This window comes from Cellulomonas humilata, assembly GCF_013359775.1.
GTDB classification, from domain to species: Bacteria; Actinomycetota; Actinomycetes; order Actinomycetales; family Cellulomonadaceae; genus Cellulomonas; species Cellulomonas humilata.
Genome location: NZ_JABMCI010000062.1, coordinates 172,031 through 223,153, shown reverse-complemented (window position 1 = coordinate 223,153; position 51,123 = coordinate 172,031). Strand labels below are relative to the sequence as shown.

General features: G+C 73.1%; 48 protein-coding genes and 1 pseudogene (1 of these 49 running past the window's edge). 45 read left to right on the top strand and 4 right to left on the bottom strand.

All coding sequences use genetic code 11. The features are described from left to right. The 35 genes and pseudogenes from HP550_RS09920 to whiG form a co-directional block, all read left to right on the top strand. A pseudogene (locus HP550_RS09920) lies at window positions 1-465 on the top strand (hypothetical protein); the annotation flags it as partial. Next, window positions 462-2,213 carry a hypothetical protein gene (locus HP550_RS09915; protein ID WP_175347513.1) on the top strand — a complete coding sequence of 584 codons (1,752 nt, stop codon included), beginning with the start codon at window positions 462-464 and terminating at the stop codon, window positions 2,211-2,213. The pseudogene HP550_RS09920 and the gene HP550_RS09915, both read left to right, overlap by 4 nt. Then, window positions 2,200-2,832 (top strand): hypothetical protein, encoded by a 633-nt coding sequence (locus HP550_RS09910; RefSeq protein ID WP_175347512.1) that lies wholly within the window; start codon window positions 2,200-2,202, stop codon window positions 2,830-2,832. Before HP550_RS09915 ends, HP550_RS09910 begins: the two co-directional genes overlap by 14 nt. Beyond that, the gene (locus HP550_RS09905) at window positions 2,819-4,225 is read left to right on the top strand and encodes an AMP-binding protein (RefSeq protein ID WP_175347511.1); all 1,407 of its coding nucleotides are present in this window, start codon (window positions 2,819-2,821) and stop codon (window positions 4,223-4,225) included. The genes HP550_RS09910 and HP550_RS09905 overlap by 14 nt, the downstream gene beginning before the upstream one ends. Window positions 4,226-4,474: 249 nt before the next feature. Next, window positions 4,475-7,696 carry an isoleucine--tRNA ligase gene (gene ileS, locus HP550_RS09900; RefSeq protein ID WP_175347510.1) on the top strand — a complete coding sequence of 1,074 codons (3,222 nt, stop codon included), beginning with the start codon at window positions 4,475-4,477 and terminating at the stop codon, window positions 7,694-7,696. Then, window positions 7,693-9,090, top strand: a complete 1,398-nt coding sequence (locus tag HP550_RS09895) for a bifunctional folylpolyglutamate synthase/dihydrofolate synthase (protein ID WP_175347509.1) — start codon at window positions 7,693-7,695, stop codon at window positions 9,088-9,090. The genes ileS and HP550_RS09895 overlap by 4 nt, the downstream gene beginning before the upstream one ends. A gap of 189 nt (window positions 9,091-9,279) precedes the next feature. Then, a complete protein-coding gene (gene dhaK / locus HP550_RS09890; protein ID WP_175347536.1) occupies window positions 9,280-10,275 on the top strand; it encodes a dihydroxyacetone kinase subunit DhaK in 996 nt (331 codons plus the stop codon). Between the two features lie 54 nt (window positions 10,276-10,329). Further along, window positions 10,330-10,962: a dihydroxyacetone kinase subunit DhaL gene (gene dhaL, locus HP550_RS09885; protein ID WP_175347508.1), complete on the top strand. Its 633-nt coding sequence runs from the start codon at window positions 10,330-10,332 to the stop codon at window positions 10,960-10,962. Further along, window positions 10,959-11,678 carry a dihydroxyacetone kinase phosphoryl donor subunit DhaM gene (gene dhaM / locus HP550_RS09880; protein WP_343048095.1) on the top strand — a complete coding sequence of 240 codons (720 nt, stop codon included), beginning with the start codon at window positions 10,959-10,961 and terminating at the stop codon, window positions 11,676-11,678. Before dhaL ends, dhaM begins: the two co-directional genes overlap by 4 nt. A gap of 85 nt (window positions 11,679-11,763) precedes the next feature. Continuing rightward, window positions 11,764-12,378, top strand: coding sequence for a TetR/AcrR family transcriptional regulator (locus HP550_RS09875; protein WP_343048094.1), 615 nt, complete (start codon window positions 11,764-11,766; stop codon window positions 12,376-12,378). A gap of 40 nt (window positions 12,379-12,418) precedes the next feature. Beyond that, the gene (locus HP550_RS09870; RefSeq protein WP_175347506.1) at window positions 12,419-14,128 is read left to right on the top strand and encodes an MDR family MFS transporter; all 1,710 of its coding nucleotides are present in this window, start codon (window positions 12,419-12,421) and stop codon (window positions 14,126-14,128) included. Between the two features lie 9 nt (window positions 14,129-14,137). Continuing rightward, a complete protein-coding gene (locus HP550_RS09865) occupies window positions 14,138-14,539 on the top strand; it encodes a DUF4233 domain-containing protein (protein ID WP_175347505.1) in 402 nt (133 codons plus the stop codon). Between the two features lie 31 nt (window positions 14,540-14,570). Then, window positions 14,571-15,005: a nucleoside-diphosphate kinase gene (gene ndk, locus HP550_RS09860; protein WP_175347504.1), complete on the top strand. Its 435-nt coding sequence runs from the start codon at window positions 14,571-14,573 to the stop codon at window positions 15,003-15,005. A 4-nt stretch (window positions 15,006-15,009) separates the two neighbouring features. Further along, window positions 15,010-15,567, top strand: a complete 558-nt coding sequence (locus HP550_RS09855) for a HEAT repeat domain-containing protein (RefSeq protein ID WP_175347503.1) — start codon at window positions 15,010-15,012, stop codon at window positions 15,565-15,567. 62 nt (window positions 15,568-15,629) lie between these two features. After that, window positions 15,630-19,196, top strand: coding sequence for a chromosome segregation protein SMC (gene smc / locus HP550_RS09850; protein ID WP_175347502.1), 3,567 nt, complete (start codon window positions 15,630-15,632; stop codon window positions 19,194-19,196). Window positions 19,197-19,298: 102 nt separating this feature from the next. Further along, window positions 19,299-19,628, top strand: coding sequence for a hypothetical protein (locus HP550_RS09845; protein WP_175347501.1), 330 nt, complete (start codon window positions 19,299-19,301; stop codon window positions 19,626-19,628). A gap of 59 nt (window positions 19,629-19,687) precedes the next feature. After that, on the top strand, window positions 19,688-20,872 hold the full coding sequence (ftsY, locus tag HP550_RS09840; RefSeq protein ID WP_175347500.1) for a signal recognition particle-docking protein FtsY: 1,185 nt from the start codon (window positions 19,688-19,690) through the stop codon (window positions 20,870-20,872). Between the two features lie 158 nt (window positions 20,873-21,030). Next, the gene (locus HP550_RS09835) at window positions 21,031-22,338 is read left to right on the top strand and encodes an ammonium transporter (RefSeq protein WP_175347499.1); all 1,308 of its coding nucleotides are present in this window, start codon (window positions 21,031-21,033) and stop codon (window positions 22,336-22,338) included. Next, window positions 22,338-22,679: a P-II family nitrogen regulator gene (locus tag HP550_RS09830; RefSeq protein WP_175347498.1), complete on the top strand. Its 342-nt coding sequence runs from the start codon at window positions 22,338-22,340 to the stop codon at window positions 22,677-22,679. Before HP550_RS09835 ends, HP550_RS09830 begins: the two co-directional genes overlap by 1 nt. Before the next feature lie 22 nt (window positions 22,680-22,701). Then, window positions 22,702-24,498, top strand: a complete 1,797-nt coding sequence (locus HP550_RS09825; protein WP_175347497.1) for a [protein-PII] uridylyltransferase — start codon at window positions 22,702-22,704, stop codon at window positions 24,496-24,498. Between the two features lie 24 nt (window positions 24,499-24,522). Continuing rightward, window positions 24,523-26,115: a signal recognition particle protein gene (gene ffh, locus HP550_RS09820; RefSeq protein ID WP_175347496.1), complete on the top strand. Its 1,593-nt coding sequence runs from the start codon at window positions 24,523-24,525 to the stop codon at window positions 26,113-26,115. Between the two features lie 6 nt (window positions 26,116-26,121). After that, window positions 26,122-27,213: an amidohydrolase family protein gene (locus HP550_RS09815; RefSeq protein ID WP_175347495.1), complete on the top strand. Its 1,092-nt coding sequence runs from the start codon at window positions 26,122-26,124 to the stop codon at window positions 27,211-27,213. Window positions 27,214-27,385: 172 nt separating this feature from the next. Continuing rightward, window positions 27,386-27,811: a 30S ribosomal protein S16 gene (rpsP, locus tag HP550_RS09810; protein ID WP_175347494.1), complete on the top strand. Its 426-nt coding sequence runs from the start codon at window positions 27,386-27,388 to the stop codon at window positions 27,809-27,811. Continuing rightward, on the top strand, window positions 27,811-28,050 hold the full coding sequence (locus HP550_RS09805) for an RNA-binding protein (protein WP_175347493.1): 240 nt from the start codon (window positions 27,811-27,813) through the stop codon (window positions 28,048-28,050). The genes rpsP and HP550_RS09805 overlap by 1 nt, the downstream gene beginning before the upstream one ends. A gap of 74 nt (window positions 28,051-28,124) precedes the next feature. Further along, window positions 28,125-28,673 (top strand): ribosome maturation factor RimM, encoded by a 549-nt coding sequence (rimM, locus tag HP550_RS09800; RefSeq protein ID WP_175347492.1) that lies wholly within the window; start codon window positions 28,125-28,127, stop codon window positions 28,671-28,673. Window position 28,674: 1 nt separating this feature from the next. Continuing rightward, complete coding sequence (trmD, locus tag HP550_RS09795) at window positions 28,675-29,445, top strand: tRNA (guanosine(37)-N1)-methyltransferase TrmD (protein ID WP_175347491.1); 771 nt, start codon at window positions 28,675-28,677, stop codon at window positions 29,443-29,445. 223 nt (window positions 29,446-29,668) lie between these two features. Next, complete coding sequence (gene rplS, locus HP550_RS09790) at window positions 29,669-30,037, top strand: 50S ribosomal protein L19 (protein ID WP_175347490.1); 369 nt, start codon at window positions 29,669-29,671, stop codon at window positions 30,035-30,037. Window positions 30,038-30,200: 163 nt separating this feature from the next. Further along, window positions 30,201-31,055, top strand: a complete 855-nt coding sequence (lepB, locus tag HP550_RS09785; protein ID WP_343048092.1) for a signal peptidase I — start codon at window positions 30,201-30,203, stop codon at window positions 31,053-31,055. Beyond that, window positions 31,052-31,810, top strand: a complete 759-nt coding sequence (locus HP550_RS09780; protein WP_175347489.1) for a ribonuclease HII — start codon at window positions 31,052-31,054, stop codon at window positions 31,808-31,810. Before lepB ends, HP550_RS09780 begins: the two co-directional genes overlap by 4 nt. Window positions 31,811-31,868: 58 nt before the next feature. Next, window positions 31,869-32,192 (top strand): DUF2469 domain-containing protein, encoded by a 324-nt coding sequence (locus tag HP550_RS09775; protein ID WP_055922267.1) that lies wholly within the window; start codon window positions 31,869-31,871, stop codon window positions 32,190-32,192. Window positions 32,193-32,361: 169 nt separating this feature from the next. Next, entirely contained in the window at window positions 32,362-32,718 is a 357-nt protein-coding gene (locus tag HP550_RS09770; protein WP_175347488.1) for a YraN family protein, read from the top strand. Further along, on the top strand, window positions 32,719-34,242 hold the full coding sequence (locus HP550_RS09765) for a YifB family Mg chelatase-like AAA ATPase (protein ID WP_175347487.1): 1,524 nt from the start codon (window positions 32,719-32,721) through the stop codon (window positions 34,240-34,242). It begins immediately after the preceding gene. Next, window positions 34,239-35,432: a DNA-processing protein DprA gene (dprA, locus tag HP550_RS09760; protein WP_175347486.1), complete on the top strand. Its 1,194-nt coding sequence runs from the start codon at window positions 34,239-34,241 to the stop codon at window positions 35,430-35,432. Before HP550_RS09765 ends, dprA begins: the two co-directional genes overlap by 4 nt. A 198-nt stretch (window positions 35,433-35,630) precedes the next feature. Further along, on the top strand, window positions 35,631-36,563 hold the full coding sequence (locus HP550_RS09755) for a tyrosine recombinase XerC (protein ID WP_175347485.1): 933 nt from the start codon (window positions 35,631-35,633) through the stop codon (window positions 36,561-36,563). Window positions 36,564-36,583: 20 nt separating this feature from the next. Then, window positions 36,584-37,522, top strand: a complete 939-nt coding sequence (gene whiG / locus HP550_RS09750; RefSeq protein ID WP_246280727.1) for an RNA polymerase sigma factor WhiG — start codon at window positions 36,584-36,586, stop codon at window positions 37,520-37,522. Window positions 37,523-37,538: 16 nt separating this feature from the next. Here the strand turns inward: whiG and HP550_RS09745 are convergent, their stop codons facing one another. Continuing rightward, complete coding sequence (locus tag HP550_RS09745) at window positions 37,539-38,102, bottom strand: M23 family metallopeptidase (RefSeq protein ID WP_175347484.1); 564 nt, start codon at window positions 38,100-38,102, stop codon at window positions 37,539-37,541. A gap of 410 nt (window positions 38,103-38,512) precedes the next feature. Between HP550_RS09745 and rpsB the strand changes: the two genes are divergently transcribed. The 8 genes from rpsB to dxr all read left to right on the top strand — a co-directional run bounded on the left by rpsB (window position 38,513) and on the right by dxr (window position 45,705). Next, a complete protein-coding gene (gene rpsB / locus HP550_RS09740) occupies window positions 38,513-39,562 on the top strand; it encodes a 30S ribosomal protein S2 (RefSeq protein ID WP_175347483.1) in 1,050 nt (349 codons plus the stop codon). Between the two features lie 109 nt (window positions 39,563-39,671). Next, window positions 39,672-40,517, top strand: a complete 846-nt coding sequence (gene tsf / locus HP550_RS09735) for a translation elongation factor Ts (protein ID WP_175347482.1) — start codon at window positions 39,672-39,674, stop codon at window positions 40,515-40,517. Window positions 40,518-40,602: 85 nt separating this feature from the next. Further along, a complete protein-coding gene (gene pyrH, locus HP550_RS09730) occupies window positions 40,603-41,346 on the top strand; it encodes a UMP kinase (RefSeq protein WP_343048091.1) in 744 nt (247 codons plus the stop codon). 60 nt (window positions 41,347-41,406) lie between these two features. Further along, a complete protein-coding gene (gene frr, locus HP550_RS09725; RefSeq protein ID WP_175347481.1) occupies window positions 41,407-41,964 on the top strand; it encodes a ribosome recycling factor in 558 nt (185 codons plus the stop codon). Next, on the top strand, window positions 41,964-42,806 hold the full coding sequence (locus HP550_RS09720; RefSeq protein WP_175347480.1) for a phosphatidate cytidylyltransferase: 843 nt from the start codon (window positions 41,964-41,966) through the stop codon (window positions 42,804-42,806). Before frr ends, HP550_RS09720 begins: the two co-directional genes overlap by 1 nt. Window positions 42,807-42,831: 25 nt before the next feature. Then, on the top strand, window positions 42,832-43,959 hold the full coding sequence (gene rlmN / locus HP550_RS09715) for a dual-specificity RNA methyltransferase RlmN (protein WP_175347479.1): 1,128 nt from the start codon (window positions 42,832-42,834) through the stop codon (window positions 43,957-43,959). Beyond that, window positions 43,956-44,510, top strand: coding sequence for a DivIVA domain-containing protein (locus HP550_RS09710; protein ID WP_175347478.1), 555 nt, complete (start codon window positions 43,956-43,958; stop codon window positions 44,508-44,510). Before rlmN ends, HP550_RS09710 begins: the two co-directional genes overlap by 4 nt. 37 nt (window positions 44,511-44,547) lie before the next feature. Beyond that, on the top strand, window positions 44,548-45,705 hold the full coding sequence (gene dxr, locus HP550_RS09705; protein ID WP_343048090.1) for a 1-deoxy-D-xylulose-5-phosphate reductoisomerase: 1,158 nt from the start codon (window positions 44,548-44,550) through the stop codon (window positions 45,703-45,705). 1 nt (window position 45,706) lies between these two features. Here dxr and HP550_RS09700 read toward each other — a convergent pair whose 3' ends face one another. The 3 genes from HP550_RS09700 to HP550_RS09690 are packed head-to-tail and all read right to left on the bottom strand — an operon-like array spanning window position 45,707 to window position 48,908. After that, a complete protein-coding gene (locus HP550_RS09700) occupies window positions 45,707-47,062 on the bottom strand; it encodes an NAD(P)/FAD-dependent oxidoreductase (protein WP_343048089.1) in 1,356 nt (451 codons plus the stop codon). Further along, window positions 47,059-48,435 carry an aspartate aminotransferase family protein gene (locus HP550_RS09695; RefSeq protein ID WP_175347476.1) on the bottom strand — a complete coding sequence of 459 codons (1,377 nt, stop codon included), beginning with the start codon at window positions 48,433-48,435 and terminating at the stop codon, window positions 47,059-47,061. The genes HP550_RS09700 and HP550_RS09695 overlap by 4 nt, the downstream gene beginning before the upstream one ends. Beyond that, entirely contained in the window at window positions 48,432-48,908 is a 477-nt protein-coding gene (locus tag HP550_RS09690; protein ID WP_056093154.1) for an Lrp/AsnC family transcriptional regulator, read from the bottom strand. Before HP550_RS09690 ends, HP550_RS09695 begins: the two co-directional genes overlap by 4 nt. Before the next feature lie 174 nt (window positions 48,909-49,082). Here HP550_RS09690 and HP550_RS09685 point away from each other — a divergent pair, with 174 nt between their 5' ends. Both HP550_RS09685 and HP550_RS09680 read left to right on the top strand, forming a co-directional pair. After that, window positions 49,083-50,531, top strand: coding sequence for a gamma-aminobutyraldehyde dehydrogenase (locus tag HP550_RS09685; protein WP_425484435.1), 1,449 nt, complete (start codon window positions 49,083-49,085; stop codon window positions 50,529-50,531). 154 nt (window positions 50,532-50,685) lie between these two features. Continuing rightward, window positions 50,686-51,123, top strand: partial view of an ABC transporter substrate-binding protein gene (locus HP550_RS09680; protein ID WP_175347475.1) — the start only. 798 nt of this gene lie beyond the right edge of the window; the window shows 438 of its 1,236 coding nt (coding positions 1-438); it begins with the start codon at window positions 50,686-50,688; its stop codon lies off the right edge, out of view.

The window sequence follows — 51,123 nt, the reverse complement described above, 5'->3', positions numbered from 1 at the left end:
GCCGCGCTGCGGGAGGCCGTCTCGCTGCCGGCGCCGGTGGCGGTCGCCGCGCTCGGGCTGCCGCCCGGCACCGACCCGGCGGCCACGCTCGCGCGGCACTCCGTCGACCCGTGGTGGTGGCCCGGCTACCGGACAGAGCCCGGCGTGCTGCGTCGCATCGGCGGGTTCCGCGGCTACGGCGGCCCCTGGCTGGGGCGCCCCCGCGTCGTGGCGGGCGGGCCCACGGGGTGCGCGGTGACGGCCGACGGCGTGCGCTGGGCGATCGTCGCCGACATCCACGGGTCCGCCGTGACCCGGCTGGCCGACGAGGACTCCGTCCCGCCCACGGTGACGGTGGCGGTGACCCTCCCGGTGCCCTGGGCGGACACGGTGACCGGCGCGGTCCCCGCGAGCGTCGGCTCGCCGGTGCTCGTGGTGAGCCGCCGGCACTCGTACCAGGTCGACGCCGTCCGGCCGGCCGCATGACCACGCAGGTGCTGGACGACCTCGCGGCGCGCTGGCTGGCCGTGTGGCCGGACGCGCTCGCGGCCTGGGGCCGGACGTCGCGGATGCACGCCCCCGTCCTGCACACCGAGCCGTGCGGCATGCCCTCGTGGGCCTGGTACACGACCGACGACGTCGAGGTGCACATCGACCTCACCGTCGTGGCCGAGCGGGGGATCGAGGACCACGCGCTCGCCGTGCTCGCCCACGAGATCGGCCATCACCTCCTCGCGCCCGTCGACCGGCTCACCAGCCTGAAGATCGCGGCGCGCGTCAAGGTGGGGCTGGTGGACATGGACCACCTGATCGGGCTGGTCGCCAACCTCTGGTGCGACCTGCTGATCAACGACCGGCTCCAGCGCCGGGCCGGGGTCGACCGCGCCTCGCTGGCCGCGGCGGTCGGCACGCCCGACGCCGACAACGTCCTCGGCCTGCTCATCGGGCGCACCTACGAGATCCTCTGGGAGCTGCCCCGCGGGCGGCTGTCCGGCGCCGGGCCTGCGTCCGAGGAGCACGCCCACCTCTGCGCGCGGCTGGTGCGGGCGTACGCGCGGGACCCGGTCGGCGGGGCTGCCGGGTTCGCCCGTCTGCTGCGCGGCGAGATCGACCCGGAGTGGCTGCGCGCGCCGGAGAGCACCGGGTCCGTGGGCGCGCTGGGCTGCGGCGGGGACCAGGGTGGTGCCGGGGGCGTGCCCTTCGGACTGGCCTCCGACCCGACGCTCGCCGCCCCCGCGACGCATCCCGCCCTCGACGCGCGGGTGGTCGGTGGCACGGGCGGTGCGACGCCGGAGTCCGCGACCGAGGGCGCGGTCGGCGGCGGAGGCAACGGCCTCGAGCCGGCGGCCCTGCACGCCCTGCTCACGGCCCTGGGCAGCACGACGTCCGCCCAGCAGGTCGCCGCCGCCTGGTACCGCGAGCGCGCCGCGCCGCACCTGGTGCCGTTCCCGGTCCGGGAAGGGCCGACCACGTCCGAGCAGCTGCTCGGCGGGCTCGACCCGTGGGAGGTCGGCGACGACCTGTCCACGATCGACTGGTCAGGCACCATGGCCGCGTCTCCCGTGGTGGTGCCGGGGATGACCACGGTGCAGCGCGCGTACCTCGAGGACGAGCAGGTGAAGTCGCGTCCGCGCCCGGTCGACCTAGACCTCTACCTGGACTCGTCGGGCTCGATGGCCAACCCGTCGGTCACCGCGGCGCCGATCGCGCTCGCCGGGGCCGTGCTCGCACTGTCCGCCCTGCGTTCGGGCGCCCGGGTGCAGGCCACGACCTGGAGCGGCAGCGGTCAGGCGATCGGCACCGAGGGCTTCACCCGCGACGTCGACGCGGTCATGGCGGCCGTCGTCGCGTACATCGGCGGCGGGACGTCCTTTCCCCTCGAGCTGCTGGAGCGCACCCACCTGGGCGCCGACGGGAAGCCCCCCACCACGACCGGGCCCACGCACATCGCCGTCATCTCGGACGACGGGGTGTCGACGATGTTCCGACCCGAGGCGGGCTGGCGGGCGGGGACGATGCGGACGGTCGGCAGCGACATCGCCACGCGGGCACTGGAGGCGGCGGGCGGGGGCGGCAGCCTGGTGCTGCGGATCTCTCCCGAGGGACGGCACAGGATCGCCTCCATGGCCGGCCGCTACCGGGCCTACGCCGTGCAGACCGATCCCGACCTCGTCACCTTCGCGCGCGACTTCTCCCGCGCCACGTGGGGCGGGGGCGACCATGGTCGACGCTGACCCGGCGCGCGTGCCGTCCGGTCCGTCGTTGGCGACGGTCCGGCACCGGTTGGCGGCCGCGCCCCCGGACCTGTTCGAGCCGACGGTGGTCACGGCCGCCCTGGTCGCGGACCTCGCCGTCGAGCTCGACGGCACCGTCCTCGACGCCGCGTCGCTCGACCGGCTCGACGCCGACCTCGACCCCGGCGTCGGTGCCCTCACCGTCGACCTGGCGACCCGCCGCGTGCTGGTCGGGCTGGTCTGCTGGCTGGTGCGCGACCCGGCGGTGCGCACGCACCCGGGCGTGCAGGCGGCCGCGGCAGGTCAGAGGACCCGCTGGATGCTCGACATCGTCTCGCAGGTGCAGGTCGAGCTGGCCGGCCTGCGGCCCGACCGGGACTGGGTGCAGCTGGACGAGGCGCGCGACGAGCTGGCCCGGGCGTTCCTGCGCTTCGCGAGGGTCCTGCCGGCGGGGGAGGACCTGGCGACCGCGCAGGACCGGTGGCTCGCGGTGAGCACCGCGTACCAGCGGGACCTGGTGCGGGAGATGGCCGTCGAGCAGGCGCGGGCCGAGGAGCTCGAGCGCGCGCTCGCCGCGCAGAAGGCCAAGGAGGCGGCGGCGCAGTATGCCAACTACTGAGAGCAGCCCGGTCCCGGACCCGGCCCTGACCGGCTACACGCCGATGGGTTCGGTGGGACTCACGGACGCCGAGCGCTGGCCGACGCTCGACGACGACGGCCACGCGCGGCTCGCGGCTCTGCGGGCCCACCCGGACGCACCGGTCTGGGTGCACGCGACGGGCGACCGGCTCACGGCGGCCGACGAGCCCGCGCTGGCGGCGGCCGAGCACGGCCCGACCGACGCGGACTGGGTGGCCGGCCTGATCGCGCGCGTGCACGGCTCCGTGCCCGCGTACCGGCGTGCGCAGCGCGAGGGCCGCAGCGGACCGGGCTCCGACCTGTCCGAGCTGCCGACCGTCACCCGCCAGGACCTCGTGGACGACGTCGCCTCGTACGTCCCGGTCGACGTACCCCTCGACCGCGTGCTCGAGGGGTCGAGCTCGGGGAGCACCGGTGCCGCGCTGAACGTGCCGCTGCACCCGGCGAGCGTCGCCGCCGACCTGGTGCTCCTCCAGCGGCTGGTCGCCGCGACGGGTGCCGTCTGGGAGTCCGATCCCGGCCGGCTCGGTCTGGCCAACGTGATCGACCAGCGGACGGCGTTCACGTACGCGTCCGCGATGACCGCGTTCCGCCGCCCGGCGGGCGCCCCGGCGCCGCTGATGGCCCGGGTCAACCTCAGCGGCTGGGCCGACCCGGACAGCCGCGACCGGTTCCTGGTGGCCATGGACCCGCAGGTGCTGAGCACGGCCACCCTCCCGCTGCTGCGCCTGCTCGACCTCGACCTCGACCTGCACCCGGTGGCGGTGGTCAGCGGGGCGACCGACCTGCCGACCGCCGTGCGGGACGCGGTCGCGGCACGGTGGGGCTGCCCGGTGCTCGACCTCTACGGGCTGCGCGAGACGGGGCCGGTCGCGGTGTCCACGGACGGGCGCGGCCACGTCCTCGTCGCGCGTCGGGTGCACGTCGAGATCCTCGACGCCTCGGGCGGGCCCGTGCCCGACGGCACCCGCGGCGAGATCGTCGTGACGGTCGACGAGAACCCGTACCTGCCGCTGCTGCGGTACCGCACGGGCGACCACGCCGCGCTCGTCCGGGACGTCCGTGGCACGGTGCTCGTCGGGCTCGAGGGACGCGCACCCGTGCTGTTCCGCGCGGCCGACGGGACGCCCCGGCCCTCCATCGACGCGACCCAGCTGCTCCAGGCGTACGGGCTCGCCGCGTACCACCTGCACCAGGGCGCCGACGGGTCGGTGCACCTGCGGGCGCTCCCGCTGCGCGGCCTCGGCCTCGACCCGCGTGCGGCCGCGGACGCCGTCGCCCGCTGGCTCGGCCGGCCCGTCGGGCTGACGGTCCTGGACGACGTCGGCGGGCTCGGCCCGGGCAAGCCGCGCCGGTTCTCGGTCGACGTCTGAGGGTGCCCGTGCGTTACCCTGGGCCGCACAGGCGTCGACCCGGCCATCACCGGTGAGCCTCCGGAAGAACGGGTGCGCGAGCACCTCAGTAGAACCGGACGGGTAGGCCCGTCACAGCCCTCATCAAGTGGTCGACGCCCCGGTGACGGGGAGCCGGCAAGCGAGGTGGTACCGCGGTAGAGCCCGGCCGGTCCGGACCCCATCGTCCTCGCAGCCGAGAGCGACGCACGACCACAGGAGAGCCCGACCGTGGCCTACCCGCTGCACCGCCAGAACGATGTGCCCGCGTCCCCGGACCTGCCGTCCCTCGAGAAGGACGTGCTGGCCTACTGGGAGGCCGACGGCACGTTCCAGGCGTCGATCGACTCGCGCGAGGCCGGCGAGCACGGCAGCAACGAGTACGTCTTCTACGACGGCCCCCCGTTCGCCAACGGCCTGCCGCACTACGGCCACCTGCTCACGGGCTACGCCAAGGACGTCGTGCCGCGCTACCAGACCATGCGCGGCCGCCGCGTCGAGCGCCGGTTCGGCTGGGACACGCACGGCCTGCCCGCCGAGCTCGAGGCGCAGCGGCTGCTCGGCATCACGGACACCGCCCAGATCGAGGCGATGGGACTGGCCGCGTTCAACCAGGCGTGCCGCGAGTCGGTGCTGCGGTACACCGGCGAGTGGCGCGAGTACGTGACGCGCCAGGCGCGCTGGGTCGACTTCGACCACGACTACAAGACCCTCGACGTGACGTTCATGGAGTCGGTCCTCTGGGCGTTCAAGCGCCTGTACGACCAGGACATGGCGTACGAGGGCTACCGCGTGCTGCCGTACTGCTGGCGCGACGAGACGCCGCTGTCCAACCACGAGCTGCGCATGGACGACGACGTCTACCAGTCCCGCCAGGACCCCGCGCTGACGGTCGGGCTGCGGCTGGAGACCGGCGAGCTGGCCCTCATCTGGACGACGACCCCGTGGACCCTGCCGAGCAACCTGGCGATCGCGGTCGGCCCGGACGTGGACTACGTGACCGTCGAGCCAGGCCCCGACTCGGCGCTCGCGGGGGAGCTCGTGGTCCTCGCGGCCGCCCGTCTGGGTGCCTACGCCAAGGAGCTCGGGGAGGCCACGGTCGTGGCGACGGTCAAGGGCCGGGACCTCGCAGGCCGCCGCTACACGCCGCCGTTCGACTACTTCGTCGGCCGCGCGAACGCCCACCAGGTGCTGCTCGGCGACTTCGTCACCACCGAGGACGGCTCGGGCATCGTGCACATGGCGCCCGCGTTCGGTGAGGACGACATGGTCGCGTGCGAGGCGGTCGGCATCGCCCCCGTCGTGCCTGTCGACTCCAAGGGCCTGTTCACCACCGAGGTGCCGGACTACGCCGGGCAGCTGGTGTTCGACGCCAACAAGCCGATCACCGCGGACCTCAAGGCCGGCACCGGCCCCCTGGCGCGCGTCCCCGCGGACCAGCGTTCCGTCCTGGTGCGCCACGAGACGTACGAGCACTCCTACCCGCACTGCTGGCGCTGCCGGAACCCGCTGATCTACAAGGCGGTGACCAGCTGGTTCGTGCGCGTGAGCGACTTCCGCGACCGCATGGTGGAGCTCAACCAGGACATCTCCTGGACCCCCGACCACATCAAGGACGGCCAGTTCGGCAAGTGGCTGTCGAACGCGCGCGACTGGTCGATCAGCCGCAACCGCTACTGGGGCACGCCCATCCCCGTGTGGGTGTCGGACGACCCGTCCTACCCGCGCGTCGACGTGTACGGCTCGCTGGCCGAGCTGCAGACCGACTTCGGCCGGCTGCCGACCAACGAGGCGGGCGAGCCCGACCTGCACCGGCCGTTCATCGACGAGCTGACGCGCCCGAACCCGGACGACCCGACGGGCGCGTCGACCATGCGCCGCATCCCCGACGTCCTGGACGTCTGGTTCGACTCGGGCTCGATGCCGTTCGCCCAGGTGCACTACCCGTTCGAGAACGCCGACTGGTTCGAGCACCACTACCCGGGCGACTTCATCGTCGAGTACATCGGCCAGACCCGCGGCTGGTTCTACACGCTGCACGTGCTGGCCACCGCGCTGTTCGACCGCCCCGCGTTCCGCAACTGCATGTGCCACGGCATCGTGCTGGGCGACGACGGCCGCAAGGCCAGCAAGTCGCTGCGCAACTTCCCGGACCCGGTCGAGATGTGGGACCTGTACGGCTCGGACGCCGTGCGCTGGTTCCTCATGTCGAGCTCGATCCTGCGCGGCGGCAACCTCATCGTCGGCGAGGAGGGCATCCGCGACGGCGTGCGCCAGGTGCTGCTGCCGCTGTGGAGCACGTACTACTTCTTCTCCCTCTACGCGGGTGCCGCGGACCGTGGAGCGGGCTACACGGCCACGCCGGTCGATGCCGCGCGCGCCGCGACGCTCGCGCCCATGGACCGGTACGTCCTGGCGCGCACGGGGGACCTGGTGGCGCGCACCACGGAGCAGTTGGATGCGTACGACATCGCGGCCGCCTGCGAGACCGTGCGCGAGCACCTCGACCTGCTGACCAACTGGTACGTGCGCACCCAGCGGGACCGGTTCTGGGCGGAGGACGCCGACGCGTTCGACACCCTCTGGACCTCGCTCGAGGTGCTCACCCGCGTCATGGCGCCGCTCGCGCCGCTGGTGTCGGAGGAGGTCTGGCGGGGCCTGACCGGCGGGCGCAGCGTGCACCTGACCGACTGGCCGACGGTGGACCTGGCCCCGGCAGACCCGGAGCTCGTGACGGCGATGGACCAGGTGCGGGCCGTCACGTCGACCGCGCTCGGCCTGCGCAAGGCCGCCGGGATGCGCGTCCGGCAGCCGCTGCACACGCTCACCGTCGCGGTCGACGACGCGGACGCCCTGGCGCCGTACGCCGACCTGCTCGCGGCCGAGCTCAACGTCAAGCGCGTCGACCTGGTGACGGCCGACGCCGGCACCGCCGAGCGGTTCGGCATCACGCAGCGCCTCGCGGTGAACGCCCGGGCCGCCGGCCCGCGTCTCGGCCGGGGGGTGCAGGCCGTCATCCAGGCCGCGCGCTCCGGGGCGTGGCGCGTGGACGGCGACACGGTCGTGGTCACCACCGGCGACGGTGACGTGGCGCTCGAGGCCACGGAGTACGAGCTCACGACCGTGGTGGGCGCCGAGGGTGGGGCCGCGGCGGTGCTGCCGGGCGGCGGGTTCGTCGTGCTCGACCTCACCCTGGACGACGACCTGCGCGCCGAGGGCTACGCCCGCGACGTGGTGCGCGCCGTGCAGGACGCGCGCAAGGCGGCCGGTCTGCAGGTGGGGGACCGGATCCTGCTCACCCTCGGCGTCCCGGCCGAGCACCTGGCCGCGGTCGAGCGGCACCAGGACACCATCGGGCGCGAGACTCTGGCCGTCTCGGTCACGGTGCAGGACGCGGTGGCCTCGCTCGAGGTCACCGTGGAAGCCGTCGAAGCCGGGGGGTACGAGGCATGAGCCGACGCGAGCACGGAAGGCCCACAGGAGCCGACCACCTGCGGACGCAGGCCGAGAAGGAGGCCCGGGACGCCGCCGACGAGGTGTACCGAGGCATCCTCGCGCGCGCTCCCGAGCACGAGATCGACCCGTCGTTCGACCGCACGCTCGCTGTCATGGAGCTGCTGGGCGACCCCCAGAAGGCCTACCGCGTCGTGCACATCACGGGCACCAACGGCAAGACGTCCACCGCGCGCATGGTCGAGCGGCTGGTCCGTGAGCACGGCCTGCGCACCGGCCGGTTCACCAGCCCGCACCTCTCCCGAGTGAACGAGCGGATCGTCATCGACGGCGAGCCCATCAGCGACGAGCGGTTCGTCGAGGTGTGGCAGGACGTCGCGCCCTACGTGCACCTGGTCGACCAGCGCTCGGCGCAGGAGGGCAAGCCGCAGCTCTCGTTCTTCGAGGTGTTCACCGTGATGGCGTTCGCGGCGTTCGCGGACGCACCCGTGGACGTCGCCGTGATCGAGGTCGGCATGGGCGGGCTGTGGGACTCCACCAACGTCGCCGACGGCGAGGTCGCGATCATCACGCCGATCTCGATGGACCACGAGCGGTACCTGGGCGACACGCTGCTGGACATCGCGTCGGTCAAGGCGGGGATCGTCAAGGACGGCGCGACCCTGGTGCTGGCCGCGCAGCAGGAGGACGTCGAGGGCGTCGTGCTCGCGGCCGCGGCCGAGAAGGGTGCGCGCGTGGTGCGCGAGGGCGTGGACATCGAGGTCGGTGAGCGCCAGGTGGCCGTGGGCGGTCAGCTGATCACCCTCCAGTCGCTCGGCGGCACCTACACCGAGATCTTCCTGCCGCTGCACGGCGAGTTCCAGGCGCAGAACGCCCTGCTGGCGCTGACCGCGACGGAGGCCCTGCTCACCGGCGGGCGCGCCCTCGACCCGGGCATCGTCGAGGTCGCGTTCGCGGACGTGGACTCGCCCGGCCGGCTCGAGGTGGTGCGGTCCAGCCCCACGATCATCGTCGACGGCGCGCACAACCCCGCGGGGGTCGAGGCGTTGGTCACCGCGGTCGAGGAGGCGTTCGAGTTCCACCGCCTCGTCGGCATCGTCGGCGTGATGGCGGACAAGGACCCCGAGGGCATGCTGTCCCTGCTGGAGCCCCTGCTCGCCGAGGTGGTGATCACGCGTGCATCGAACACCCGCGCGCTCGACGTGGAGGACCTGGCCGAGGTGGCGATCGACATCTTCGGTGAGGACCGGGTGCACGTGGCCGAGCGGCTGAACGACGCCCTGGACCTGGCGGTGTCTCGCGCGGAGAGCGAGGTCGAGCGCGGCTCGGGCGTGCTCGTCACCGGCTCGATCCTGCTCGTCGCGGAGGCACGCCGACTGCTGGGCCGTCCCTGACTGCTGGTCACCCGTCCGGGTGAGGACGACGGAGGTCACGAGCGACCCTGCACGAACGTGCACCGACGGCGCACGTCCTCCCCTTGACGCCCGCATTGCCCGACAACAAGGTGAGGTTTGTCGGGACGCCGGAGTCCGCGACGGACGCGCGGGCCCCGCCGTGGGCGCCCGGTGGAAGGGATGGCCGCAGTGAAGAAGCTCATCAACGACCCGCAGACCGTCGTGGCCGAGTCTCTCGAGGGCTTCGGAGCCGCGCACCCGGACGTGGTGACCATCCACTCCGACCCGTGGTTCGTCGCACGGGCGGGCGGGGCGACCGCCAACAAGGTCGGTGTCGTGAGCGGGGGCGGCTCGGGCCACGAGCCGCTGCACGGGGGCTTCGTCGGCGTCGGGATGCTCGACGCGGCCGTGCCGGGCGCCATGTTCACGTCGCCGACCCCGGACCAGATCGCCCCGGCCATCCAGGCGGCGGACTCCGGCGCCGGCGTCCTGGCGATCGTGAAGAACTACACGGGCGACGTGCTCAACTTCGAGACCGCCGCGGAGCTCGCGGACGCCGAGGGCGTGACCGTCCGGACCGTCGTGGTCAACGACGACGTCGCCGTCGAGGACTCGCTGTACACCGCCGGGCGCCGCGGGGTGGCCGGCACGGTCGCCGTCGAGAAGATCGCGGGCGCCGCCGCCGAGCGCGGCGACGACCTGGACGCGGTCGCCGCGGTGGCGGAGAAGGTCATCGCCAACGTGCGGTCCATGGGGGTGGCGCTCACGGCCTGCACGGTCCCGCACGCGGGCAAGCCGAGCTTCGACCTGCCCGACGACGAGATCGAGATCGGCATCGGCATCCACGGCGAGCCCGGCCGGCGTCGGATCCCGCTGGCGGGCGCCGACGAGATCACGGAGATGCTGCTGACGCCGGTGGCGGACGACCTGAACCTGACCAGCGGCGAGAAGGTGCTGCTCTTCGTCAACGGCATGGGCGGCACGCCCGCCTCGGAGCTCTACGTCGTCTATCGTCGGGCTCGCGCGTTGCTCGAGGAGCGGGGGGTCGAGGTGACCCGCTCGCTCGTGGGCAACTACGTGACATCGCTGGAGATGCAGGGCGCGTCGGTGACCGTGCTCCGTCTGGACGACGAGCTGACCGCCCTGTGGGACGCACCCGTGCACACCACCGCCCTGCGGTGGTGACCGGACGGAGACCGTCGGCACCAGCACACCGGGACTGCTCGAGGGAGCGTGGGCATGACGCTGGACGTGGCGTGGGCAGTCGACTGGGTGCGTCGCTCGGCGCAGACCGTGATCGAGCACCGGGACGAGCTGATCGAGCTCGACCGTCAGATCGGCGACGGTGACCACGGCGAGAACATGACCCGGGGCTTCACGGCGGTCGTGGCCAAGCTCGACGCCCTCGAGGCGCCCCTGGCCGACATCGGCGAGGTGCTCAAGCTCGTCGCCACCACGCTCATGTCGACCGTCGGAGGCGCGGCAGGCCCCCTGTACGGCACCGCGTACCTGCGCGCCGCGAAGGCGACCGGGGTCCCCGAGCTCGACAGCCAGGGGGTCGTCGCGCTCCTGGAGGCCGCGCTCGAGGGCATCGTGGCCCGCGGCAAGGCGACGACGGGCGAGAAGACGATGGTGGACGCGTGGACGCCGGCGACCGAGGCGGCCGTTGCCGCGGCCGACTCGGGCGCCTCGCCCGCCGACGTGCTGAGCGCCGCGGCAGACGCCGCCCACGAGGGCGCCGAGGCGACCATCCCGCTCGTCGCCACCAAGGGTCGCGCCAGCTACCTGGGGGAGCGGTCCGCGGGACACCTGGACCCGGGAGCGCGCTCGACGGAGCTCATCCTGCGCGCCGCCGCCCAGGCAGCGCAGTGAGCGGGCCGACCGTCGATCGCGAGCCCGCGCAGGTCGCGCTCGTCCTGGTGTCCCACTCGCGCGCGCTCGCGGAGGGCGCCGTGGAGCTCGCGGAGCAGATGGCGCCGGGCGTCCTGCTCCTCGCGGCCGGCGGGATGCAGGACGGCGGGCTCGGCACCAGCTACGACACGGTCGAGTCGGCGCTCGTCGAGGCGACGCAGGACGGGCGGTCCGCGGTGGTGCTCACCGATCTCGGCTCGGCGGTGCTCACCGCGGAGTCGGTGCTGGAGCTCCTGGACGAGGAGGTGGCCTCCCGGGTGCGGCTGGCGGACGCCCCGTTCGTGGAGGGCGCCGTCGCCGCCGCGGTCACCGCGCACGGGGGAGCGGACCTCGCGGGCGTGCTCGCGTCCGCCGAGCACGCCGGCTCGACGTTCGCCTCCGCCTCCGCGCCGACGGAGGTCGCGGCGACCGCGGACGACGGGGTGCTGCGGGCCTCCGCGGTGCTGCGCAACCCGCTCGGTCTGCACGCCCGACCCGCGGCCGTCGTCGCGCGCATGCTCGCCGCGTACGACGCGAAGGTCCGGGTGAACGGCGCCAATGCCGCCAGCGTGCTCGAGCTGATGAAGCTGGGGGCCAAGCAGGGCGTGGAGCTCCGGATCGAGACCGAGGGCCCGCAGGCCGCGCAGGCGCGCGACGCGCTCGTCGCGGCCGTCGAGGGTGGGTTCGGCGAGGTCTGACCCGTTCTGTCGTCGGACCGGTGTGAGGGACCGCACACAAAAGTGCGTTCACTGCAAAGTTGCAGTGCATGTAAAGTTGCACCTCGTGCAGAACAATCTGGTCGACCAGCCCGAGGTCCTCGGTCTGCGTGAGCGCAAGAAGCGCGCGCGGCGCGAGGCGCTGATCGACGCGACCCACCGGCTGGTCGGGGAGCACGGCCTGGACGCGGTCACGGTGGACGCGATCTGCGAGGAGGCCGGCGTCTCGGTCCGCACGTTCTTCAACTACTTCGAGACGAAGGACGACGCCGCGCTCGGCCACACGCCGTGGCAGCTCGGGTCGGCCGCCGCCGAGACCTTCGCGGCCGGCGGTCCCACCGGGCTCCTGATGGCCGACCTCCAGGCGCTCGTCGTCTCGTTCCTCACGGACCCGCCGATCGGCCGCGAGCGGTTGGCCCGTGCCATGGAGCTGGCCGCGAAGGAGCCCCGGCTCGTCGCCCGGCACATGGCGTGGTTTGAGCAGCACAAGGGCCAGCTGTCCGCGCTCGTGGAGCGCCGGCTGGGGCAGGACGGCCCCCACTCGCCCGAGATGGTCGGTTCGGTGCTGCTCTTCCTCACCCACGCGACGTTCCTGCGCTGGGACGCCGCCGGTGGGCACGGTGCCGCGGACGAGCACCTGTCCGCCGTCGTCACCGAGCTCCGCTCGATCTTGTCCGACTGACCTTCCCCCTCCCGACACCCCCAGAACGAGGTTCAACCGCATGGCCATCGCAGCCCCCGAGGCACCAGCGGCCGACAAGCCGCTGATCGTCCTCACTCCCAAGACCGTCTGGCTGATCTTCGGCGCCCTGATGGCCGGCATGTTCATGTCGTCCCTCGACCAGTCGATCGTCGGCACCGCGATGCCCACGATCGTCGGCGAGCTGAACGGCGTCGAGCACCAGGGCTGGGTGGTCACCGCCTACATCCTGGCGATCGCGATCGTCATGCCGCTCTACGGCAAGTTCGGTGACCTGTGGGGTCGGCGCTGGCCGTTCCTCATCGCCATCGGCCTGTTCACCCTCGCCTCGGCAGGTGCCGGATTCGCCCAGTCGTTCGGCGAGCTGGTGTTCTGGCGCGGCGTGCAGGGCCTCGGCGGCGGCGGTCTGATGATCCTGTCGCAGGCGATCATCGCGGACATCGTGCCCGCCAAGGACCGCGGCAAGTACATGGGCCCGATGGGTGCCCTGTTCGGCATCTCGGCCGTCATCGGCCCCCTGCTGGGCGGCCTGTTCACGCAGCACGCCGACTGGCGCTGGTGCTTCTGGATCAACATCCCGATCGGCCTCGCGGCGTTCGCCGTGGCCTGGTTCACCCTCAAGCTCCCGACGCACCGCTCCGGCAAGAAGATCGACGTCGCGGGCATCTTCTTCATGGTCGTCGCCACGTCCGGCCTCGTGCTGGCCACCAGCTGGGACAGCTGGACGGGCAACCGCGGCTACGACTGGTCCGACCCGGGCCTGCTTGCCCTCGTGATCGGCACGCTCGTCTCGATCGCCGCGTTCATCATGGTCGAGCTGCGCGCGGAGGAGCCCCTGCTGCCCCTGCGCCTGTTCAAGAACCCGACCTTCACCATCGCCACCGCGATCGGCCTCATCCTCGGCATGGGCATGTTCGCCGCCCTGGCGTTCCTGCCGACGTTCCTGCAGATGTCGACCGGCGCGGGCGTCACCGAGTCCGGCTTCCTCCTGCTCCCGATGATGGTCGGCGTCATGATCACCGCGATCGGCTCAGGCATCGCGATCACCAAGACCGGCCGCTACAAGATCTTCCCGGTGGTCGGCCTCGCCATCACCACGGCCGGCGTCGCGTGGCTCACGCAGATCACCGGCGACATGTCGATGTGGCTCTTCGGCGCCATGATCTTCGTGCTCGGCGCCGGCATGGGCCTGGTCATGCAGACGATCGTGCTGGCTGTGCAGAACTCGGTCGACCCGCACGAGATCGGGACCGCGACCAGCACCAACAACTTCTTCCGCGAGATCGGCGCGGCGGTCGGCACGGCGCTGTTCAGCACGATGTTCACCACGAAGCTCGCCGACAACCTGGCCGGCGTCTTCGCGGGCGCGCCCGCGGGCTCCGGCGGTGAGGCCTCCAGCCTCACACCGGCCGCGGTCCAGGCCCTGCCCGAGCCGCTGAAGACCGGCGTCATCGACGCGTTCACCACCGCGCTCGCACCGTCGTTCTGGTACCTCGTGCCGGTGATCGCCGTCGGCTTCGTCCTCGCCCTGTTCCTGCGCGAGGTCAAGCTCTCCGACGTGGCCGGCATGGTCGCCCGTGGCGAGGCCCTCGCGGCCGACGGCACGGGTGCGGCGTCCGGTTCGGGCATCGTCGACGAGCTCTCGGCCGCCCCGCACGACGAGCTCCCGAGCCAGCGCGCCGCCGCGCCCGATGCCGCCTCGGACGACGTCGAGGCCACGTCCCGCCGGTAACCTGACCCGATGAGCTCCACCGTCCCCGACGGCCAGGCCGTGCGCCGCAAGCGTGCCGCGAAGCCCCAGTTCACCCAGACGATCCTCATCCTCGAGGCCGTCCTGGTGTTCTTCGCGACGCTCGTGGCGTACGGCCTGCGACTCGCTCCCGCAGCCACCATCTGGTGGGTCGGCGGGAGCCTGTGCGTGGTCCTGATCCTGCTGTCGGGCCTGGTGTCCCGGCCGGGCGGGTACCTCGCCGGTTCGATCGTGCAGGTGCTCGTGCTGGCCGGCGGCGTCGTCATCCCGATGATGTTCGCGGTCGGCGCGATCTTCGTCGTCCTGTGGGTGGTCGCGCTGCGGCTCGGCGGCAAGATCGACCGCGAGCGGGCCGAGTACGACGCGGCGAACCCCGGAGCGGTCGGGCCGTAGCCCCCGGGGCGCGCCGGTTAGGGTTCACCCCATGACTGACGCACCCACCACGCAGCGCACCCTCGTCCTGGTCAAGCCCGACGGCGTCCGCCGCGGGCTCTCCGGGGAGATCGTCCGCCGCATCGAGGCCAAGGGCTACACGCTCGTCGCCGTCGAGCTCCGCGAGGCCTCCGAGGACCTGCTGGCCGAGCACTACGCCGAGCACGCGGGCAAGCCGTTCCTCACCCCGCTGATCGAGTTCATGCGCTCCGGCCCGGTCCTGGCGGTCGTCGCCGAGGGCCACCGTGCGATCGAGGGCTTCCGCTCGCTGGCCGGCGCCACGGACCCGACCGTCGCCGCTCCCGGCACCATCCGCGGCGACCTCGGCCGCGACTGGGGCCTGAAGGTCATCCAGAACCTGGTGCACGGCTCCGACTCCGAGGAGTCGGCGGCCCGCGAGATCGCCCTCTGGTTCCCCGCCCTCTGAGCCGATGACCGGCCGCCCCGCCGACTGGGTGGCCGACGCGTGCACGGACCTCGGAACGGACCAGGTCGTCGCGTGGTGCGTCGGGCTCCTGAGCGGGGAGCTTGTCGACGACCGACCGTCGCTCGACCGCCTCGGCGGTCCCGGAGCAGCGGCGCTGGTCGCCCGCTACGCGCGCAGTCCGGGAAAGCCCGACTACTGGCCCCGGGTGTGGGCGGCCCGCGCGCTGCGGTACGCGTGGCAGGACGGCCCCGCGGTGCACGTCGCGGTGGTCGCCGCGCTGGAGGACCCGGCGTGGCGCGTGCGGGAGACCGCGGCCGCGCTGACCCGGGTGCACGAGCTGGGGGAGGCCGCCGGCGCGTTGCGCGGGCTGCTGGGCGACGACGTGCCTCGGGTGCGGGTGGCGGCGGCCCGGGCGCTGGCGGTCGTCGGCGAGCACGACGACCTGGAGGCGCTCGCGACGACAGGTGAGCCGGACGCGACGGTCCGACGAGCCCGGGATGCCGCGCGACGGCTCCTCGCCGAGCGCCTCGATCTGCCCGACCCCTCCGGTCCGGCGCGCTGAGCCGCACCGCCGAGCGGGTGGACCTCCCGGGGGCCGCGTCGCGCGCACCTTAGGCTCAGTGCGTGCACCTCAAGACCCTCACCCTGCGGGGGTTCAAGTCGTTCGCCTCGGCGACGACCCTGAACTTCGAGCCGGGCGTCACCTGCGTGGTCGGGCCCAACGGCTCGGGCAAGTCCAACGTCGTCGACGCCTTGGCCTGGGTGATGGGGGAGCAGGGCGCCAAGTCGCTGCGCGGCGGCAAGATGGAGGACGTCATCTTCGCCGGCACGGCCGGTCGTCCGCCGCTGGGCCGCGCCGAGGTGTCGCTCACCATCGACAACGCCGACGGCGCGCTGCCGATCGAGTACTCCGAGGTCACCATCTCGCGGACGCTGTTCCGCAACGGGGGGTCCGAGTACGCGATCAACGGCCAGGGCTGTCGGCTGCTGGACATCCAGGACCTGTTGTCGGACTCGGGCCTGGGCCGGGAGATGCACGTCATCGTCGGTCAGGGCCAGCTCGACGCCGTGCTGCGCGCGACGCCCGAGGAGCGCCGGGGTTTCATCGAGGAGGCCGCGGGCGTCCTGAAGCACCGCAAGCGCAAGGAGAAGGCGCTCCGCAAGCTCGAGTCGATGCAGGCCAACCTCACGCGGCTCGGTGACCTGACCGGCGAGATCCGCCGCCAGCTGGGCCCGCTCGGCCGGCAGGCGGAGGTCGCGCGCAAGGCCGCCGTCGTCCAGGCGGACCTGCGCGACGCCCGCGCCCGCCTCCTGGCCGACGACCTCGCGCAGCTGACCTCGACCCTCGAGCAGGAGATCGCCGACGAGAGCGCCCTGCGGGTGCGCCGCGAGGAGGTCGAGGGGGCGCTCGCCGCCACGCGCACCCGGCTGGCGACGCTCGAGCGGGAGGCCGCCGAGGCTGCTCCGGCGCTGAGCGAGGCCAGCGAGGTCTGGTACCGGCTGTCGTCGCTGCGCGAGCGGCTGCGCGGGACCGCCTCGCTCGCCGCCGACCGGGTGCGCCTGCTCGGCAGCGCCGGGCCGGAGCGCTCGGGAGGGTCCGACCCCGACGACCTGGCCGCGCAGGCAGAGCGCGTCCGCGCCGCGGAGGCCGAGCTGGCTGCCGAGGTAGAGCTGTCCCGGGCGGCGCTCGAGGCCGCCGTCACCGCACGCCAGCAGGCCGAGGCGGAGGCGACGGGCGCCGAGAAGGAGGTGGCGACCGCGCTGCGCGGTGCGGCCGACCGCCGCGAGGGGGTCGCGCGCCTCGCCGGTCAGGTGGCCGCACGCCGCAGCCGCGTGGAGGCGACGCAGGCGGAGCTCGGGCGGCTGCGCGAGTCGCTGGCCGCTGCCGAGCAGCGGGGCCAGGAGGCCACGACCGAGTTCGCCGTGCTCGAGTCCCAGGTGGCCGGGGTCGAGGAGGGCGAGGAGGGGCTCGACGCCGAGCACGAGGCGGCCGTCGAGGCCCTGGAGCGGGCGACCGAGCGGCTCAGCACGCTGCAGGACCAGCTGAGCGCGGCCGAGCGCGAGCGGGCCGCGCTGGAGTCCCGCGCCGAGACCCTCGAGCTCAGCCTGATGCGCAAGGACGGCGTCGGCGCACTGCTCGCCGCGGACGGCCAGCCCGGGCTCGTCGGCTCGGTGGCTGCCCTGCTGGCGGTCGACCCGGAGAACGAGGAGGCGATCGTCGCGGCACTGGGCGCGGTGGCCGACGCCGTCGCCGTCGACTCGGTCGACGCCGCCGTGGACGCCATCCGCTACCTGCGCACCGAGGACGCCGGTCGCGCGACGCTGCTGGTCAGCGGCGCGTCCGCCGCGGTCGCCCCGGTGACCGACGTGCCCGCCGGCGCCGCCCGCGCCGTGGACCTCGTCCGCGCCCCGGAGCACGTGCGCGCGGCCGTGGAGACCCTGCTCGCCGACGTCGTCGTCGTGGACGACCTGGCGGCCGCCCGCGCGATCGTCGCCGTCCGGCCCGACCTCGTCGTCGCCACCCGCACCGGGGACGTCCTGTCCCAGCACCGCGCGTCCGGCGGCTCGGCCACGGCCCCGAGCGCCCTGCACCTCCAGTCCGCGCTCGACACGGCGCGCTCCGGCGTGGCGAAGGCGACCGCCGACGGCGAGCGCATCCGGTTCGAGCTCTCCGGCGCCACCGAGGCCCTGACTGCGGCGCGGGAGGCGCACGAGCGCACGCTCGACAGGCTCAACGAGTCCGACGCCGCCCTGGCCGCCGTCGCCGAGCAGCTGGGCCACCTCGGCTCGACGGCCCGCGCGGCGAACGCCGAGGCCGCGCGGCTGAGGCAGTCGCTGGAGGCCGCGTCGCAGACGCTCCAGGCCGACAGCGCCGAGCTGGCGGAGCTCACCGAGCGCCTCGCGGCGGCGGAGGTCGAGCCCGCGGAGAGCGAGGCGGCGATCGTCGAGGGCAGCGCCCGCCGTGACCGGCTGGCCGAGCTGGCGTCGGGCGCGCGTGCGCGGGAGACCGAGGCGCGGCTGACCCTGCGGACCGGTGAGGAGCGGGCCCGTGCCCTGTCCGGCCGTGCCGAGTCGCTCGAGCGTGCGGCGCAGACCGAGCGCGTCGCGCGGGAGCGGGCGGCCGAGCGTGAGCGTGCCCGGTCGCGCCAGGCGACGGTGGCCCAGGCGGTGCGCGACGGGGCCACCCAGGCGCTGGTGGTCCTCGACGAGTCCCTGCGCCGGGCCTCGGCCGAGCGCGACGCGGCCGAGACGGCTCGCGGCGAGCGCGACCGCGCGGTGACCGCCGCGCGCGCCGAGGTGGACGTCCGCGCCGCCGAGCTGGCCCAGCTCACCGACGTCGCCCACCGCGACGAGGTGGCTCGTACCCAGCAGCGGCTGCGGATCGAGGCGCTCCAGTCCCGCGCGATCGACGACCTGGGTCTGGACCCGGCCGTCCTGCTCGACGAGTACGGCCCGCACCAGGCAGTCCCGGTGATCACCGTGCCGGGCGCGGAGGTGGACCCCGACGCCCCGACGGAGATGCCGTACGTCCGCGAGCAGCAGGAGAAGCGCCTGCGGGCCGCCGAGCGGGCGCTCTCGCTGCTGGGCCGCGTCAACCCGCTGGCGCTCGAGGAGTTCGCCGCGCTGGAGGAGCGCCACCAGTTCCTGGTGGAGCAGCTGGCGGACCTGAAGAAGTCCCGCACCGACCTGCTCGAGATCGTCCGGGAGATCGACGAGCGCGTCGAGCAGGTGTTCGCGGAGGCCTACCGCGACACCGCGGCGGCGTTCGACGTCGTCTTCCCGCGGCTGTTCCCCGGGGGCGAGGGCCGGCTCGTGCTCACCGACCCGGACAACATGCTCACCACCGGCATCGAGGTGGAGGCGCGGCCGGCCGGCAAGAAGGTGAAGCGGCTGTCGCTGCTCTCGGGTGGCGAGCGGTCGCTGACGGCGGTCGCCCTGCTCGTGGCCATCTTCAAGGCGCGGCCCAGCCCGTTCTACGTGATGGACGAGGTCGAGGCGGCCCTGGACGACGCCAACCTCGGCCGGTTGCTCGAGCTGTTCCGGGAGCTCCAGGAGGACTCGCAGCTCATCGTCGTGACGCACCAGAAGCGCACGATGGAGATCGCCGACGCCCTCTACGGCGTCACCATGCGCGGCGACGGGGTGACCACCGTCATCAGCCAGCGGATGCGCGAGGACGTCGCGGTCTGACCGGTGCGCGCTCACCCCGCAGCGTGTGGAGATTGTGTGCCGTTTGACGCTCCCTGTGCGTGGGGCGCAGACGGACCGGCGATCGGCACGGACACTGGAGCCATGGCCATCTTCGTCGCGATCTTCCTGGCCCTCCTCGTCGCCGCCGGGGTGCTGCTCGCTGCAGGCGCCGCCAGCTCGGCCACGGGCAAGAGTGCATCCCCGCTCCGCACGTTCCGTACCGGCTGGTCCGGCCGCAAGAACCCCGACACCGACCAGCGCGCGGCGGCCGCCGCTGCTGCGGTCGAGCCCGTCGACCTCTCGCTCGCCCAGTTCCTGCGGGAGACGGTGGACGAGGGGGAGGCCTACCTCCAGGTGGACGACCTCGCGGCGACGCTCCAGCGGGCCCGCGACAAGGCCGTGGGCGCGCTGCCCGGCAACCGCGACCGCTGAGGTCTGCTCGCTGACGCGCCGGTTCGCGTCCTGAGCCCGCCGCCCGACAGACTGTCCCGGTGAACCCCGAGACGCTCGAGATCCTCCTGGCCGCCGGCATCCCGACGGTCCTGCTCGTCGCGCTGGCGACCGTCTTCGTCCGCCGGCGTCGCGGCACCACCACCGACGAGGCGCCTCCGACCGTCGACGTGCCGGCCCCCGCGCCGGCGCCGGAGCTCGAGACCCCCGCGGCGGCTCCTCCCGTGTCCAGCATCGAGGTGCTCCCCGAGGAGGCCGAGGCGCCCCCGGCGCTCGAGGTCCCTGCGCCGGTCGCCGGGCGGCTGGCGCGGCTGCGCGACCGGCTGGCCCGTTCCGGCTCGCCCCTGGGCACCCGGCTGCTCGCGGTGCTCTCCAAGGACCACCTCACGGAGGACGACTGGGACGAGCTCGAGGAGACCCTGCTCCTGGCCGACGTCGGTGCAGGCCCGTCCGGCGAGCTCATCGAGGCACTGCGCACCCGCGTGCGGGTCGAGGGTCTCAAGGATCCCGCCCACGTCCGCGCGGTCCTGCGCGAGCAGCTCCTGGCACTCGTCGACCCGTCCCTCGACCGCAGCCTCAACACCGCGCACGGGGCGGCTGCCGACGGGTCGCAGCTCCCCGCGGTCGTCCTCGTCGTGGGCGTCAACGGCACCGGCAAGACCACGACGGTCGGCAAGCTCGCGCGCGTGCTAGTCGCCGAGGGCAAGACGGTCGTGCTGGGCGCGGCGGACACGTTCCGAGCGGCAGCCGCCGACCAGCTGCAGACCTGGGGCTCGCGCGTGGGCGTGCACACGGTCCGCTCCGACCGCGACGGCGCCGACCCCGCGGCGGTGGCGTTCGACGCCGTGCGCACGGGCCGCGCCGACGGGATCGACGTCGTGCTGGTGGACACCGCCGGACGCCTGCAGAACAAGGCCGGCCTGATGGACGAGCTGGGCAAGATCACGCGCGTGATCACCCGTGAGGCGCCGCTGTCCGAGGTGCTCCTGGTGCTCGACGCGACGACCGGGCAGAACGGCCTGAACCAGGCGCGCGTGTTCAGCGAGGTGGCGGGCGTGACCGGCATCGTGCTGACCAAGCTCGACGGCACCGCCAAGGGCGGGATCGTCGTCGCCGTGCAGCGTGAGCTGGGCGTCCCGGTCAAGCTCGTGGGCCTCGGCGAGGGCCCGGACGACCTCGCGCCGTTCGATCCCGAGGCCTTCGTCGACGCCTTGCTGCAGGGGTAGCGCGTCCTGGACGGCCGCTCATCACGAAACCGAACGTTTACGTGCGGAACCGGCTTGTCACACCGACGTAACGTCCCTCGCCCCTGACCGAAACTCGCTTCGTCGACTGTGATCCCCGGACCAGCCACCCCCGGCTGGCGAGTGGAGAGGCGATCTCGATGGAATTCGAGCTGGACAGCGGGAACACGGCGTTTATGCTCACCGCCGCGTCGCTCGTGCTGCTGATGACGCCGGGGCTGGCGTTCTTCTACGGCGGCATGGTGCGCGGCAAGAGCGTGCTGAACATGATGATGATGAGCTTCGGCGCGATCGGCGTCGCCGGTCTCATCTGGGTGCTCTACGGCTACTCCGGTGCGTTCGGCCCGGACCTCGGCGGCGGGTGGCTCGGCAACCCGTTCGAGTTCTTCGGCCTCCAGGGCGCCACCGACGACCAGAGCCTGATGGCCGCCTCCGGCGTGCCGTTCCTCGTGGCCGCGGGCTACCAGGCGACCTTCGCGATCATCACGGTCGCGCTCATCTCGGGTGCCGTGGCGGACCGCATCAAGTTCGGTGCGTGGCTCGTCTTCACGGCCGTCTGGGTCACTGTGGTCTACATGCCGCTCGCCCACTGGGTGTGGGGCGGCGGGCTGCTGAGCGGGACCGGGCTGACCGAGGGTCTCTCGACCCCGATCGACTTCGCCGGTGGAACGGTCGTCCACATCAACGCCGGTACCGCCGGCCTGGTGCTGGCGCTCGTGCTCGGCAAGCGCAAGGGCTTCGGCAAGGAGGCCATGCGGCCGCACAACCTGCCGTTCGTCATGCTCGGTGCCGCGCTGCTGTGGTTCGGCTGGTTCGGCTTCAACGCCGGCTCCGAGTTCGCGGCCGACGGCACGGCCGGTCGCGCCTGGCTCAACACGCTCCTGGCCACGGGCATCGCGATGCTCGCCTGGCTCGCCACGGAGAAGCTGCGTGACGGTCACGCCACGTCGCTCGGTGCAGCCTCCGGCATCGTCGCGGGCCTGGTCGCCATCACGCCGGCCGCCGCGGCGGTCGACACGTGGGGTGCCATCGCCGTCGGGCTCGTCGCGGGTGTGCTCTGCGCCCTCGCCGTCGGCCTGAAGTTCCGGTTCGGCTACGACGACTCGCTCGACGTCGTCGGTGTCCACCTCGTCGGTGGTCTGGTGGGGACGATCCTCATCGGCTTCTTCGCCACGGACGCGAACAGCACCTGGTACCCGGACGGTGCACAGAACGGTCTGTTCTACGGTGGCGGAGTCACTCAGCTCGCCACCCAGACGATCGTCGCGCTCGCCGCCGTGCTGTTCAGCTTCACGGCGACGTACGTCATCGCGCTCATCCTCAAGGCGACCATCGGTCTGCGGGTCTCCGACGAGGCCGAGGTCGGCGGGGTCGACCTGGCACTGCACGCTGAGACCGCATACGAGACGCTGGGCGTCGGCGCCCGCGTCGTGACGGAGGTGAAGTGATGACGAAGCTCGTGACGGCGGTCATCCAGCCGCACCGGCTGGACGATGTGAAGTCGGCCCTCGAGGCCGCGGGCGTCCGTGGACTGACCGTGAGCGAGGCCAGCGGCTACGGCCGTCAGCGCGGTCACACCGAGGTCTACCGCGGTGCCGAGTACACGGTCGACCTCGTTCCGAAGGTCAAGATCGACGTGCTCGTCAGCGACGCGGACGTGGTCAGCGTCACCGAGGTCATCGTCCGTGCGGCGCAGACCGGCAAGATCGGCGACGGCAAGGTCTGGGTCGTGCCGGTCGAGGACGTGGCTCGCGTCCGCACCGGTGAGCACGGCGACGACGCCCTCTGACCAGGACGGCTGACTGCCACACATGACACAGGAACGGCCGCCCGCGGGGGGCGCGGCCGCGAACGGGTCGCCCGAGGTCCCGCACCCCGCGATCGGGGTGCGGGACCTCCGCACTGAGCGGCTCGAGCTCGCAGCCGGGCTGACCGGTCCCGGCGCCGACGGCATCGCGCGTCGCGCCGCCATCGTCGAGCTCGTCGTCGGCCGGCTGCGAGAGCAGTGGGAGATCGCGACCGAGGGTGTCGACGTGTCCGGCATCGCGCTCGGCGCCGTCGGCAGCGTCGGGCGCGGCGACGCCAGCCCGGTCTCGGACCTCGACCTGCTCCTCGTGCACGAGGGCCGCGGCCACTCCACCGAGGAGCTCTCGGCCCTCGCCCAGAAGCTCTGGTACCCCATCTGGGACGCGGGCCTCGACCTGGACCACTCGGTCCGGTCGCTCGCGCAGTGCCGCCAGGTCGCGTCGAAGGACCTGCCGGCGGCCGTCGGGCTCCTCGACCTCCAGCCCGTGTCCGGCGACGCGGTCGTGATCGCGCGCGCCAAGTCCGCGCTCCTGGAGGACTGGCGCTCCGCCGCCCGCCGCCGCCTGCCCGAGCTCCTGGCCTCCACCCGCCAGCGCGCGGAGCGGCACGGCGAGCTGGCGTACCTCATCGAGCCGGAGCTCAAGGAGTCCCGCGGCGGCATCCGCGACGCGGTCGTGCTCAGCGCGCTGGCCGCCACCTGGCTCACCGACCGGCCGCACGGCGCGGTCGACATGGCCTACGCCCACCTGCTCGACGTGCGGGACACGGTGCAGGTGGTGACGCGCCGGCACACCAACCGGCTCCTGCTCGCGGACCAGGACGAGGTCGCCGCCCTCGTCGGCTTCGACGACCGCGACGACCTGCTGGCCAGCATCGCCGAGGCGGCCCGCGTGATCTCCTACGCGCTCGACACCACCGTGCGCAACGCCCGTCAGGCGCTCCAGCGGCCCGCGCGGGCGACGATGCTGGTGCGCGGCCGACGCACCGCCCCGCGGCTGCGGACCATCGCCGAGGACCTGGTCGAGCACGACGGCGAGATCGTGCTGGCCGTCGAGGCCCGGCCCGCCGACGACCCGCTGCTCTCCCTGCGGGCGGCCGCCACCGCCGCGCGGACCGGGCTGAGCCTCTCGCCGGTGACCGTCGCCAGCCTGACGGCCACGCCGCCGCTGCCGGTCCCGTGGCCGAAGGCGGCGCGCACCTACCTCCTCCAGCTCCTGGGCTCCGGCCCGGCACAGGTGCCCATCTGGGAGGCGCTGGACCTGGCGGGGGTGGTGACGACGTGGATCCCCGAGTGGGCCGGCGTCCGCAACCGTCCGCAGCGCTCGGCGATCCACCGGCACACCGTCGACCGGCACCTGGTCGAGACCGTCGCCCGGGCCGGCCGCGACAAGCGCGCGGTCGAGCACGGCGAGACCCTGCTGCTCGCGGCGCTGCTGCACGACATCGGCAAGCGGGCCGGTGCGGGGGACCACTCGACCGAGGGTGCTCGGCTGGCGGGTCCGATCGTGCTGCGCATGGGGTTCGACGACCAGGTGGCCGCGGACGTGACGCGGCTGGTCCGCGAGCACCTCACGCTCGCCGAGCTGGCCACCACGGCGGACCCCGACGACCCGGCGACGATGTCCCGGCTGCTGGACGCGGTCGACCACCGACCGGACATGCTCGAGCTGCTGCGCGCGCTGACCGAGGCGGACGCCGGCGCCGCGGGACCACCGGCGTGGAGCGCGTGGCGCGAGACGCTCGTCGACGACCTGACGGCACGGGCCACCCGGGAGCTGGCAGGTACGCTAGGTCGTCCCTGAACCCCCGAGCGTGAGGACCGCCAGGTGTTCGCCACCCTGTCCGACCGACTGACGTCGACCTTCAAGAACCTGCGCACCAAGGGCCGTCTGTCCGAGGCGGACATCGACGCCACCGTGCGCGAGATCCGCCGGGCGCTGCTCGACGCCGACGTCGCCGTCCCGGTCGTGCGCTCGTTCACCGGGGCCGTGCGCGAGCGCGCGCTCTCGGCCGAGGTGTCCGGTGCGCTGAACCCGGCCCAGCAGGTCGTCAAGATCGTCAACGAGGAGCTCGTCGCCATCCTCGGTGGCCAGACGCGCACCCTGAACCTGGCCAAGAACCCGCCGACGGTCATCCTCCTCGCGGGCCTGCAGGGTGCCGGCAAGACCACGCTCGCCGGCAAGCTGGCGCTGCACCTGAAGTCCCAGGGCCACACCCCGCTGCTCGTCGCGGCGGACCTCCAGCGCCCCAACGCCGTCACCCAGCTCCAGGTGGTGGGGGAGCGCGCGGGCGTGCCCGTGTTCGCCCCGCACCCCGGCAACCAGGGCAGCGACGACGTCATGCCGCTCGGTGCCGACCCCGTCGCGGTCGCCCGCGAGGGTCTGGCCACGGCCAAGGTCAGGCTGCACGACGTGCTGATCGTCGACACGGCCGGCCGCCTCGGGGTGGACGCCGAGCTGATGCAGCAGGCGTCCGACATCCGCGACGCGCTCGACCCCGACGAGATCCTCTTCGTCATCGACGCGATGATCGGCCAGGACGCGGTCACCACCGCCCAGGCGTTCCAGGACGGGGTCGGGTTCACCGGCGTCGTGCTGACCAAGCTCGATGGCGACGCGCGCGGTGGTGCGGCGCTGTCGGTGGCCAGCGTGACCGGCAAGCCGATCATGTACGCGTCCACGGGCGAGAAGCTCACCGAGTTCGAGGTGTTCCACCCGGACCGGATGGCGTCCCGCATCCTCGACATGGGCGACATCCTCACGCTCATCGAGCAGGCCGAGAAGGCGTTCGACGCCGGCCAGGCCGAGGAGATGGCCGACAAGCTGGCGTCGGGTCAGGACCTCACGCTCGAGGACTTCCTCACGCAGATGCAGCAGCTGCGCAACGCCGGACCGCTGAAGAAGATGATGGGCATGCTGCCCGGCATGGGGCAGATGCGGGAGGCGCTGGACAACTTCGACGAGCGCGAGGTGGACCGCATCGAGGCGATCATCCGCTCGATGACCCCCGCGGAGCGCCGCACCCCGAAGATCATCAACGGGTCGCGCCGGTCGCGCATCGCCGCCGGCTCCGGCACCAGGCCCAGCGACGTCAACCAGCTGCTGGAGCGCTTCGACGGCGCACAGAAGATGATGAAGCAGATGGCCAAGGGCGGCGGCATGCCCGGCATGCCTCCGGGCATGGGGAACCTGCCCGGCATGGGCGGCAAGAAGTCGCGCGGCCGCACGGCGCCGCCGGTGCGCAAGGCCAAGGGCAAGTCGGGTAACCCCGCCAAGCGCGCCGAGCAGGAGCGCGGCATCACGAGCAAGCCGGCCGCGCCGCAGGGGTCCGCCTTCGGGCTGGCCCCGAAGGCCGAGCCCACGCAGCCTGCGGACATCGAGCTGCCCGCCGGCCTGGACCGTTTCCTCGGCGGACGCTGAGCCCTCGTGGTCCTGCACCTGCGCGGCACGGTCGTCCTCGACGACGAGCGCGAGGTCGGCGAGGCGTGGGTCGTGGGCGGACGCCTCACGTTCGAGCGTCCGTCGGCGACGCCCGACGCGGTGCTCGAGGGCTGGGTCCTGCCGGGCCTGGTCGACGTGCACTGCCACATCGGGCTGGCGTCGGACGGCCCGGTCGACGACGGCACCGCCGAGAAGCAGGCGCTGGCGGACCGGGACTCGGGCGTCCTGCTGGTCCGGGACGCCGGCTCCCCGGCGGACACGGGATGGGTGCACGAGCGCGACGACCTCCCGCGGCTGATCCGGGCGGGGCGGCACCTGGCCCGGCCGAAGCGCTACCTGCGGCACTACGGACGCGAGCTCGGGTCGGTCGCGGACCTGCCGGCCGCAGTGCGCGAGGAGGCCGCCCGCGGGGACGGCTGGGTCAAGCTGGTCGCCGACTGGATCGACCGGGATCTCGGTGCCGACGGCGACCTGCGGCCGCTGTGGCCCGCCGACGTGCTCACCGACGCGGTCGCCGCGGCGCACGCGGCAGGCGCGCGGGTCACGGCGCACACGTTCGCCACCGAGTCGCTCGACGCGCTCCTCGACGCGGGCGTCGACTGCCTCGAGCACGCCACCGGGGCCACCCCCGACCAGATCGACCGCATCGCGGCCGCGGGCATCCCCGTCACCGCGACGCTGCTCCAGATCGCGCAGTTCGAGGCGATCGCCGCCCAGGGCTCCCGCTACCCGCGGTTCGCCGCGCGGATGAGGGCCCTGCACGCGCACCGGTTCGAGCTGGTCCGGGACCTGCACGACGCGGGCGTCCCCGTGCTCGTCGGGACCGACGCCGGCGGGACGATCGCGCACGGCCGGGTCGCCGACGAGGCCGCGGAGCTGGTCCGTGCCGGGCTGCCCGCGCACGACGTGGTGGCCGCCGCGAGCTGGCGGACGCGCGCGTGGCTGGGGGTCGCCGGGATCGCCGAGGGGGAGAGCGCCGACGTCGTCGTGTACGACGCCGATCCCCGCGCCGAGATCGGGGTGCTCGCTGCACCGGCCGCCGTCGTGCTGCGGGGCGTGGTCGTCGCCGGGCGCTGAGCGTCGGGCATGTTGGGGGTGGTCGCCCGCGTCTGGCACAATGGTCGGCTGTACCCGGCGTCCGCAGCCCCTCTACCTGCGTTCGTCGTGTCCCCGACCTTCCCGGCGCGCCCACCCCACGGGCAATGCGCGGGCAGGTCACCCACAGCAGACATCAGGAGAAGACCACACCGTGGCCACCAAGATCCGCCTCAAGCGTCTCGGCAAGATCCGCGCTCCGTACTACCGCATCGTCGTCGCCGACTCGCGCACCAAGCGCGACGGCCGCGTGATCGAGGAGATCGGCAAGTACCACCCCACCGAGGAGCCCTCGTTCATCGAGGTCGACTCCGAGCGTGCGCAGTACTGGCTCGGCGTCGGCGCGCAGCCGACCGAGCAGGTCGCCGTGCTCCTCAAGATCACGGGTGACTGGCAGAAGTTCAAGAACCTCCCCGGCCAGGAGGGCACGCTGCGCACGAAGGCCGACAAGGTCGACCCGAAGGACGCCATCGAGGCCGTCGCGCTCGACGCCGAGAAGGCCAAGGCCAAGGCGTCCGAGAAGGCCGCCGCGAAGAAGGCTGCCGCAGCCGAGGCTCCGGCCGAGGACGAGCAGGCCTGATGCTCGCCGACGCTCTCGAGCACCTGGTCCGCGGCATCGTCGACCACCCGGACGACGTCCGTGTGACCGCGTCGACGCTGCGTCGCGGCGACCTGCTCGAGGTGCGCGTGCACCCCGACGACCTCGGCCGGGTCATCGGCCGCGGCGGTCGGACGGCACGCGCGCTGCGTACCGTCGTCGGTGCGCTCTCGACGGACGGCTCGGTCCGGGTCGACGTCGTGGACGTCGACCGGCGCTGATCCATCGCGCAAGGCCCGGTCCCCTACCCTGGGGACCGGGCCTTCGCCGTGACCCCCCTACGTGAGGACTCGCCATGCAGCTGACCGTCGCGCGGATCGGCCGTGCCCACGGCCTGCGCGGAGAGGTCGCCCTCGACCTGCGGACCGACAACCCCGAGGACCGGTTCGGGGTGGGCGCGGTGCTGCTCACCGAGCCGGTCGCGCGGGGACCGCTCACCGTCGTGAGCACGCGGACGCAGCACGACCGCTGGTACGTGACCTTCGCGCAGATCACCGACCGGACGACGGCCGAGGCGATGCGCGGCACCGAGCTGGTCGTCGACGAGGACGCGTCCGACGAGGACGACGCCTGGTACCCGCACGAGCTCGCCGGCCTGCGCGCCGAGCACGTGGACGGTCGCGTGCTCGGCGAGATCATCGGGCTGGAGCACCTGCCGGCGCACGACATGCTGGTCCTGCGCGAGCCCGACGGCGCCCGCACCCTGATCCCGTTCGTCAAGGTCATCGTGCCGGTGGTCGACGTCGCCGGCGGTCGCGTGGTGCTGGACCCGCCCGGAGGCCTCCTGGCGTCCGACGCGGCGAACCTGGTGGTGTCCGAGGAGACCGTGGGAGACGACGACTGACGTGCGCATCGACGTCGTCTCGATCTTCCCCGAGTACCTGGCCCCGCTGGACCTGTCGCTCGTCGGCAAGGCGCGGACCAGCGGCCTGCTGGACCTGCGCGTGCACGACCTGCGGGACTGGACCACGGACCGGCACCGGACCGTGGACGACACCCCGTTCGGGGGCGGCGCCGGCATGGTGATGCGCCCGGACGTCTGGGGGACCGCGCTCGACGAGCTGCTCGACGAGGACGCACACCTGCTGGTGCCGACGCCGTCGGGGGAGCCGTTCACGCAGCGCACCGCCGAGGCGCTGGCCGGCGAGAGCCACCTGGTGCTGGCCTGCGGCCGCTACGAGGGCATCGACGCCCGGGTGGCGGAGCACTACCGCTCCCACGGGCGCGTCACCGAGTTCTCCCTGGGCGACTACGTGCTCAACGGGGGAGAGGTCGCCGCGCTCGTCGTGGTCGAGGCCGTCGCACGGCTGCTGCCCGGCGTGGTCGGCAACCCCGAGTCGCTGGTCGAGGAGTCGCACGGCGCGGCCGGCCTGCTCGAGTACCCCGTGTACACGAAGCCGCCGACGTGGGCCGGGCTCGGGGTGCCGGACGTGCTCCTGTCCGGGCACCACGCCCGGATCGCGCGGTGGCGCCGGGACACCGCCCTCGAGCGGACGGCGGCGCGTCGGCCGGACCTGGTCGCGGGTCTCCGGGTGGAGGACCTGGACGCGCACGACCTTGCCCTGCTCGCGACGCTCGGCTGGCAGCCGGTGGACGGACGCCTCGTCCGACCGTGACGTCGAGCACGGGATTTACCGGTGCGGTGCTGCCTGTGGCAGACTTGCCCGTTGGTGCGCGCAGGTCGCGTCTCTGCCACAGGGGAGACGACTCACGACCATCCGGGGATCCGCCCGGACGCACCCGACCATCAGACCAAGGACGCCGGTCCTGCCTGCACAGGCAGCCGTGACGCCCTCGACGACGTTCCTGACCTGTGGCAGGGCGAGGAAGTGACATCACATGCACACGCTCGACAGTGTCGATGCAGCATCGCTGCGCTCCGACATCCCGGAGTTCCGCGCCGGTGACACCCTGAAGGTCAACGTCAAGGTCGTCGAGGGCAACCGCTCTCGCATCCAGGCGTTCCAGGGTGTCGTCATCGGTCGCCAGGGTGACGGTGTCCGCGAGACGTTCACGGTCCGCAAGGTCAGCTTCCAGGTCGGCGTCGAGCGCACGTTCCCCGTGCACTCCCCGACCCTGGAGTCGATCGAGGTCCTGACCCGCGGCGACGTGCGCCGCGCGAAGCTGTACTACCTGCGCAAGCTCCGCGGCAAGAAGGCCAAGATCAAGGAGAAGCGCGAGTTCGCTCCCTCCGCGAAGAAGGCCTGAGCCTCCTCGCACTCGACGTCCTGACGGGCGGCCACCGATCGGTGGCCGCCCGTCGGCGTTCCCGCCCGGGGACCCGTCACGACGCCGGTGACGGGTGGCACAGGACGAATCTCGCGGGGTGGTCGTGTGCGCGTCCGCGGCTCTCGCGTGCGAGAGTGTGCGAGTGATCGACCGACCCGCGCGCGACCTCGACGAGGACTCGTCGCCCACGTCGTGGCCCGGGATGGAGCCGCACCGTGGCGCCCACGTGGGGGGGCAGCCGGAGCGGATCCCGCTCCCGGACGTGACCACTCCCGAGCCGTCCGAGCACCACGCGACCAGCCGTCGCCACGCCGCCGCCAAGCGGGCCAGCGGGGCCGGTTCGCTGCTGCGGGAGACGGTGATCATCCTGGTCAGCGCGATCGTCCTGTCGCTGCTGGTCAAGACGTTCCTGGTGCAGGCGTTCTTCATCCCGAGCCAGTCGATGCACGACACGCTCATCGAGCACGACCGCATCCTGGTCAGCAAGCTCACCCCGGGGCCGTTCGACCTGCGCCGGGGAGACATCGTCGTCTTCAAGGATCCGGGTGGCTGGCTCCCGTCGGACGTCGCCCCGGACCCGGGTGCGCTCCAGGGTGCGATCAACTCCGCCCTGACCTTCATCGGGCTCTACCCGGCCGACGCCAACGAGCACCTGGTCAAGCGCCTCATCGGGCTGCCGGGGGACCACGTCGCCGCCGACCCGGGCGGCCCGGTCACGGTCAACGGCGTCGCGCTCGACGAGCCCTACCTGGCCGCCGGCGTGACCCCGAGCGACATCGCGTTCGACATCACCGTGCCGGCGAACAGCATCTGGGTGATGGGGGACAACCGGTCGCACTCGTCCGACTCGCGCTACAACCAGGGCAACCCCGGCGGTGGCTCGGTACCCGTCGCCAACGTGGTCGGCATGGCCTTCGTGACCGTGTGGCCGATCGAGCGCTTCGGTCTGCTGCGCAACCCGACCAGCACGTTCGCGGACGTGCCCGACCAGCCGTGACCCTGGTCACCGGGCGCCCGGCGCCACTGCGTGCAGCCCCTGGGCGGACTGCCCCGCACCTGCGCCACGAGCGGGTCCTGCTGCGCGACGGTGCGCGCCTGCTCGCCGGGATGGACGAGGTCGGCCGCGGGTCGCTCGCCGGCCCGGTGAGCGTCGGCGTGGTCGTCGTCGACGCCGGCACCCGGTCCGCCCCCAAGGGCGTCGCCGACTCCAAGCTGCTCGCGCCCGCGGCCCGCACGCGCCTGCTGCCGGCGCTCCACCGGTGGGGGCTGGCGCGCGCGGTCGGCCACGCGAGCGCCGCGGAGATCGACGAGATCGGCATTATCGCCGCGCTGCGGCTGGCGGGGAACCGCGCCCTGGCGACGATCACCCTCACGGTCGGACCGGTGGACGTGGTGCTGCTCGACGGCTCGCACGACTGGCTGAGCCGCCCCGCGCAGGCGGACCTCTTCTCGCTCGACGACGAGCCGGACGTGCCCGGTCCCCGCGTGCACATGCGGGTCAAGGCCGACCGGACGTGCGCGTCGGTCGCGGCGGCGAGCGTGCTGGCCAAGTGCGAGCGGGACTCGATGATGGTCGACCTGTCCGCGCAGCACCCCGCCTACCGCTGGCACGAGAACAAGGGGTACGCGTCGCCCGAGCACATGGCGGCCCTGCGGGAGCTGGGCCCGAGCGAGCTGCACCGCAGGTCGTGGCGGCTGCCGGTCGCCGGGGAGCCCTTCGTCGACGACGAGTACCCGGACGAGGTGTTCTGAGCGCTCGGCCGCGTGGCGTCGCGCGGCCTCGGCCTCGGCCATGGGGGATGATGTCCCGGTGAGCGCGGAGGACCTGGAGAACTACGAGACCGACATGGAGCTCGCGCTGTACCGCGAGTACCGCGACGTCGTGGGGCTCTTCTCCTACGTCGTGGAGACCGAACGCCGGTTCTACCTGGCCAACCAGGTGGACCTCCAGGTGCGGTCGGCCGCCGGGGAGGTCTACTTCGAGCTGACGCTCGCCGACGCCTGGGTGTGGGACGTGTACCGCTCGGCGCGGTTCGTGAAGTCCGTGCGCGTGGTCACGTTCAAGGACGTCAACGTCGAGGAGCTGGCCAAGGCCGAGCTCGACCTCGGGGGCAGCGCGGGCTTCGCCCGCTGAGGCCCGCAGGGCGCGCCCGGTGGCGCTGAGTCGCGTGCGCGTCGGGGCCGACGACGCCGGTCGCTGATCCGCCCACAGCCCCCGCCGGGACAACCCCGGCCCCCGGCATCGCCGACGAGACCGGCCGGGCCGACCGCGCGCTGGCACTGTGCAGCCCGGAGGTGGTCCGGTGCGCGCGAAGGACGCAGTGGGGCGGTACGGGGAGGACGTGGCGGCAGCGCATGTCGTCGGCCGCGGGTGGGACGTGCTCGACCGCAACTGGCGGACGCGGGACGGCGAGCTGGACCTGGTGGCCCTCGACGGCGACGAGCTGGTGGTCGTGGAGGTCAAGACGCGGAGGTCGATCGCCTTCGGGCATCCCGCCGAGGCGGTGACGCCGCGCAAGCTGGCCCGGGTGCGTCGGCTTGCGGCGCAGTGGCTCGCGGCGCACGACGTGCACCCCCGATCGGTCCGGGTGGACGTCATCGCGGTGCTGCTGCCTGCGCGTGGGGCTGCCCAGATCGACCACCTCGTGGGGGTGGTCTGAGTGGTGCTCGGCCGGACGCTGGGCGTCGCGCTCGTCGGACTGACCGGGCACGTGGTCGAGGTGGAGGCCCACCTCGCGCCCTCCCTTCCCGCGTTCACGCTGGTCGGCCTGCCCGACGCCTCGCTGGCGGAGTCGCGCGACCGCGTGCGCGCCGCGGTGACGTCCTCGGGCCTGCCGTGGCCCAACCGCCGCATCACGGTGAACCTCTCGCCGGCGACGCTGCCCAAGTCCGGGTCGGGCTTCGACCTGGCGATCGCAGTGGCCACGCTCGCCGGGGCGGAGGCGATCGACCCGGCGGGGCCGCACGGCGTGGTCCACCTCGGGGAGCTGGGCCTCGACGGCCGGCTCCGGCCGGTGCGGGGAGTGCTTCCCGCTGTCGCGGCCGCGGTCGCCGCCGGGTGCCGTCGGGTGGTGGTCGCCGAGGCGAACGCCGCGGAGGCGCGGCTGGTGCCGGGCGCCCAGGTGGTCGGCGCCACGAGCCTCGCCCAGGTCGCCGCGCGCTACGGCGCCGACGTCGAGGTCAGGGACGTCGACCCGGTGACCACCGAGCCCGTGGCGCGGCCTCCGGGGAGGTCGGCGCTCGACCTCGCCGACGTGGTCGGTCAGGACGAGGCGCGCGGTTGTCTCGAGGTCGCGGCCGCGGGCGGGCACCACCTGCTCATGGTCGGCCCGCCGGGCACGGGCAAGACCATGCTGGCCGCCCGCCTGCCCGGCCTGCTGCCGGACCTCTCGGAGGCCGACGCGGTCGAGGTGACCGCGGTGCACTCGGTGGCCGGCGCGTTCGACCCGGGGGAGGGCCTGCTGCGGCGTCCACCCTTCGAGGACCCGCACCACACCGCGACCCCCGCCAGCGTGGTGGGCGGCGGCTCCGGGATCCCCCGGCCGGGCGCGGCGTCGCGGGCGCACCGCGGGGTCCTCTTCCTCGACGAGGCGCCGGAGTTCTCCACGGCGGTCCTCCAGACGTTGCGGCAGCCGCTCGAGCACGGCGAGCTGGTGCTCCACCGTGCCGCGGGCACCGCGCGGTACCCGGCGCGCTTCCAGCTGGTGCTGGCGGCGAACCCGTGCCCCTGCGGGCAGGCGGTGGGCAAGGGGCTCGCGTGCACGTGCCGCAGCGAGCAGCGACGCCGCTACTTCGGCAAGCTCTCCGGGCCGCTGCTCGACCGGGTGGACCTCCAGGTCGAGCTGGGACCGTCCCGTGCCGGCGCCGGCGCGGGGGAGTCCTCGGGCACCGTCGCCGCGCGGGTGGCGGCCGCGCGGCAGGCGCAGTCGGAGCGGCTCGTCGGCACGCCCTGGCGCAGCAACGGCGACGTGCCTGGCAGCTGGCTCCGGGGCCGGCTGGGGCCCGACCGGTCCCTGGTCGCGGACCTGGACCGCGCGCTCGACCGCGGCACGCTGAGTCTGCGGGGCGTCGATCGCGTGTTGCGCGTGGCGTGGACGCTGGCGGACCTCGCGGGCCGGTCAGCGCCCGACCGTGCCGACGTGGGTCAGGCCCTGCTGCTGCGCACGCGCGGGCACGGCGCATGAGGGGCGCCGAGATCCTCGCTCGCGCGACCTGGAGCGCACTGGCGGAGCCCGGCGACGCCGTCGCCGGTGCGCTCGTCATGCTCGTCGGCGCCCACGAGAGCCTCGTGTGGGTCCGGCAGGCGGTCCGGGACGGTCCGGACTTCTCCCGTCTCGAGGCCCGGCACGGCCCGCTCGTCGACGCCGACCGGGCCCGGCTCGGCCGGGCGCTGGCCCGGTGGGCGGTCCGGCTGCCCGACTGCGACCCGCTGCGCGATCTCGAGCGCCTGGACCGGATCGGCGGCACGCTCCTGACGCCCGGCGATCCCCGGTGGCCGACTGCGCTGGACGATCTCGGGGCCGAGGCGCCCTTCTGCCTGTGGGTGCGCGGGTCCGCGGACCTGGGCCGGTCGTTGGAGCGGTCGGCGGCGATCGTCGGGTCGCGCGCCGCCACCTCCTACGGGGAGCGGGTCGCCTTCGACCTCGCGGACGGACTCGCCGGGGCGGGGGTCTGCGTGGTCTCCGGAGGCGCGTACGGCATCGACGCGGCCGCCCACCGGGGCGCCGTCGCCCGGGACGGACGCACCCTGGTCCTGCTCGCCGGCGGGGTCGACCGCGCCTATCCGGCCGGGAACGCCCGTCTGCTGGAGGCCGTCGTGGGAGCCGGTGGTGCACTTGCCGCCGAGGTGCCGCCCGCCAGCCTGCCGACCAAGAGCCGGTTCCTGCAGCGCAACCGGTTGATCGCCGCGGCGGGCCGGGCGACGGTCGTGGTCGAGGCCGCGTGGCGGTCGGGCGCCATGAGCACCGCGCACCACGCCGCACGCCTGCTGCGTCCGGTGGGGGCCGTGCCGGGGCCGGTGACGTCGGTGGCGTCCGCGGGCTGCCACCGGCTCCTGCGGGACGGCGTGGCCGTGTGCGTGACCGACGCCGCGGAGGTGCGCGAGCTGGCCGGGCTCATCGGCGCCGATCTGGCCGCAGACCCGGAGGCGGCAGCCGACGCACGCGTCGCGCGGCCGCACGACGGCCTGGACCCGGTGTCGCGGCGCGTGCTCGATGCGCTCACGCGCAGGGTGCCGGCTCCGCTGGACCGCGTGGCGAGCGTCGCGGGCGTGTCGGTGGCGGAGGCGAGGGGTGCGGTGGGCCTGCTGGAGCTCGAGGGCTGGGCGGCCCGGCGCGGTGACGGATGGGTGCTCGTGGCCCGTTCGACATCATGACGCGGGCGCGGTGTCCAGAAGGCGCGCCGAAAGCGCTGCCAGGAGAACGAGGGTGAGCGGATCCGAGGGTGAAAAAAAAGTGCATCTGGACCATTGTTCATCTGCGAATCGGACATTCGGTCGGGATTCGCCCAGGGTTAGGCCGTGCAGGTGAAAGTGGTCCTTGTTCCCGGACGTGTTTCAGGTCACGGTACTCACATGAACCCGGTCGAGATCACCCCAGGAGCGCCGAGCCGCGCGCACCTCCTGGCTGATTTCTCGGCTCACCTGGGCGCCCAGCGGGGATTGTCCGAGCACACCGACCGCGCCTATCTCTCCGACGTGGACCTGCTGCTGGGGTATGCATCGCGGCACGGGCGGACCACGCTCGACTCGATCGACCTCGGCGTCCTGCGCGGCTGGCTCGCCTCGATGGCCACCACGCACCACAGCCGCGCCACGCTGGCCCGACGCGGTGCTGCGGTGCGGACGTTCTTCGCGTGGGCCACGCGCACGCACCGCGTGCCGACCGACCCCGCGCTGCGCCTCGCGACGGCGCGGACCGCGTCGCCCCTCCCGACGGTGCTCCGCGTGGAGCCCGTGACGCAGCTGCTGGACCGGGCCCGCGACCGGGCGACCGACGGCGACCCCGTCGCGCTGCGCGACTGGGCTCTCCTGGAGCTCCTGTACGCGACCGGTGTGCGCGTCGGTGAGCTGTGCGGCGCGGACCTCGCGGACGCGGACGTGTCCGAGCGCACCCTGCGCGTCGTCGGCAAGGGCGACAAGGAGCGGGTCGTCCCGTTCGGTCGCCCGGCGGAGACGGCGCTCGCTGCCTGGCTCGAGCGTGGTCGGCCCCACCTCGCCGTCGCCACCTCGCCGTCGGCGCTCTTCCTCGGGCTTCGGGGCGGTCGTCTCGACCAGCGCCAGGCCCGCTCGGTCGTCCACCGGTCCGCCGCCCTCGCGGGCGTCGACGACGTGGCGCCGCACGCGTTGCGTCACACCGCAGCGACCCACCTCCTCGAGGGTGGGTCGGACCTGCGCAGCGTCCAGGAGCTCCTCGGTCACGCGAGCCTCGCCACGACGCAGCGCTACACCCACGTGTCTGCCGAGCGTCTCCGCTCGGCGTTCCAGCAAGCTCACCCCCGCGCATGACGTACACGATGGAGTCGACGATGACGACGCAGCTGGACGCCGCCTTCCCGGTGCACACCCGTATGACGAGCACGGCACCCGAGGGCGTCATCCCGCGGCCCCGCCAGGCGCAGACCGACACCCTCGAGGCGACTCCCGTCCCGATCACGCGCGGAGTGCCCAGCCCGCGGACCCCGGTGGCGCCCAGCCGTTCCACCGAGGAGGTCGACGCCCTCTGGGAGAGCTACAAGACCACCCAGTCCCTGACCGCGCGTGAGGGCCTGATCCTGCACTTCGCGCCGCTCGTCTCGGCCGTGGCCGGCCGGGTGGGCATGCGCCTGCCGAGCACCGTCGAGCAGGCCGACCTGGTCTCCTACGGCATGTTCGGCCTCATCGACGCCATCGAGAAGTACCAGACCGACCGCTCGGTGAAGTTCGAGTCCTACGCGTCGTCCCGCATCCGGGGCGCGATCATCGACGAGCTGCGCGCCATGGACTGGGTGCCGCGCTCGGTCCGCACGAAGGCCCGTTCCGTCGACCGCGCCTACGCCGACCTCGAGGCGAAGCTGCACCGCACGCCGACCGAGGACGAGGTCGCCGCGCACCTCGAGATGCCGGTCGAGGACCTGCGCGCCATCTACTCCCAGCTCTCCACGGTGAACGTGGCCGCGCTGGACGAGCTGCTCGGCGGCGGCGACGACCGTCCCGGCGGCGTCTCGCTCGGCGACACCCTCGGTGACGAGCGCACGCTCGACCCGGCCAGCTCGATCGAGGCCGCCGAGACCAAGTTCCTGCTGGCCCGCGCCATCGAGTGTCTGGGCGAGCGCGAGCGCATCGTCGTCGTCCTCTACTACTACGAGGGCATGACCCTCGCGGAGATCGGCCGCGTGCTCGGCGTCACCGAGTCGCGCATCTCGCAGATGCACACCGCCGCGATGGTCCGGCTGCGCACCCGTCTGATGGAGGCCGAGCGGGTCTGACCCGCGCGGCACGAGCTCACCGGCCCAGCCCGGCGGCGTCGTCGAGGGGCAGCAGCACCACCGGTCCTGCTCCGGGCAGCAGCGTGAGCGGATCGACGTAGTCGCCGCCCACCCGTACGCCCCAGTGCAGGCAGGTGCCTGGCGCGCAGTGCGACCTCCCGAACGTGACGGTGCCCAGCTGGGTGCCCTGCGCCACGAGGTCGCCCACGCGGACCGTCGGGACGACCGGCTCGACGCTCGACCGACGTCCCGCGGCGTCGGTCACGGTCACGACGCCGCGGCCACCGACGCCGCCCGCGTACGTCACCACGCCTCCGACGGGGGACAGGGCGTCTGCTCCGGGCGACGACCGGAGGTCGACCCCGCGATGGCCCGCCGCCCAGGGCTGCGGAGGCGGCTCGAACCCCCGCGTCACGTCGGCCTCCGACCCGAGCGGGAGGCGGTACGTCCCGACGGGCGGTGGCGCCCCGGGTGGACCGGCCGACCCGGCCGAGGCGACGGCGACGACCCCCAGCGAGAGCAGCACGGCGACGGATCCGAGCGCGGCGGACAGGCGGAGGGCCGGAGATCGAGGGGTCATGGCCGCGATCCTGGACGGACTCGGCACCGGACGAGGGTGCCGGCGACCCGGCCGTGGAAGCCGACACGCCGGCGGGGGGCTGTGGTCGGCTCGGGCGTGCTGGTGCGGCTGGTGCGGACCAGGCCCCGCGATCGGCTAAACTTCTGGTGCGACCGGTCCGTACCGGTCGACTTCGCGCGTCATCCACCCGATCCGGGACACCGTCAGCCACACGGCCGACGAGGTCCGCACGACGGGGTCGATCACCGCAGCGGTCCGATGCACGTGCCTCGCGCAGTGCTCGGTGCGGCTGACGACATGACGCCAGGGGCGCCGACCAGCTGGTCGGAGCCGACAACCGAGATGCGGGCCCCGGAACGGGTCCGCCTTGACGCGTGCGCACCCTGCGGTGCGCGCCGGAAGGACGTGCCATGGCCGTCGTGACCATGCGCCAGCTGCTCGAGAGCGGTGTCCACTTCGGACACCAGACCCGCCGCTGGAACCCCAAGATGAAGCGCTTCATCTTCACCGAGCGCAACGGCATCTACATCGTCGACCTGCAGCAGTCGCTGTCGTACATCGACAACGCCTACGACTTCGTCAGCCAGACCGTCGCGCACGGCGGGACGATCCTGTTCGTCGGTACGAAGAAGCAGGCGCAGGAGCCCGTCGCCGACCAGGCCGCGCGCGTCGGCATGCCCTACGTCAACCAGCGCTGGCTCGGTGGCATGCTCACCAACTTCAGCACGGTGCACAAGCGTCTCCAGCGCCTCAAGGAGCTGGAGCAGATCGACTTCGACGACGTGGCGGGCTCGAACCTCACGAAGAAGGAGCTGCTCGTCCTGCGCCGCGAGAAGGACAAGCTGGCCAAGACGCTCGGTGGCATCCGGGACATGGCCAAGGTCCCCTCGGCCGTCTGGATCGTCGACACGAACAAGGAGCACCTCGCGGTCAACGAGGCGCGCAAGCTCGGCATCCCCGTCGTGGCGATCCTGGACACCAACTGCGACCCCGACGTCGTCGACTACCCGATCCCGGGCAACGACGACGCCATCCGCGCGGTCCAGCTGCTGACGCGCGTCATCGCCGACGCCGCGGCCGACGGTCTGCTCAAGCGTCACTCGGGTCGCACCGCGGCCGCCGAGGGCGCCGAGGCCGACGCCGAGCCCCTGGCCGAGTGGGAGCGCGAGCTGCTGGCCGGCGCCGAGGCCGACCTGGCCGGTGCCGCGGTCGCCGCCGACGCGACGGAGGCCGTCGCCGAGGCGACGACCGAGATCGCCGAGGAGGTCGTCTCCGAGGACGCCGTGGCCGAGCCGGTCGTCGAGGACGTCGTGGCCGAGCCCGTCGTCGAGACGCCTGTCGTCGAGGAGCCCGTCGTCGAGGAGACCGTCGCCGAGGAGACCGCCCCCGTCGAGGAGACCCCGGCTCCGGCCGAGGCCGCCGCTGAGGCTGCCGCCGAGGGCGACGCCGACTCCAAGTGACCCTGCCGGTGCCGGCTGCCCCCGACGGGGCAGCCGGCACCGCAGCACGTCACCGGGCCTGCTCAGGTCCCGCATCAACATCACGACACACGAGGAACGGACACGACTGATGGCGAACTACTCGCTCGCAGACATCAAGGCGCTGCGCGAGAAGACCGGTGCCGGAATGATGGACGTCAAGAAGGCGCTCGAGGAGGCCGACGGCGACTCCGACAAGGCGCTCGAGATCATCCGGGTCAAGGGACTCAAGGGCGTCGGCAAGCGTGAGGGCCGTGCGGCCTCCGACGGCCTGGTCGTCGCGCACGTCGGCCCGACGGCCGACGGCGAGGGTCAGACCGGCGTGCTCGTCGAGATCAACTCCGAGACCGACTTCGTCGCGAAGAGCCCTAACTTCGTGGCGCTGGCCGCCCGGGTGCTCGCGGCAGCCGTGGACTCCCCGGCCCGCGACGCGGACGCGCTCCTGGCTTCCGAGGTCGACGGCTCCAGCGTCCAGACGATCGTCGACGAGACCGCCGCCACGCTCGGCGAGCGCCTGGTCGTGCGTCGGCTGGCCCGCGTGGCCGGCGAGCACGTCGAGGTCTACCTGCACAAGGTCAGCAAGGACCTGCCCCCGCAGGTCGGCGTGCTCGTCGCGACCGACGCGGCCGGCGCCGGCGTGGCCCGGGACATCGCGACGCACATCGCGGCGTTCTCGCCCACGTACCTGACGCGCGAGGAGGTCTCGGCCGACATCGTCGCGAACGAGCGCCACATCGCCGAGGAGACGGCCCGCAACGAGGGCAAGCCCGAGGCTGCGCTGCCGAAGATCATCGAGGGCCGCCTGAACGGCTTCTTCAAGGAGAACGTGCTGCTCGAGCAGGCGTTCGCCAAGGACAACAAGAAGACGGTCGCGCAGGTCCTCGCCGAGGCCGGCGGCACGCTGACGGGCTTCGTCCGTTACCGCGTGGGAGCCTGACCCTCAAGGAATCGACGGTGGCCCCGGCCCTGCGGGGTCGGGGCCACCGTCGCAACCAGAACCACCCAACTCTCGTGGAGGCGCAGTGACCCAGGACGTCGAGTCGACACGCGGGGCTGTGCCGGAGCGGCGCGTGCTGCTCAAGCTCTCGGGAGAGACGTTCGGTGGCGGTGACGTGGGCCTGGCGGCCGACGTCGTGCAGCGCGTCGCCGCCGAGATCGCGGTCGCGGTCCGCGCCGGGGTCCAGGTCGCCATCGTGGTCGGCGGCGGGAACTTCTTCCGCGGAGCCGAGCTGTCGCAGCGCGGTCTGGACCGTGCGCGTGCCGACTACATGGGCATGCTCGGCACGGTGATGAACTGCCTGGCGCTCCAGGACTTCCTCGAGCAGGCCGGTGTGAGCACGCGCGTGCAGACGGCGATCGCGATGGGCCAGGTGGCCGAGCCGTACATCCCCCTGCGCGCCATCCGGCACCTGGAGAAGGGCCGCGTCGTGATCTTCGGCGCCGGCGCCGGTCTGCCGTACTTCTCCACCGACACGGTGAGCGTCCAGCGCGCGCTAGAGACGCACTGCCACGAGGTCCTCATGGGCAAGAACGGCGTCGACGGCGTGTACTCGGCCGACCCGCGGACCGACCCGGACGCGGTGAAGCTCGACCACCTGACCTACACCGACGCACTGGTCAACGACCTGGGTGTCATGGACGGCTCGGCGCTCAGCCTGTGCCGCGACAACAACGTGCGCATGCGCGTGTTCGGCCTGGAAGAGGCCGGGAACGTCACGCGCGCGCTCCAGGGTGAGAAGATCGGCACGCTGATCACCGCCAGCTGAGAGAACGCTGCGATCGGCTGTGACCGACTCAGAACCACACGACATCACGAAGGAGCTCCGGTGATCGACGAGACCCTCTTCGAGGCTGAAGAGAAGATGGACAAGGCCGTCGAGGTCGCCAAGGAGGACTTCTCGACGATCCGTACCGGTCGGGCCAACGCCGCGATGTTCTCCAAGGTGTACGTCGACTACTACGGCAGCCCGACGCCGCTCCAGCAGCTGGCGTCCTTCAACGTCACCGAGGCGCGCACCATCCTGGTGTCCCCGTTCGACAAGTCCTCGACGACCGCGATCGAGAAGGCGCTGCGCGACTCGGACCTGGGCGTGAACCCGTCGAACGACGGCAACGTCATCCGCATCGTGCTGCCCGCCCTGACGCAGGAGCGCCGCAAGGACTTCGTGAAGCTGGCCCGCACCAAGGCCGAGGACGCGCGCATCTCGGTGCGCAGCGTGCGGCGTCGCGCCAAGGAGGAGCTGGACCGCATCGTCAAGGACGGTGAGGCCGGTGAGGACGAGGTGGCCCGTGCGGAGAAGGAGCTCGAGTCCCTGACGAAGAAGCACGTGGAGCTCATCGACCACCTGCTCTCGTCCAAGGAGAACGAGCTCCTCGAGGTCTGATGAGTCAGACAGCCATCGCCGCCACCCGGACCCCCCGCCCTGGTCGTGACCTGCCGGTCGCGATCGTCGTCGGCGTCGCCATGCTCGTGGCGGTGGTGGCGTCGCTGTTCATCCGCAAGGAGGCCTTCGCGGTCGTCGCGGTGCTGTGCGTGTGCGCCGGGCTCTGGGAGCTGGCGCAGGCGTTCACCCGCCGCGCCATCCACCTCCCGCTGCTCCCGCTGCTGGTCGGCGCCATCGGCATCCTCGTCTCCGCGTACACCGCCGGCCCGGAGGCGCTGTTCGTCGCGTTCATGCTGACGGTCGGCGGGGTCGTCGTCTGGCGCGTGCTCGACGGGAGCGGCCAGCCGGCGCTGCGCGACGCGACCGCGGGGGCGTTCGCAGCGGCGTACCTGCCGTTCCTCGGCGGGTTCGTCATGCTCCTGCTCGCGGAGCCCGACGGCGCGGCCCGCGTGATGCTCTTCATCCTGCTCTGCGTCGCCAGCGACACGGGCGGCTACACCGTCGGCGTGCTGCTCGGCCGGCACCCGCTCGCGCCGTCGGTGAGCCCGAAGAAGACGTGGGAGGGCCTCGCCGGCTCGATCGTCCTGGCCTGCGTCGTCGGGGTGGTCGGCGTCCAGGTGGCGTTCGGCGGCGAGCCCTTGGTCGGGGTGTTCCTGGGCCTGGCCACCGTGGTGACCGCGACGCTCGGCGACCTCTCCGAGTCGATGCTCAAGCGCGACCTCGAGCTCAAGGACATGGGCCGGCTGGTGCCGGGCCACGGCGGGCTCCTGGACCGCCTCGACTCGCTCCTGCTCACCGCCCCCGCCGTGTACGTCGTCCTCACGGTCCTCCAGCCCGCCTGATCTCACCTGAAGGGGGGTACCCGCAATGACCGGTACACCCGTGCGTCTCGACCTGTCCTCGCCCAGCCGGGGACCCCGCGGCAAGCCGCCCAAGCACTTCGTCGACCTCACGCCCGAGCAGCGGATCGACGCCGTCACCGAGCTGGGCGAGAAGCCGTTCCGCGCCAAGCAGCTGGCGACGCACTACTTCACGCACCTGACCAACGACCCCGCGCAGATGACCGACCTGCCGAAGGCCACGCGCGACAAGCTGGTGGAGGGGCTGTTCCCGCAGCTGCTCACCGCGCACCGCACGCAGACTGCGGACCAGGGCACGACCGTCAAGACGCTGTGGCACCTGTTCGACGGCGCCAAGGTGGAGTCGGTCCTCATGCGCTACGCCAACCGCACCACCCTGTGCGTGTCCAGCCAGGCGGGCTGCGGCCTCGCGTGCTCGTTCTGCGCCACCGGTCAGCTGGGTCTGACGCGCAACCTGTCGACGGCGGAGATCGTCGAGCAGGTGCGCGCCGCGGCACGGTCGCTGGCCGACGGCGAGGTGCCGGGTGGTCCGACGCGCCTGAGCAACGTCGTGTTCATGGGCATGGGTGAACCGCTGGCCAACTACAAGTCGGTCATGGAGACGGTCCGCCGCCTCGTCGCGCCGGCGCCCGACGGGCTGGGCATGTCGGCGCGCAACATCACCGTCTCGACGGTGGGCATGGTGCCGGCGATGGACCGGCTGGCCAAGGAGGGCATCCCGGTGACGCTCGCCCTGTCCCTGCACGCGCCCGACGACGAGCTGCGCAGCGAGCTGGTCCCGGTGAACACGCGGTGGAGCGTCGACGAGGCGATCGACTCCGCGCACCGGTACTTCGAGATCACGGGCCGCCGCGTCTCCATCGAGTACGCGCTGATCCGGGACATCAACGACCACGCCTGGCGGGCGGACCTGCTCGGCGAGAAGCTCAACGCCCGCGGCCGCGGCTGGGTGCACTGCAACCCCATCCCGCTCAACCCGACGCCCGGCTCGAAGTGGACGGCGAGCGATCCCCGGGTGGAGCAGGAGTTCGTGGCACGCTTGCGTGCGCACGGGATCCCGACCACCATCCGGGACACCCGCGGCAGTGAGATCGACGGCGCCTGCGGGCAGCTCGCAGCGGAGGAGGACGAGTGAGCGACGGGATGTTCCGGACCGTCTCGGGCCTGAAGCAGGGGTACGACCCGGACGAGGTCGACGACTTCTTCGCGCACGCCCGGGCCGTCTACGAGACCGGCCCCGCGGCCGCGCTGGGCAGCAAGGACGTGCGGGGCGTGGCGTTCGACATGGTGCGGGGCGGGTACGTCACCGCGGCCGTCGACGCCGCGCTCGACCGGCTCGAGGCGGCGTTCGTGGCGCGGTCGCGCGCCGACTACATCTCCACGCAGGGCCAGCAGGCGTGGATGAACCGCCTGAGCGAGCAGGCGCGCACCCTGTACGGCCGCCTGGGCCGCCCGGACGGCGACCGGTTCGCCGCACCCGACGGCCGGCAGCAGGGGTACGAGCCGGCCGACGTGGACGAGCTGTGCCAGCGCCTGGTCGCCTACTTCGACAAGGGCACGCCGCTGTCGGCCGCCGAGGTGCGGTCCGCGACCTTCCGCCGCCGCAAGGGCCGCAACGCGTACGCCGAGGGTCCGGTTGACGCCTTCCTGGCCCGCGCGGTCGAGGTGCTGCTCGGCGTCGAGTGAGGACGACGGTCGCGGTCCATGCACGAGGATGGACCGCGTGACACAGCGCAGCGTCGTCCTCCTCGGGTCCACCGGGTCGATCGGCACCCAGGCCGTCGACGTCATCACCCGCAACCCCGACCGGTTCACGGTCGCCGGCCTGAGCGCGGGCGGGAGCGACGTCGCCCTGCTGGCCCGGCAGGCCCGTGAGCTCGGCGTGTCCACCGTCGCCGTCGCCGACCCCCGGGCCGAGGAGCGGCTGCGCGACGCGCTGCCGGGCGTCGAGGTCCTCGCCGGGCCGCAGGCGTCCACAGAGCTGGCCGGCCGCGGCGCCGACATCGTGCTCAACGGCGTCACGGGCTCGGTCGGGCTGGGTCCGACGCTCGCCGCGCTGGAGGCCGGCAGCACGCTCGCGCTGGCCAACAAGGAGTCGCTGGTGGTCGGCGGGCGGCTGGTGCACGCCGCACGCCGGCGACCCGACCAGATCGTGCCGGTGGACTCCGAGCACTCGGCGATCGCGCAGGCGCTGCGCGGCGGCACGCACGCGGAGGTCCGGCGGCTGATCCTCACGGCGTCCGGGGGACCGTTCCGCGGCCGGTCGCTCGACGAGGTGAAGGCGGTGACGCCGCAGCAGGCGCTCGCGCACCCCACATGGTCGATGGGGCCGGTGGTGACGATCAACTCCGCGACCCTGATGAACAAGGGCCTGGAGCTCATCGAGGCGCACCTGCTGTTCGACGTGCCCGTCGCGGACATCACCGTGGTGGTGCACCCGCAGTCGGTCGTGCACTCGATGGTGGAGTTCGTGGACGGCTCGACGCTGGCGCAGGCGTCGCCGCCGGACATGCGCCTGCCGATCGCGCTCGGGCTGTCGTGGCCGGACCGGGTGCCGGCGGTCGCGCCGCCGTGCGACTGGACCGCCGCGACCGCGTGGACGTTCGAGCCGCTCGACGAGCAGGTGTTCGGGGCGGTCCGGCTGGCGCGCGACGCGGTCGCGGCCTCGGCCACCCACCCGGCGGTCTACAACGCGGCCAACGAGGAGTGCGTCGAGGCGTTCCTGGCCGGGCGGATCGGGTTCCTGGACATCGTGTCGACCGTCGAGCGCGTGCTCGGGGAGCACGACGGCACCGCACCCGACGCCCTCACGCTGGACGCGGTGCTGACGGCCGAGGTCTGGGCACGCGCCCGCGCGCAGGAGCTCCTGGCGCGCGCGTGAGTCAGTGCCTGAGCACGTGCTCGAGCAGGCCGCTCCACCGGCTCGCGTGACCGGTGCGGGCCTCCGTCCGGTCCGCCCAGGTGGTCGCCTTGCGCGTCGCGGTGATGCCCGCCCACCGCAGGGGCTCCGGCTCCCACGCGGGGGAGCGGTGGCCCACCCACGGCAGCCGCGTCAGCTCGCTGTCCGACCCGGTGAGGAGGTCCGCGAGCGTGCGGCCCGCCAGGTTGGTCATCGCGACGCCGTCGCCGACGTAGCCGCCGGCCCAGCCGATCCCGTCGTCGTCCAGCCCGACCGACGGGTGCCAGTCGCGGTGCACGCCCAGCGGCCCGCCCCAGTGGTGGGTGATCTCGGCCCGCTCGAGCACCGGGAACAGGTCCACCAGCTCGTGCGCCAGGTGTGCCGCCGTCGCCCGCACCTGGTCGTACTCCGGGCGGATGCCGGAGCCGACGTGGTACGGCGCGCCCCGGCCGCCGAACGCGATGCGGTCGTCGGTGGTGCGCTGGCCGTACACGATGAGGTTCCGCGCGTCGGTGAACGTCTGGGCGCGGTCGAGCCCGATCTGCGCCCAGACCTCGGGCGGCAGCGGCTCGGTGGCGATCATGTGCGAGTAGACCGGGGCGACACTCCGGCCGGACCCAGGCAGGTGGGCGCTCCAGGCCTCGGTGGCCCGGACCACGTAGCGCGCCCGCACGATGCCGTGGTCGGTGACGACCGCGCGCGGGGACAGCCGCAGCGCGCGCGTCCCCTCGGCCACCCGGGCGCCGCGGGAGAGCACCACGTCGAGCAGGCCACGGACGAGCCGCAGCGGGTGGATGCGGGCGGAGTCCGGGGTGTACGAGCCGCCCACCACGCTCGTGGCGCGGACGTGCTCCTCGACCCCGTCGGCGCCGAGCAGGTGGGACTCGTCCCCCCAGCGCGCGTCGGTGGACACGCCCTCGGCGACGCGCTCCAGCTGCGGGCGGTTGCGGGCGAGCGTGACGGTGCCGCCGAACGCGAACCCGCACTCGATCTGCTCGGCGGCGGCCACGCCGCCCACCTCGACCACGGTGTCCCGCATCGCGGCGCGCATCGCGGCCGCGGCGTCGTGCCCGTGCAGACGCGCCAGCTCGTCGCCGGAGACGGGGAGCAGCGCCGAGCACCAGCCGCCGTTGCGCCCGCTCGCGCCGAACCCCACCACCTCGGCCTCGACCACCAGCACGTCGAGCGACGGGTCCGCCTCGAGCAGGTAGTACGCGGTCCACAGCCCGGTCAGGCCGCCCCCGACCACGACGACGTCGGCCTGGGTGTCCCCGTCGAGCGGGTCGAGCGGCGCGGCGGCCGGCAGCTGGTCGAACCAGAGCGACACGGGCGCCGTCACAGGCGCGCCCAGGCCTCGGTGAGCACGCCGCGCAGGATGCCGGTGATCTCGTCGAACTCCGCCTGCCCGCACGTCAGCGGCGGAGCGAGCTGGATGACCGGGTCGCCGCGGTCGTCGGCGCGGCAGTACAGCCCGGCCTCGTACAGCGCCCCGGACAGGAACCCCCGCAGCAGCCGCTCGCTCTCGTCGTCGTCGAAGGTCTCGCGGGTGGCCTTGTCCTTGACCAGCTCGATCCCGTAGAAGAAGCCCTCGCCGCGGACGTCGCCGACGATCGGCAGGTCGAGCAGGCCCTCGAGGGTGCGCCGGAACGCGGGGGCGGACTCCTTCACGTGTGCCGTGATGCCCTCGCGCTCGAACAGGTCCAGGTTGGCATTCGCGACCGCCGCGGACACCGGGTGGCCGCCGAACGTGTAGCCGTGCGCGAACGAGGCGTTGCCGGTCCTGAACGGCTCGTACAGCTTGTCGGAGGCGATGAGGGCGCCGATGGGGGAGTACCCCGAGGTCATTCCCTTGGCGCACGTGATCATGTCCGGCACGTAGCCGAAGTCGTCGCACGCGAAGATCGACCCGATGCGCCCGAACGCGCAGATGACCTCGTCGGAGACGAGCAGCACGTCGTACTGGTCGCAGATCTCGCGCACCCGCTCGAAGTACCCGGGGGGCGGCGGGAAGCAGCCACCCGCGTTCTGCACGGGCTCGAGGAAGACCGCGGCGACGGAGTCCGGCCCCTCCATCTCGATGGCGTCGCCGATGCGGTCGGCCGCCCACCGGCCGAACGCCTTCGGGTCGTCACGCAGGTGCTCGGGCGCCCGGTACTCGTTGGTGTTCGGCACCTTGTGGGCGCCGGGGACGAGGGGTTCGAACTGCTGCTTCAGCGAGGGCAGGCCGGTGATCGACAGGGCACCGTGGGTGGTGCCGTGGTACGCGATGGACCGCGAGATCACCTTGTACTTGTTCGGCTTGCCCGTGAGCTTGAAGTAGTTCTTGGCCAGCTTCCAGGCGGTCTCGACGGCCTCGCCGCCGCCGGTGGTGAAGAAGACGTGGTTGAGGTCGCCCGGGGCATAGGCCGCCAGCCGCTCCGCGAGGTCGATCGCCTGCGGGTGCGCGTAGGACCACAGCGGGAAGAACGCGAGCTGCTCGGCCTGGACCCGTGCCGCCTCGGCCAGCTCGGTGCGGCCGTGCCCGGCCTGCACGACGAACAGCCCCGAGAGCCCGTCGATGTACTTGCGGCCCTGGTCGTCCCAGATGTGGTGCCCCTGGCCGCGCACGATCGTCGGGACGCCGTGGTCCCAGGCGCTCTGCCGCGTGAAGTGGCCCCAGAGGTGGGCCTTGGCCGCCTCGGACCGCTCGGTGCCCCGCGGAGTCGTACTCATCTGGTCCCCCAGTTGTAGAGCTGCTTGCGCAGCTTCAGGTACACGAACGTCTCGGTGGTCCGCACCCCGGGCAGCGAGCGGATCTTCTGGTTGAGCACCTCGAGCAGGTGGTCGTCGTCCTCGCACACCACCTCGCACAGCAGGTCGAAGCCGCCCGCGGTGATGACCACGTAGTCGACCTCGGGCAGCTCGGCGAGCGCGTCCGCGACGACGGACAGGTCGCCCTCGCACTTCAGGCCGATCATCGCCTGGCGCGTGAACCCGACCTGCAGCGGGTCGGTCACGGCGACGATCTGCATCACCCCGGAGTCCGTCAGCCGCTGCACGCGCTGGCGCACGGCCGCCTCGGACAGCCCGATCGCCTTGCCGATCGCCGCGTAGGGTCGCCGGCCGTCCTCCTGGAGCTGCTCGACGATCGCCTTGGAGACGTCGTCGAGCGCCGGGTGTCCGGGTGCTGGTCTGCGTGTGCCCACCCGCCGATGGTGGTGCGCAGAGGGTCGCAATGCAAGGAATCCGTCGCGACAGGCCGTGTGAACTTCTGATTTCGGCGTTCGCGCCCCCGGGATCGGCGCAACGGCACCTTCTGGCCTCCCGAAACTGGCGCGAGCGGCGTAGCGTGCGGCGCACCGACCGTGAGGAGAACTGCCGTGAGCCAGGCCACCGACCAGACCGTCGAGCTGCAGAACGTGATCGGCGGCGCCCAGCGTCCCGCCGCGGACGGCCGCACGACGGCGGTGATCGACCCGTCGACCGGCGTCGAGTACGCCCGTGCGCCACTCTCCGGGGCGCAGGACGTCGACGCGGCGTACGGGGCCGCCTCGGACGCGTTCCGCACGTGGGGCCGCACGACGCCGGCCGAGCGCCAGCTCGCGCTCCTGCGTCTCGCCGACGCGATCGAGCAGCGGGCTGAGGAGTTCGTCGCCGTCGAGTCCCGGAACACCGGCAAGCCGCTGCACCTGACCGCCACCGACGAGGTGCCGCCGTGCGTGGACCAGCTGCGCTTCTTCGCCGGCGCCGCCCGGGTGCTCGACGGGCTGAGCGCCGGGGAGTACATGGCCGGGCACACGTCCTGGGTGCGGCGCGAGCCGGTCGGCGTCGTCGGCCAGGTCACGCCCTGGAACTACCCGCTGATGATGGCCATCTGGAAGATCGCGCCGGCGCTCGCGGCCGGCAACACGATCGTGCTCAAGCCGTCCGACACGACGCCTGCCTCGACGCTCCTGCTGGGTCAGGTGGCCAACGAGGTGCTGCCCCCGGGCGTGCTCAACGTGGTGTGCGGCGACCGGGACACCGGCCGCGCCCTGGTCTCCCACCAGCGCCCCGACATGGTCGCGATCACGGGCTCGGTGCGCGCCGGCTCGCAGGTGGCCGAGGCCGCGGCGGCCAACGTCAAGCGCGTGCACCTGGAGCTCGGCGGCAAGGCGCCCGTGATCGTGTTCGCCGACGCGGACCTCGCGGCGGCCGCCGAGGGCATCGCCGGCGCCGGGTACTACAACGCCGGTCAGGACTGCACGGCCGCCACCCGCGTGCTCGTGCACGCGTCCGTGCACGACGACTTCGTGGCGGCGCTCGCCGAGGCGGCCAAGGGGCAGCGCACCGGTGTGCCGAGCGACCCCGACGTCGCGTTCGGTCCGGTCAACAACGCGCTGCAGCTGGACCGGGTCACGGGGTTCCTCGACCGGCTGCCGGACCACGCGTCGATCGTGACCGGCGGGCATCGCGTGGGCGACGTCGGCTACTTCGTCGAGGCCACCGTGGTGTCCGGCCTGAAGCAGGACGACGAGGCCGTGCAGGACGAGATCTTCGGCCCGGTCATCACGGTCCAGACGTTCACCGACGAGGACGAGGCCATCACGCTGGCCAACGGCGTGCGCTACGGCCTGTCCAGCTCGGTGTGGACGCAGAACCACGGCCGGGCGCTGCGGGTGTCCCGGGCCCTGGACTTCGGGGTGGTGTGGATCAACACCCACATCCCGTTCGTCGCCGAGATGCCGCACGGCGGGTTCAAGCACTCCGGGTACGGCAAGGACCTGTCGATGTACGGGTTTGAGGACTACACGCGGATCAAGCACGTGATGTCCGCTTTTGACGCCTGAGCCGACGGATCCCGGGGTCGAATGTTCCATCCGTGCAACATTTTCGTTGCGGGCGGGTGCTTAGGCGACGGATTCCTTGCTGGACGGCCGTCTGTTTGCGAGGATCCAGCCACCCGCCGTCCTCGGCGGCACCCTCCGGCACCCTAGGAGCCTCATGAGCCCCCACCGCCGCCCTGCCCCCGCCGACCCGCGCGTCCGTGCGCTCGTCGCGCAGGCCTCGCACCGAGGGCGTGAGGCGAACCTGTCGCGGCGCTCGTTCCTGGTGGCCGCGCTCGGGACCGCCGGCGCGGCGGCGGTGCTGGCCGCGTGCGGGACGGGATCGCCGTCGGCTGCCGGCTCGAGCGCCGAGGACCTCTCGGACACCGACAAGATCGTCCGCTGGGCCAACTGGACGCAGTACCTCGACCAGGACGACGACGGCACCAGCTACCCGTCGCTCCTGGCGTTCCAGGAGACGTCGGGCCTCACGGCCACCTACGCGGAGGACATCGACGACAACGACGCGTTCTACGGCAAGGTCTCCGGCCAGCTGAAGAACGGGCAGGACATCGGCTACGACATCGTCACGCTCACCGACTGGATGGCCGCGCGG

Bases quoted from the DNA above. Each gene is read 5' to 3' on its own strand.
- HP550_RS09915 (WP_175347513.1), top strand. From the start codon at position 462: ATGACCACGCAGGTGCTGGACGACCTCGCGGCGCGCTGGCTGGCCGTG.
- HP550_RS09910 (WP_175347512.1), top strand. From the start codon at position 2,200: ATGGTCGACGCTGACCCGGCGCGCGTGCCGTCCGGTCCGTCGTTGGCG.
- HP550_RS09905 (WP_175347511.1), top strand. From the start codon at position 2,819: ATGCCAACTACTGAGAGCAGCCCGGTCCCGGACCCGGCCCTGACCGGC.
- HP550_RS09895 (WP_175347509.1), top strand. From the start codon at position 7,693: ATGAGCCGACGCGAGCACGGAAGGCCCACAGGAGCCGACCACCTGCGG.
- dhaL (WP_175347508.1), top strand. From the start codon at position 10,330: ATGACGCTGGACGTGGCGTGGGCAGTCGACTGGGTGCGTCGCTCGGCG.
- HP550_RS09870 (WP_175347506.1), top strand. From the start codon at position 12,419: ATGGCCATCGCAGCCCCCGAGGCACCAGCGGCCGACAAGCCGCTGATC.
- HP550_RS09865 (WP_175347505.1), top strand. From the start codon at position 14,138: ATGAGCTCCACCGTCCCCGACGGCCAGGCCGTGCGCCGCAAGCGTGCC.
- ndk (WP_175347504.1), top strand. From the start codon at position 14,571: ATGACTGACGCACCCACCACGCAGCGCACCCTCGTCCTGGTCAAGCCC.
- HP550_RS09855 (WP_175347503.1), top strand. From the start codon at position 15,010: ATGACCGGCCGCCCCGCCGACTGGGTGGCCGACGCGTGCACGGACCTC.
- HP550_RS09845 (WP_175347501.1), top strand. From the start codon at position 19,299: ATGGCCATCTTCGTCGCGATCTTCCTGGCCCTCCTCGTCGCCGCCGGG.
- HP550_RS09835 (WP_175347499.1), top strand. From the start codon at position 21,031: ATGGAATTCGAGCTGGACAGCGGGAACACGGCGTTTATGCTCACCGCC.
- HP550_RS09830 (WP_175347498.1), top strand. From the start codon at position 22,338: ATGACGAAGCTCGTGACGGCGGTCATCCAGCCGCACCGGCTGGACGAT.
- HP550_RS09825 (WP_175347497.1), top strand. From the start codon at position 22,702: ATGACACAGGAACGGCCGCCCGCGGGGGGCGCGGCCGCGAACGGGTCG.
- HP550_RS09805 (WP_175347493.1), top strand. From the start codon at position 27,811: ATGCTCGCCGACGCTCTCGAGCACCTGGTCCGCGGCATCGTCGACCAC.
- rimM (WP_175347492.1), top strand. From the start codon at position 28,125: ATGCAGCTGACCGTCGCGCGGATCGGCCGTGCCCACGGCCTGCGCGGA.
- rplS (WP_175347490.1), top strand. From the start codon at position 29,669: ATGCACACGCTCGACAGTGTCGATGCAGCATCGCTGCGCTCCGACATC.
- dprA (WP_175347486.1), top strand. From the start codon at position 34,239: ATGAGGGGCGCCGAGATCCTCGCTCGCGCGACCTGGAGCGCACTGGCG.
- HP550_RS09755 (WP_175347485.1), top strand. From the start codon at position 35,631: ATGAACCCGGTCGAGATCACCCCAGGAGCGCCGAGCCGCGCGCACCTC.
- whiG (WP_246280727.1), top strand. From the start codon at position 36,584: ATGACGACGCAGCTGGACGCCGCCTTCCCGGTGCACACCCGTATGACG.
- HP550_RS09745 (WP_175347484.1), bottom strand. From the start codon at position 38,102: ATGACCCCTCGATCTCCGGCCCTCCGCCTGTCCGCCGCGCTCGGATCC.
- rpsB (WP_175347483.1), top strand. From the start codon at position 38,513: ATGGCCGTCGTGACCATGCGCCAGCTGCTCGAGAGCGGTGTCCACTTC.
- tsf (WP_175347482.1), top strand. From the start codon at position 39,672: ATGGCGAACTACTCGCTCGCAGACATCAAGGCGCTGCGCGAGAAGACC.
- HP550_RS09720 (WP_175347480.1), top strand. From the start codon at position 41,964: ATGAGTCAGACAGCCATCGCCGCCACCCGGACCCCCCGCCCTGGTCGT.
- rlmN (WP_175347479.1), top strand. From the start codon at position 42,832: ATGACCGGTACACCCGTGCGTCTCGACCTGTCCTCGCCCAGCCGGGGA.
- HP550_RS09695 (WP_175347476.1), bottom strand. From the start codon at position 48,435: ATGAGTACGACTCCGCGGGGCACCGAGCGGTCCGAGGCGGCCAAGGCC.